This window comes from Vibrio sp. D404a (assembly GCF_030248535.1).
In the GTDB taxonomy this organism is placed as follows: Bacteria; Pseudomonadota; Gammaproteobacteria; order Enterobacterales; family Vibrionaceae; genus Vibrio.
Genome location: NZ_JAHGAJ010000025.1, coordinates 115,055 through 172,725 on the forward strand (window position 1 = coordinate 115,055; position 57,671 = coordinate 172,725).

49 protein-coding genes and 2 pseudogenes (2 of these 51 running past the window's edge) are annotated in these 57,671 nt (G+C 46.6%); 24 read left to right on the plus strand and 27 right to left on the minus strand.

What is annotated here, in order from left to right; translation table 11 throughout:
* Both KI655_RS16070 and KI655_RS16075 read right to left on the minus strand, forming a co-directional pair.
* Positions 1 to 130, minus strand: partial view of an HD domain-containing protein gene (locus tag KI655_RS16070; protein ID WP_285407231.1) — the 5' end (the start) only. It extends 497 nt beyond the left edge of the window; the window shows 130 of its 627 coding nt (coding positions 1–130); it begins with the start codon at positions 128 to 130; the stop codon falls past the left edge of the window.
* A 194-nt stretch (positions 131 to 324) separates the two neighbouring features.
* A complete protein-coding gene (locus KI655_RS16075; RefSeq protein WP_285407086.1) occupies positions 325 to 984 on the minus strand; it encodes an HAD family phosphatase in 660 nt (219 codons plus the stop codon).
* 423 nt (positions 985 to 1,407) lie between these two features.
* Here KI655_RS16075 and KI655_RS16080 point away from each other — a divergent pair, with 423 nt between their 5' ends.
* Together KI655_RS16080 and trpS are read left to right on the plus strand one after the other, a co-directional pair.
* Positions 1,408 to 2,736: an anaerobic C4-dicarboxylate transporter gene (locus KI655_RS16080; protein ID WP_150868458.1), complete on the plus strand. Its 1,329-nt coding sequence runs from the start codon at positions 1,408 to 1,410 to the stop codon at positions 2,734 to 2,736.
* A gap of 262 nt (positions 2,737 to 2,998) precedes the next feature.
* Positions 2,999 to 4,021, plus strand: coding sequence for a tryptophan--tRNA ligase (gene trpS, locus KI655_RS16085; RefSeq protein WP_285407089.1), 1,023 nt, complete (start codon positions 2,999 to 3,001; stop codon positions 4,019 to 4,021).
* A gap of 110 nt (positions 4,022 to 4,131) precedes the next feature.
* Here trpS and KI655_RS16090 read toward each other — a convergent pair whose 3' ends face one another.
* Positions 4,132 to 4,779 (minus strand): glutathione S-transferase, encoded by a 648-nt coding sequence (locus tag KI655_RS16090; protein WP_285407090.1) that lies wholly within the window; start codon positions 4,777 to 4,779, stop codon positions 4,132 to 4,134.
* Between the two features lie 126 nt (positions 4,780 to 4,905).
* Here KI655_RS16090 and KI655_RS16095 point away from each other — a divergent pair, with 126 nt between their 5' ends.
* Positions 4,906 to 5,742 carry a LysR family transcriptional regulator gene (locus tag KI655_RS16095; protein WP_285407092.1) on the plus strand — a complete coding sequence of 279 codons (837 nt, stop codon included), beginning with the start codon at positions 4,906 to 4,908 and terminating at the stop codon, positions 5,740 to 5,742.
* Between the two features lie 32 nt (positions 5,743 to 5,774).
* On the opposite strand, the gene KI655_RS16100 is transcribed toward KI655_RS16095, so the two are convergent.
* Positions 5,775 to 7,535 carry a sigma-54-dependent Fis family transcriptional regulator gene (locus KI655_RS16100; protein WP_285407094.1) on the minus strand — a complete coding sequence of 587 codons (1,761 nt, stop codon included), beginning with the start codon at positions 7,533 to 7,535 and terminating at the stop codon, positions 5,775 to 5,777.
* Positions 7,536 to 7,812: 277 nt separating this feature from the next.
* Between KI655_RS16100 and KI655_RS16105 the strand changes: the two genes are divergently transcribed.
* Positions 7,813 to 9,333, plus strand: a complete 1,521-nt coding sequence (locus tag KI655_RS16105) for an aldehyde dehydrogenase family protein (RefSeq protein ID WP_285407096.1) — start codon at positions 7,813 to 7,815, stop codon at positions 9,331 to 9,333.
* A 94-nt stretch (positions 9,334 to 9,427) separates the two neighbouring features.
* Here the strand turns inward: KI655_RS16105 and KI655_RS16110 are convergent, their stop codons facing one another.
* The 3 genes from KI655_RS16110 to KI655_RS16120 form a co-directional block, all read right to left on the minus strand.
* Positions 9,428 to 10,165, minus strand: a complete 738-nt coding sequence (locus KI655_RS16110) for an NUDIX domain-containing protein (protein ID WP_285407098.1) — start codon at positions 10,163 to 10,165, stop codon at positions 9,428 to 9,430.
* Between the two features lie 185 nt (positions 10,166 to 10,350).
* A complete protein-coding gene (locus tag KI655_RS16115; RefSeq protein WP_285407100.1) occupies positions 10,351 to 10,752 on the minus strand; it encodes a hypothetical protein in 402 nt (133 codons plus the stop codon).
* 92 nt (positions 10,753 to 10,844) lie between these two features.
* Positions 10,845 to 11,168, minus strand: a complete 324-nt coding sequence (locus KI655_RS16120) for a DUF4144 family protein (protein WP_150897063.1) — start codon at positions 11,166 to 11,168, stop codon at positions 10,845 to 10,847.
* A gap of 141 nt (positions 11,169 to 11,309) precedes the next feature.
* On the opposite strand from KI655_RS16120, the gene KI655_RS16125 reads away from it, so the two are divergent.
* Positions 11,310 to 11,696: a nuclear transport factor 2 family protein gene (locus KI655_RS16125; RefSeq protein ID WP_285407104.1), complete on the plus strand. Its 387-nt coding sequence runs from the start codon at positions 11,310 to 11,312 to the stop codon at positions 11,694 to 11,696.
* Between the two features lie 59 nt (positions 11,697 to 11,755).
* Here the strand turns inward: KI655_RS16125 and KI655_RS16130 are convergent, their stop codons facing one another.
* Both KI655_RS16130 and KI655_RS16135 read right to left on the minus strand, forming a co-directional pair.
* On the minus strand, positions 11,756 to 14,764 hold the full coding sequence (locus KI655_RS16130; RefSeq protein ID WP_285407106.1) for an efflux RND transporter permease subunit: 3,009 nt from the start codon (positions 14,762 to 14,764) through the stop codon (positions 11,756 to 11,758).
* A complete protein-coding gene (locus KI655_RS16135; RefSeq protein ID WP_285407108.1) occupies positions 14,761 to 15,570 on the minus strand; it encodes an efflux RND transporter periplasmic adaptor subunit in 810 nt (269 codons plus the stop codon). Before KI655_RS16135 ends, KI655_RS16130 begins: the two co-directional genes overlap by 4 nt.
* Positions 15,571 to 15,769: 199 nt before the next feature.
* Between KI655_RS16135 and KI655_RS16140 the strand changes: the two genes are divergently transcribed.
* Positions 15,770 to 16,483 (plus strand): response regulator transcription factor, encoded by a 714-nt coding sequence (locus tag KI655_RS16140; RefSeq protein ID WP_285407111.1) that lies wholly within the window; start codon positions 15,770 to 15,772, stop codon positions 16,481 to 16,483.
* 62 nt (positions 16,484 to 16,545) lie between these two features.
* Positions 16,546 to 17,793, plus strand: a complete 1,248-nt coding sequence (locus KI655_RS16145) for a sensor histidine kinase KdpD (protein ID WP_285407114.1) — start codon at positions 16,546 to 16,548, stop codon at positions 17,791 to 17,793.
* Between the two features lie 84 nt (positions 17,794 to 17,877).
* On the opposite strand, the gene KI655_RS16150 is transcribed toward KI655_RS16145, so the two are convergent.
* The 3 genes from KI655_RS16150 to KI655_RS16160 all read right to left on the minus strand — a co-directional run bounded on the left by KI655_RS16150 (position 17,878) and on the right by KI655_RS16160 (position 20,995).
* A complete protein-coding gene (locus KI655_RS16150; RefSeq protein ID WP_285407115.1) occupies positions 17,878 to 18,474 on the minus strand; it encodes an outer membrane beta-barrel protein in 597 nt (198 codons plus the stop codon).
* A 360-nt stretch (positions 18,475 to 18,834) separates the two neighbouring features.
* A complete protein-coding gene (fghA, locus tag KI655_RS16155) occupies positions 18,835 to 19,674 on the minus strand; it encodes an S-formylglutathione hydrolase (protein WP_285407116.1) in 840 nt (279 codons plus the stop codon).
* Between the two features lie 172 nt (positions 19,675 to 19,846).
* Positions 19,847 to 20,995 carry an S-(hydroxymethyl)glutathione dehydrogenase/class III alcohol dehydrogenase gene (locus KI655_RS16160; RefSeq protein ID WP_285407117.1) on the minus strand — a complete coding sequence of 383 codons (1,149 nt, stop codon included), beginning with the start codon at positions 20,993 to 20,995 and terminating at the stop codon, positions 19,847 to 19,849.
* A gap of 506 nt (positions 20,996 to 21,501) precedes the next feature.
* Between KI655_RS16160 and KI655_RS16165 the strand changes: the two genes are divergently transcribed.
* The 3 genes from KI655_RS16165 to brnQ all read left to right on the plus strand — a co-directional run bounded on the left by KI655_RS16165 (position 21,502) and on the right by brnQ (position 26,039).
* Positions 21,502 to 23,676: a metallophosphoesterase gene (locus KI655_RS16165; RefSeq protein ID WP_285407119.1), complete on the plus strand. Its 2,175-nt coding sequence runs from the start codon at positions 21,502 to 21,504 to the stop codon at positions 23,674 to 23,676.
* 246 nt (positions 23,677 to 23,922) lie between these two features.
* On the plus strand, positions 23,923 to 24,267 hold the full coding sequence (locus KI655_RS16170; protein WP_285407120.1) for a multidrug efflux SMR transporter: 345 nt from the start codon (positions 23,923 to 23,925) through the stop codon (positions 24,265 to 24,267).
* Positions 24,268 to 24,734: 467 nt separating this feature from the next.
* Positions 24,735 to 26,039 carry a branched-chain amino acid transport system II carrier protein gene (gene brnQ, locus KI655_RS16175; RefSeq protein WP_285407121.1) on the plus strand — a complete coding sequence of 435 codons (1,305 nt, stop codon included), beginning with the start codon at positions 24,735 to 24,737 and terminating at the stop codon, positions 26,037 to 26,039.
* A 153-nt stretch (positions 26,040 to 26,192) separates the two neighbouring features.
* Here brnQ and mpaA read toward each other — a convergent pair whose 3' ends face one another.
* The gene (gene mpaA / locus KI655_RS16180; RefSeq protein WP_285407123.1) at positions 26,193 to 26,900 is read right to left on the minus strand and encodes a murein tripeptide amidase MpaA; all 708 of its coding nucleotides are present in this window, start codon (positions 26,898 to 26,900) and stop codon (positions 26,193 to 26,195) included.
* Positions 26,901 to 27,031: 131 nt separating this feature from the next.
* On the opposite strand from mpaA, the gene KI655_RS16185 reads away from it, so the two are divergent.
* The 8 genes from KI655_RS16185 (at position 27,032) to KI655_RS16220 (ending at position 36,400) form a co-directional block, all read left to right on the plus strand.
* Positions 27,032 to 28,657, plus strand: coding sequence for an ABC transporter substrate-binding protein (locus KI655_RS16185; protein ID WP_285407125.1), 1,626 nt, complete (start codon positions 27,032 to 27,034; stop codon positions 28,655 to 28,657).
* 165 nt (positions 28,658 to 28,822) lie between these two features.
* A complete protein-coding gene (locus KI655_RS16190) occupies positions 28,823 to 29,707 on the plus strand; it encodes a LysR substrate-binding domain-containing protein (RefSeq protein WP_150868508.1) in 885 nt (294 codons plus the stop codon).
* Between the two features lie 102 nt (positions 29,708 to 29,809).
* Positions 29,810 to 30,694 (plus strand): carbohydrate ABC transporter permease, encoded by an 885-nt coding sequence (locus tag KI655_RS16195; protein WP_285407127.1) that lies wholly within the window; start codon positions 29,810 to 29,812, stop codon positions 30,692 to 30,694.
* A 24-nt stretch (positions 30,695 to 30,718) separates the two neighbouring features.
* On the plus strand, positions 30,719 to 31,690 hold the full coding sequence (locus tag KI655_RS16200) for a carbohydrate ABC transporter permease (protein WP_285407129.1): 972 nt from the start codon (positions 30,719 to 30,721) through the stop codon (positions 31,688 to 31,690).
* A gap of 6 nt (positions 31,691 to 31,696) precedes the next feature.
* Positions 31,697 to 32,977: an extracellular solute-binding protein gene (locus KI655_RS16205; protein ID WP_285407131.1), complete on the plus strand. Its 1,281-nt coding sequence runs from the start codon at positions 31,697 to 31,699 to the stop codon at positions 32,975 to 32,977.
* 107 nt (positions 32,978 to 33,084) lie between these two features.
* On the plus strand, positions 33,085 to 34,536 hold the full coding sequence (locus tag KI655_RS16210; RefSeq protein ID WP_285407133.1) for a CehA/McbA family metallohydrolase: 1,452 nt from the start codon (positions 33,085 to 33,087) through the stop codon (positions 34,534 to 34,536).
* Complete coding sequence (locus KI655_RS16215; RefSeq protein WP_285407233.1) at positions 34,526 to 35,260, plus strand: HAD family hydrolase; 735 nt, start codon at positions 34,526 to 34,528, stop codon at positions 35,258 to 35,260. Before KI655_RS16210 ends, KI655_RS16215 begins: the two co-directional genes overlap by 11 nt.
* A gap of 9 nt (positions 35,261 to 35,269) precedes the next feature.
* Complete coding sequence (locus KI655_RS16220) at positions 35,270 to 36,400, plus strand: ABC transporter ATP-binding protein (RefSeq protein WP_285407134.1); 1,131 nt, start codon at positions 35,270 to 35,272, stop codon at positions 36,398 to 36,400.
* Between the two features lie 144 nt (positions 36,401 to 36,544).
* Here the strand turns inward: KI655_RS16220 and KI655_RS16225 are convergent, their stop codons facing one another.
* A complete protein-coding gene (locus KI655_RS16225; RefSeq protein ID WP_285407135.1) occupies positions 36,545 to 37,285 on the minus strand; it encodes an amino acid ABC transporter permease in 741 nt (246 codons plus the stop codon).
* A 124-nt stretch (positions 37,286 to 37,409) separates the two neighbouring features.
* Here KI655_RS16225 and KI655_RS16230 point away from each other — a divergent pair, with 124 nt between their 5' ends.
* Positions 37,410 to 38,186 carry a transporter substrate-binding domain-containing protein gene (locus KI655_RS16230; RefSeq protein WP_285407136.1) on the plus strand — a complete coding sequence of 259 codons (777 nt, stop codon included), beginning with the start codon at positions 37,410 to 37,412 and terminating at the stop codon, positions 38,184 to 38,186.
* Positions 38,187 to 38,261: 75 nt separating this feature from the next.
* Here KI655_RS16230 and KI655_RS16235 read toward each other — a convergent pair whose 3' ends face one another.
* From KI655_RS16235 to KI655_RS16250, 4 genes are all read right to left on the minus strand, one after another.
* Positions 38,262 to 39,683, minus strand: a complete 1,422-nt coding sequence (locus tag KI655_RS16235) for a fructose-specific PTS transporter subunit EIIC (protein WP_285407137.1) — start codon at positions 39,681 to 39,683, stop codon at positions 38,262 to 38,264.
* A gap of 13 nt (positions 39,684 to 39,696) precedes the next feature.
* Positions 39,697 to 40,137 (minus strand): PTS sugar transporter subunit IIA, encoded by a 441-nt coding sequence (locus KI655_RS16240; protein WP_285407138.1) that lies wholly within the window; start codon positions 40,135 to 40,137, stop codon positions 39,697 to 39,699.
* 259 nt (positions 40,138 to 40,396) lie between these two features.
* On the minus strand, positions 40,397 to 41,614 hold the full coding sequence (gene manA / locus KI655_RS16245; RefSeq protein WP_285407140.1) for a mannose-6-phosphate isomerase, class I: 1,218 nt from the start codon (positions 41,612 to 41,614) through the stop codon (positions 40,397 to 40,399).
* An 89-nt stretch (positions 41,615 to 41,703) separates the two neighbouring features.
* Positions 41,704 to 43,608 carry a fructose-specific PTS transporter subunit EIIC gene (locus KI655_RS16250; protein ID WP_285407141.1) on the minus strand — a complete coding sequence of 635 codons (1,905 nt, stop codon included), beginning with the start codon at positions 43,606 to 43,608 and terminating at the stop codon, positions 41,704 to 41,706.
* A gap of 379 nt (positions 43,609 to 43,987) precedes the next feature.
* Here KI655_RS16250 and KI655_RS16255 point away from each other — a divergent pair, with 379 nt between their 5' ends.
* Entirely contained in the window at positions 43,988 to 44,827 is an 840-nt protein-coding gene (locus KI655_RS16255; RefSeq protein WP_285407142.1) for a helix-turn-helix transcriptional regulator, read from the plus strand.
* Positions 44,828 to 44,843: 16 nt separating this feature from the next.
* Here KI655_RS16255 and KI655_RS16260 read toward each other — a convergent pair whose 3' ends face one another.
* Both KI655_RS16260 and KI655_RS16265 read right to left on the minus strand, forming a co-directional pair.
* A complete protein-coding gene (locus KI655_RS16260) occupies positions 44,844 to 45,617 on the minus strand; it encodes a PTS sugar transporter subunit IIA (protein ID WP_285407235.1) in 774 nt (257 codons plus the stop codon).
* Complete coding sequence (locus KI655_RS16265; RefSeq protein WP_285407144.1) at positions 45,617 to 45,925, minus strand: PTS fructose transporter subunit IIB; 309 nt, start codon at positions 45,923 to 45,925, stop codon at positions 45,617 to 45,619. Before KI655_RS16265 ends, KI655_RS16260 begins: the two co-directional genes overlap by 1 nt.
* Before the next feature lie 185 nt (positions 45,926 to 46,110).
* Between KI655_RS16265 and KI655_RS24185 the strand changes: the two are divergent.
* Both KI655_RS24185 and KI655_RS16270 read left to right on the plus strand, forming a co-directional pair.
* Positions 46,111 to 46,540: pseudogene (locus KI655_RS24185) on the plus strand (PTS sugar transporter subunit IIA); the annotation flags it as partial.
* 80 nt (positions 46,541 to 46,620) lie between these two features.
* A pseudogene (locus tag KI655_RS16270) lies at positions 46,621 to 47,982 on the plus strand (fructose-specific PTS transporter subunit EIIC); the annotation flags it as partial.
* A 78-nt stretch (positions 47,983 to 48,060) separates the two neighbouring features.
* Here KI655_RS16270 and KI655_RS16275 read toward each other — a convergent pair.
* Both KI655_RS16275 and KI655_RS16280 read right to left on the minus strand, forming a co-directional pair.
* Complete coding sequence (locus tag KI655_RS16275) at positions 48,061 to 48,648, minus strand: TetR/AcrR family transcriptional regulator (protein ID WP_285407148.1); 588 nt, start codon at positions 48,646 to 48,648, stop codon at positions 48,061 to 48,063.
* Between the two features lie 91 nt (positions 48,649 to 48,739).
* Entirely contained in the window at positions 48,740 to 48,913 is a 174-nt protein-coding gene (locus KI655_RS16280; RefSeq protein WP_285407149.1) for a hypothetical protein, read from the minus strand.
* Between the two features lie 341 nt (positions 48,914 to 49,254).
* On the opposite strand from KI655_RS16280, the gene KI655_RS16285 reads away from it, so the two are divergent.
* Entirely contained in the window at positions 49,255 to 51,234 is a 1,980-nt protein-coding gene (locus KI655_RS16285; protein ID WP_285407150.1) for a methyl-accepting chemotaxis protein, read from the plus strand.
* An 86-nt stretch (positions 51,235 to 51,320) separates the two neighbouring features.
* Here KI655_RS16285 and KI655_RS16290 read toward each other — a convergent pair whose 3' ends face one another.
* From KI655_RS16290 to KI655_RS16310, 5 genes are all read right to left on the minus strand, one after another.
* Positions 51,321 to 52,064 carry a GntR family transcriptional regulator gene (locus KI655_RS16290; protein ID WP_285407152.1) on the minus strand — a complete coding sequence of 248 codons (744 nt, stop codon included), beginning with the start codon at positions 52,062 to 52,064 and terminating at the stop codon, positions 51,321 to 51,323.
* Between the two features lie 127 nt (positions 52,065 to 52,191).
* Positions 52,192 to 53,424, minus strand: coding sequence for an OFA family MFS transporter (locus KI655_RS16295; protein ID WP_285407153.1), 1,233 nt, complete (start codon positions 53,422 to 53,424; stop codon positions 52,192 to 52,194).
* Between the two features lie 64 nt (positions 53,425 to 53,488).
* Positions 53,489 to 54,442 (minus strand): PfkB family carbohydrate kinase, encoded by a 954-nt coding sequence (locus KI655_RS16300; RefSeq protein ID WP_285407155.1) that lies wholly within the window; start codon positions 54,440 to 54,442, stop codon positions 53,489 to 53,491.
* Complete coding sequence (locus tag KI655_RS16305) at positions 54,432 to 55,454, minus strand: ADP-ribosylglycohydrolase family protein (protein ID WP_285407157.1); 1,023 nt, start codon at positions 55,452 to 55,454, stop codon at positions 54,432 to 54,434. The genes KI655_RS16300 and KI655_RS16305 overlap by 11 nt, the downstream gene beginning before the upstream one ends.
* 86 nt (positions 55,455 to 55,540) lie before the next feature.
* Entirely contained in the window at positions 55,541 to 56,839 is a 1,299-nt protein-coding gene (locus KI655_RS16310; protein WP_285407158.1) for a nucleoside permease, read from the minus strand.
* Positions 56,840 to 57,196: 357 nt separating this feature from the next.
* Between KI655_RS16310 and KI655_RS16315 the strand changes: the two genes are divergently transcribed.
* Positions 57,197 to 57,671, plus strand: the 5' portion of a protein-coding gene (locus KI655_RS16315; protein ID WP_285407160.1) for a hypothetical protein. It continues 8 nt past the right edge of the window; the window shows 475 of its 483 coding nt (coding positions 1–475); its start codon is at positions 57,197 to 57,199; its stop codon lies off the right edge, out of view.

Here is a 57,671-nt window from a genome sequence, read left to right on the forward strand (position 1 = left end):
CTTGTTCTTGGGCACACAAGGATTTTGCTGTTTTTACGACACGCTTGATGTGGCTGATGTCATGAGCCGCATCTTGGGTCATCTCTTGCTTTGCAAAGTTAAGCATCTGATCTTCAAACTGTTCGAGCACGTTCGGTTCTTTTTCTGATTGGTATTGAGTTGTCATGCTAATCATTTCTGACTCTGTTTTACAGGCAATCTTATGGGCTTTGTACTGAAGCTCTAGTTTCTGAGGTTTGAGCTTATCGAGATCGTTTTCTGAAACACCAAATACAACAAAGCCGACTCAAAGGTCGGCTTCAAATTATGTTTAGCTTAAGGCTTCTAGGCTGCATCTTTTTGCAGTTGAGTCAGCACATCGTGTAGTGATGGGCTAATGGTGTGGCCGAGTGCTTTTACTTCTTCACACGGTTCGACCAAATCCGGGATCTGGAAGCTGATCATATTCGCTGCCATAGAAGCGCGGATGCCGTTGTTGGAATCTTCAAATGCCAGACATGATTCTGGTGCAACGCCAAGACGTTCTGCCGCTAATAGGTAGATCTCTGGGTGTGGCTTGCCATTCGTTACCTCACAGCCAGTGCTTAGAGAAGTGAAGTAAGAATCTAACCCTGCTAACTCAAGTTTCTTCTTGGCGATATCCAGTTGTGTTGAAGTCGCAACTGCAGCTGGAATGTTGTTTGACTTTAACCACTCTAGCAGTTCAATCACGCCCTCTTTTACTGGAATCGCTTGGTTTTTCACGATTGCACTGTAGCGAGTGCGCCACTCATTGTTGAGGGCTGGGTAGTCGAGGTCTTCGCCGTAACCGTTACGAAATATTTGCTCGATGGTTTTAGCATTGCAGCCGATAATGCCGAGGTAAACATCTTTTAGGAAAGGGACCCCTTGTGCTTGGCAGGCTTCTTCAAATATCTGCATACACAGGCGCTCGGTATCGAGAAGTAGGCCATCCATATCAAAAATTGCTGCTTGGAATTTCATAGTTGCGGTTCTTGTACCATCGTCTTTGCTGAGGGCGGCTATTTTGACATACCCCAATAACTTAGGCGAGTTAAAGCTCTGTGAATTAACGTTCCAAACTATGACAACTCGGTTTAAATGTTCCCTTAATTACCCAGAAAACTCATATGCATATCATTGCTTTAATAACGATTAGATCTGATGGGTGAATTTTATAGATTCCCCCGTTCTAAAAGAAACAATCAACATCAGTGTGCATAACAAATCGACGTCATGATGAAGAGAAATGATCACAATCTAGATACTTATTGCCCTGTTATCGTGACCATAATCTGATAAAAAACAATCCGTTAGAATGGTCAATAAGAGTGTGACCTAGTGATGAGTAAATCATTGAACATACAGAGAAAATATCCCTATTCCATGTTTTAGGTAGGGTAGCTTATGTTGTATTTTGAGTTTCTATTTTTGCTAGTCGTCCTCTATATCGGTTCTCGATATGGCGGTATTGGTTTGGGTGTTGTTTCTGGTATTGGCTTGGTGATTGAAGTATTCATTTTCAAGATGCCGCCAACCTCTCCACCAGTCACTGTAATGCTGATTATTCTTGCGGTTGTGACCTGTGCTTCCATCTTAGAAGCCGCAGGTGGTTTGAAATACATGCTGCAAGTGGCAGAGAGGGTGCTAAGAAAGAACCCGAAACGCGTGACCTTGATAGCGCCGTTTGTGACTTACTCGATGACATTTCTATTGGGTACAGGCCACGCGGTTTACTCAATTATGCCTATCATCGGTGATGTGGCGCTTAAAAATGGCATCCGTCCAGAGCGTCCAATGGCAGCAGCGTCTGTAGCCTCACAACTGGCGATTACAGCATCTCCAATCTCAGCAGCAGTGGTTTACTACTTAGCGCAGCTGTCTGATATTCAACACTCAATTACCTTATTGTCTATCTTGCTTGTAACCGTACCTGCAACCTTGTTTGGTACGTTGTTGCTGTCTCTGTATAGCTTGAAGCGCGGTAAAGAGCTAAATGACGATCCTGATTACCAAGCGCGACTAAAAGATCCTGAGTGGAAAAAGCGCATTGAGAGCACTACTGCTACTTCTTTAGATGAAGTGCTACCAACGTCGGCTCGCAACGCAGTATTGATCTTCCTACTTTCAATTGTAGTGATCGTTATTGTGGCCATGGTGCCAGAGATCAGAACCATTGTAGACGGTGAAAAGCCAATCAAGATGTCGGTGATCATCCAAATGATGATGCTCTGCTTCGGCGGTATCATCTTGCTGGCGACCAAAACGGATCCGCGTGACGTGCCAAATGGTGTGGTATTTAAATCAGGCATGGTGGCGGCGATCGCTATCTTTGGTATCGCTTGGATGTCAGATACTTACTTCCAATACGCCATGCCTCAGTTCAAATCGGGCATCGTGGAAATGGTAACTAACTACCCATGGACGTTTGCACTGGCGCTATTCATCGTATCGGTTGTGGTGAACTCGCAAGCAGCTACTGCCCGTATGATGCTCCCTGTTGGCCTTGGCCTAGGGTTAGACCCAGCACTACTTATCGGCTTGATGCCAGCGGTTTACGGCTACTTCTTCATCCCGAACTACCCATCAGACATCGCAACGGTGAACTTCGATGTTTCTGGTACCACTAAGATTGGTAAGTGGTACTTCAACCACTCATTCATGTCCGTCGGTTTGATTGGTGTAGTCGGTGCATGTTGCTTAGGCTACGTGTTAGCTAAGGTGTTCATCGGCTGATATAAATATCAATGATTTAATAAGAAAAACAGCGCTGATTAAGGCGCTGTTTTTTATGCGTTGTACGGGTTGAGTTTATAAAGCGTTGTTGTTAGATTGAATGAATGCAAACGAATCCTACACCTTCATCATTCATTATCTGGTGGCGCTCTAATTAGAGCGGCGCGGGATTCTTACATTCTTAAGCTGCTGGTAGGTAGCTAAGAATGTCATCTCTTTTTGTATCTCCAGTAGCGGTTTATTTTTACTAGGAGATACCATTATGAAAACCAATCAACACACTGATACAAAAGACATTATCCTTACTGGTGACAGAGCCACAGGCCCTCTGCACTTGGGTCATTACGTGGGTTCACTCAAGCAGCGTGTGGCTTTACAATCACAGCATGAGCAGACGATTCTGGTCGCAGACATGCAAGGCTTAACGGATAACGCGCATAACCCAAGTAAAGTCTCTTCCAACATTCTAAACGTGGTGGCTGATTATCTAGCTGTTGGCATTGACCCTTCGCAAACCACCATCTGTCTTCAATCACAAGTTCCTGCGCTTGCAGAGCTGACCATGTATTACAGCAATCTTGTTTCTATCAGTCGATTAGAACGCAATCCTACAGTGAAAAGTGAGATTCAAAACAAAGGGTTTGAACGTTCTATTCCGGCAGGTTTCTTAACTTACCCAATCTCTCAAGCGGCGGACATTACGGGCTTTAACGCAACATTAGTGCCTGTAGGAGATGACCAGTTGCCGATGTTAGAACAAACCAATGAGATCGTAAGAAAAGTAAACGGCTTAGCAGGGCGTACTGTTTTGAATGAGTGCCGACCATTGCTCAGTAATGCTCCGCGCTTACCCAGTACTGATGGAAAGAACAAGATGTCGAAGTCGATGGGTAATGCCATCAATTTAGGCGCGAGTGAGAAAGAGATCTCTACAGCCGTCAAATCAATGTACACAGATCCTAATCATCTAAGAGTAGAGGACCCGGGTACCGTCGAAGGAAATGTGGTGTTCACTTATCTTGATGCGTTCCATCCAGATAAGAATGATGTAGAGCAGCTTAAAGAGCACTATCGACGTGGAGGGTTAGGTGATGGAACGACCAAGAAAGTCTTGGAAGAGTGTCTACAAGAGATGCTTCGCCCTATCAGAGATCGCAGGGCTGAGTACCTTGATGACAAAGCTCAGCTGTTGGAAATCTTATCTATCGGTAGTCAGCGTTCCAGAGAAAAAACAGCCAAAGTTCTGTTCGATGTAAAGGATGTATTTGGGCTAAATATCTTCTGAAAGTCGCAAGTGCATCTTAATCATGCATTGAAAACCAGTAACTTCGACAGCTTACGACCAAAACCAATGAGGCTCATACCGAGCCTCATTGAATACCACCTTTTCAAGTTCTAAACTGGCTCACCAGCTTCATCCTCTTCAACAATATCTGTCTCTAAGCTTGCTTCTTCTAGCCATCTAACAATGGCAGGGCTATTAAGTACACGCTCTTGGTAGCGAGTCGCAGCTTCTGAAAGCTCAATTCCATAGGTTCTGAACCTTAGAGCAAGAGGCGCGTACATAGCATCAGCGATAGACCACTCGCCGAAAAGCCAACCATCAGGGAACTTTTCACCTTGCTCGGACCACAGGGTATCCACTCTCTCAATATCTTTCTTCGCTGCCTCGCTCAATACCACTTTTCTGCGCGCTCGGCAGTTCATCGGTAGCTCTTCTCTTAGAGCAAAAAAGCCAGAGTGCATCTCTGCGGATATCGCTCGGGCATGAGCACGTTCCGTTGCAGACTCCGGCCACGCTGCACCGTTGAGATATGCTTCGTTGATGTATTCTAAAATCGCATACGAGTCCCACACTGTGACCTCGTTATCGACCAGTGTTGGCACTTTAGCGGTTGGTGTCACTTCAGCCAGCGTGTCGTAGAATTCTGGTGTGAATAGTGTCAGTTTGGTGATTTCGGCTTCGAGGTTGTGCTGTGCCACAATTAGCCACGCACGCAGCGACCAGCTAGAGTAGTTTTGATTAGCGATGAAGAGTTTCATAAAGGCTTCCTTGCGTTAAGTTTGTCGTCTTATTGATTGAACACAAGCTTAAGAGATTGTATTGCGCGCCACTAACGGATAATTTTGATGTATTACATTAATAAAAACGATGGGTACTAAATCGATATGGATATTGATGCGCTAAGGGGCTTTCTCGCCTTTGTCGAAACCAGTAGTTTCACTCGAGCTGCCAAACAGATAAACCGCACCCAGTCTGCATTTAGCGCTCAGATGCGCAAGTTAGAGGAAGAGCTCAACGTCACCTTGTTCCAAAAAGAGGGGCGTAACTTGGTGCTGACCGAAGCAGGGCTGGCTCTGCGCTCTCATGCTGAACAACTCGTGGCGTTACATAATACGGCGCTGAAACAGGTCAAATGTTACGAGAACAAGCAGCCGCTGCGACTGGGTTGCCCTGAAGACTACAACGACACCTTGCTGCCCAAGTTTATTGAGGTGTTGATGGAGGCAGAGCCCACTTGTTCGATTCAGGTATTCAGCCAACCAAGTATTACGCTACGTGAGTGGCTCGATGATGGACGACTCGACGCAGCGATTGTTACGCGTGCACCTGATAGCGAAGAGGGTTACTGGCTCGCCAATGATGTTGGGGTGTGGATAGCGAGCCAAGACTTTGATTTCGATGCTCATGAATCGCTGCCGTTGGCGCTGTTTCAAACCGATTGTAAGTACCACGCAGCCGCAGTGAATGGATTGACAAAACAAGGCACCGCCTATCGATTGCTAGCTTGCAGCAATACAGCATCGGCTCAGAGCGCCATCGTGAGAGCTGGCTTAGCTGTTGGGGCGATGGGTAAATTGAGCGTGCCACCGGAGCTTAAGATCCTTGAAAATATGCCCTCACTGCCTGCTGTAGAAATAGCTCTGATATTGGGTACTCAACACCATCCTCTGTTAGACAAAGATCTTTTAAATCGACAGGGCGATCTCAACCTTTCTCATTAAGGCTATCAGAGCTCTCAATCCTATATAAGCGACTATTGCAAAATGCCCAGTCGCTTAAGCTTGCGATAAATGGTGTTACGACTAATACCAAGCACCCTCGACGTTTTACTGATGTTGCCTTGGTTCGCTTGATAGGTTTGAACTAAGGTCTTTTCCACTGTGCTTTGCAGATCGTTATTAGATGGCGCTTGAGTGCAAGTGATAGGGCTTTGATTCGCCAGTTGCTCGGCTAGCTGTAAAGGAACATGCTCTAGTTTTAGTTGCGGTTCACCGCTCGACATTAAAGCGGTTACCTTGAGTAGATTATCCAGTTCACGAATGTTGCCCGGCCACGGATAGGAGCAAAACAGAGACATCAGGTGCGAACAGATAGTTTGTTCTGACTCTGCATATTTGCGATAGATGGCTTCAATCAATTCCTGTTTATCTTGTCTTTGACTGAGGTTTGGCAGGGTGAATATCAAACCATTGAGACGGTAATAAAGATCCTGTCTGAATTGACCTGTTTCGACGAGCTGGGTCAAGTCTTTGTGGGTTGCTGCTATGATCTGGCAATCGACTTGATAGCTTTGGTTAGAACCGACAGGCACTACCGATTTATCCTGCAAGACATGAAGTAAACGACACTGAGCTTCTAACGGCATATCAGCTATCTCATCCAAGAATAAGATCCCTTTGTCAGCTTGACGGATCTTCCCTTGAAACCCTTGTTTGTTTGCGCCAGTAAAAGCCCCCGGCGCATAACCAAACAGCTCAGACTCAATCAAGTCTTTCGGTAGGGCACCACAATTTACTGCCACCAAAGGACTGTTGCTGCGTTGACTCTGCTTATGCAGTGCTTTGACAAACTCGCCTTTACCAACACCTGTTTCCCCCAGTATCAGAAGGCTGATGCCTTTATCTATGACTTTGCTGGCTTGCTGCCAAGCGTGTTCTATCTGTTGATCGCCGTAATGTAGCTCACATGAGGCAGTGATTGCGCGGCTGCGTTTTGGTGAGGGCGTGTTGAGGCTCTTTTTCTCAAACACAAAAGATGATTCAGATCGATTGAAGAGCTGATCAATGCTTTCACCAAGTATCGAGCCTTGCTCCAAAAGTTGTGAAGCGACTTGGTTGTGTGCCAATACTTCTCCGGCCTCATTGGCGATAACAATGCCTTGCCAGCCGCTGTGCAGCAGTGACTTTTCACATGCGAGGTCGATGCGAGTAGAGCCTTGGGGGATGTGATTAAGCAATTGGTTCTCGACCAACTGCACCATATTCTGCACTAAGAACTGCACTGAACTGTCGTGTTGCTGCTGCTCACTGGTGATATCTAATATTCCGACCATCTGCCCTTGATGATCAAAAATAGGGTTCGCTGAACAACTGATAAAGCGGTGCTGATGAATGAAGTGTTGTTCACCAATAATCGTCACGGGTTTGGCTTCAATCAATGCAGTGCCAATGGCATTGGTGCCCTTAAGTTGTTCCTTCCAGCAGGCACCAGAGCTCAATGCAATACTTGTGAGCTTCTCTTCAAAGCGTTTCTGCCCCCAGCTTGCCAGTATCACCCCATCGGTATCAGTCAATATGAGCCGACTGTCACTACGGGCAAAAGTCTGGTTAAACAGCGGTAGGGCCATGCGCTCAACGGTTTCGATGAGCTGTGATGAGTGAAAACGACGCTCTTTGAGCATCGCATTTGGCAGTCGAATGTCGTCGGGCAGCTTTCTAGGTTTTAATCCCGCCTCGCTGCTACGGTGCCAAGAAGAGCTAAGCCACTCTGCGTTGTTTGTGTGTTGAAGTTGCATGACTGTTCCATGTTGTAACAGTGAAGGTGTACCAATTTGGAACAGTTGAACACTGGAGCAATCTCCGTACGACGATTCAATTCCAACTCACCACTGGTTGTAAATGTTTGGTAATCATAGTTTTACAAATCATTAACAACAATATTTTCGATGTTGGCGTGTGACTTGCGTTGTTTGGTATGTGAACAAAACACGGAACAACAGTGTTTTAAACAGAAACCATGAACATGACATGGCGAATATTCAAATACTTATACAATCACAGAAGGATCTCACTATGATTTACGCACAGCCTGGCAGTGACAATGCAGTCGGCAATTTTAAGGCTCAGTACGACAACTTTATCGGAGGGGAGTGGGTAAAGCCTACGTCTGGCGAATACTTTGATAATAGTTCTCCGGTCAATGGACAAGTTTACTGCCAAGTAGCTCGCTCGACAGAAGCGGACATCTCGTTAGCACTAGACGCAGCACATGCAGCGCGTGCAAGTTGGGCGGCGACCAGTGTTGCTGAACGCTCGAACATCCTACTTAAAATTGCAGACCGAATTGAAGCGAACCTAGAAGAGTTGGCCGTTGCAGAGACTTGGGAAAACGGTAAGCCAGTGCGAGAAACGTTGGCTGCGGATCTTCCTTTAGTTGTCGATCACTTCCGTTACTTTGCGGGTTGTATTCGAGCGCAAGAAGGCAGCGCAGCCGAGCTCGATTCAAACACCGCAAGCTACCACTTCCCAGAGCCTATTGGTGTAGTCGGTCAGATCATTCCTTGGAACTTCCCAATCTTAATGGCGGCTTGGAAACTGGCTCCAGCACTCGCTGCAGGTTGTTGTGTGGTGATGAAACCTGCCGAGCAAACACCAACGTCTATTTTGGTCATGATGGAAAAGATTGCAGATCTTCTACCTGCGGGCGTGGTTAACATTGTTAATGGTTTCGGTAGTGAAGCGGGGCAAGCCCTAGCGACGAGCGATCGCATTGCTAAGTTAGCATTTACAGGCTCAACTGAGGTTGGTCATCATATTCTAAAATGTGCGGCTGAAAGCTTGATCCCATCAACGGTAGAGCTGGGCGGTAAATCTCCAAACATCTACTTCCCGGACATCTTTGATCATGAAGATGAATACCTAGATAAGTGTGTTGAAGGTATGCTGCTGGCGTTCTTTAACCAAGGTGAGGTATGTACCTGTCCTTCTCGTGTGCTGATTCATGAATCGGTATACGACAAGTTCATTACGAAAGTGGTCGAGCGTGCTCAAACCATCAAGCAAGGCAATCCGCTAGATACAGACACTCAGGTTGGCGCACAAGCCTCTCAAGAACAGTTCGATAAGATTCTTAGCTACCTAGAGATTGGTCGCCAAGAGGGCGCGAAAGTCCTGACTGGTGGCGAAATCGCGCAGCAGCCAGACGATCTTGGTAACGGCTATTACATTCAACCGACCATGCTGGAAGGCAACAACAAGATGCGTGTCTTCCAAGAAGAGATCTTTGGCCCTGTTATCGCGGTCACTACCTTTAAAGATGAAGCGGAAGCGCTGGCGATTGCTAATGATACTGATTATGGTTTGGGGGCCGGTGTATGGACGCGTGATGCGAACCTTGCTTACCGAATGGGTCGTAATATCGAAGCAGGTCGTATTTGGGTGAACTGCTACCACGCTTACCCAGCACACGCTGCGTTTGGTGGTTACAAGAAATCTGGCATCGGCCGTGAGACGCATAAGATGATGCTCGATCACTACCAAAACACCAAGAACCTGCTGATCAGCTACGATACTAATCCGCTAGGTTTCTTCTAAAGTTGTTCTAAAAAATTCCTTGATAGCTTAATTAAAATGCCCAAGTCATATGACTTGGGCATTTCTGTTTTGTAAGCTTTGAGACGACTATGCGTTAGTGCTTCGAAAAGAAAATTTCTGGCTTATGAGTTGGACCTGAATTGCCCTCAAGCTGAGTCAGCTCCAAACCTCGCTTGCCTACCAAAGATTCAACCATATGGCGGTTGAATGGGAAGTTGCTCATATCGCAGATAAACTCTTGGATATCGACCCATTTTGCTTCTGCGATTTCGTCAGTGTCTTGAATCTCAATCTCTTGAGTCTGAGCAACAAGGTGGCAAACGAAGTAGAGGTTTGATTTGCCAAACTGATATGGATGGCGCGTTGCCATGCCCACTACTGAAACGAACGTGGCTTCGATGCCTGTCTCTTCAAAGGTTTCTCGAACCACAGACTCTTCAATACCCTCGCCAAGTTCAATGTGGCCGCCAGGGAGTTTGTAGCCTTTCATACCATGCTCTTTGATCATCAGCACTTGGTTGTGTTCATTGGTGATCAATGCACCAGCGCCCAAAGTATGGGTTGTGATAAAAGGGACAAACTCGACGATTTCGGATTTGTGGATCAGCGTAATCTCATCTTCTAAACAGTTGTGGAACACAAAGCCTAGCTCCGTCGCTACTGGGATGAGATGCGACAGGGAAATAGGCAAGCTAATCCAGATAATGCCCTTGTTGTTCTGCTTTGAAAATTCAGTGATTTGATTCAGTTCGGCATTAAATGAATTCGTATCATGAGGGACGCTTGTTGGGTCGATGATGATGCCGTTAAATTTGTCGAGCGTAAATTCCACGGGTGATCCTCTATTGTTTTGATTTATTGAGAGTCTTTATGGAGGGAGCTTATACCAGATGTAGAGGTTATGACACCCACAAAGCTGTTATACGGAGATAGCTTGGGAAAGCGGTAGTTAAAAAACAAAAACTGCGCTTGGAAATCAGAGCGCAGTTTTAAAGTCTTGGTTATGCGAGCTCGTGTCTAACGAACGTAGTTGGCATCAACGCTGACATACCAGTGTTGGAATTTACCGTCAGACTTCTCTATCCATAAATCGTTGGTGTAGCTTTCGATTTTACCGTTCACGGTTAACTTAAACGTGTTCTCGTCAAACTCACCCAATTTAACGAACTGATCGGTTGTGACTAGGAACGGGTCCATGTCGCCAATGTCGCTGATGTCAGAAACAACGTAGTAATGGTAGGTAAACGGCTTAGATGCATCGTTTGGATTGCTACGATACGCGACGAGCTTGAATGGTTCAGTCAGCGGAACGTCGAGCGTTTGCTTATCAATGGTGGCTGGAATTGGAATAAATAGCCAAGCGGTAAACAGGCCACTGAGCAGCACCATCAAAAAGAAAAGGGTTTTAATTGCTTTCATAGCAACCTTCAAAAATAGGGTGGATATAAGTGGGCTATGGTAGCCCGCAGCGCTGAAGATGCAAGTCCTCAAGCAGTGTATCTACCCGTTGCTTAACCTAGCTCAAACGCGAGCGACTCAATCGCCTCTTCGATGGTGACAAAATGTATTTTGGTCAAGCATACTTGAACCTTGTGAAACTCATGAGCACGAATCAGTTGGGTTACATCTTCTAAAGAGTATATACCTTGTTGGCGTTCGAGAAGTTCAGTCGTGGTGTAGGTGAGGAGGGAATAAGCATGCCCTTTGGCATCGATAATACAATCTTGTTCACCGACGATGAGATCATGACTTTCTGATTGCAGTTGTTCGAGCGACGCGATGTAAAACAGTTCGTGATCGCCATCTAGTTTGATAAATGCAGGCCAAGTTATCATAAGTCACTCTTGTATAGTCACGGGATATTTGCATCGTAAGCCAAGTGGATGGATTCAGCAATCCATTCTAACGCAATGTTATTTTTACGGCTGTGGGCTTGGCTGCTGCATTCTGGATTGAGAGTTAAAGGGAGTAAAAACATGGATGCCAAAGAGGTCGTGGTTGCCTTCTGGACGGCGATGAAATCGAATGATTTTGCGAGCGCTAGTGAGTTTTTAAGTGAGGACTTTGAGGGGTATTGGCCGCAATCGCACGAGCTTATTCAAGGGCGTGATAACTTTACCGCCATCAACAGTTCCTACCCTGCGAATGGAGAGTGGCAATTTGAGCTTCACTCTATTGTTGGCGAACATAATGAGGTGGTGACCGATGTGTCGATTACTGACGGGGTAGAAAAAGCGCGTGCGATTACCTTTCATACTGTGGTTAACGGGCTTATTACTCATCAAAAAGAGTTCTGGCCAGATCCAATGGAAGCTCAAGCTTGGCGTTCACAATGGGTGAAGATTGCCGCTGAAACAGAATAATAGAATGGAAAACTCCCTCGCTTAGACGTAGAGCTAGAGCGAGGGAGATGGTTACCGAGTTATTTGCTTCGCTTGGTAAAGCAGAAGGCGTACATGGCTGGAATTACCAACAGGACAACCGGCAGTGAGAACAATAAACCATAGCCTAAAGTGAGCGACATTGGCCCCATGAACACGTCCGTTCCACCTAATCCATAAGCCAGTGGCAGCAAGCCAGCGACCGTGGTGAGTGACGTCATTACAATCGGGCGTAATCGGCTGGTGGCCGCTTGTACAACCGCTTCCATTGCTTCCAAACCTTGAGCTCTCAGCTCGTTGATACGGTTAATCAGTACCAAGGAGTTGTTGACCACTACCCCCGTCATCCCCAACACACCAATCAAGCCAAACAGCGACATCGGCTGCATGTGTACAACCAGCGCCATCAGTGATGCCATGATCGCGAATGGAATCACCACCATAATAAGCAGCGGTTGCAATAGTGAGTTGAACATCACCGCAAGCACGCAGTAAATTGCCAGCATGGCGGCAGGGAACACCACCATAAAGCCGCTCATGGTTTCGTTGGTGCTTTCAGCCTCACCACCTACATCAATCGTCACACTGGCTGGGTATTGTCCTGCCAACTCTGTCAGTAGTTCATCTGATAATGCGACTGGACTAATATTCTCATCTGAGAGCGCTGCCGACACTGTCACCTCGCGCTCTCCGTTATAGTGCTTGATCAAACGGGGGATCTGAATCTGTTCAACTCGTGCCAAACGGCTTAACGGCACTTGCTGACCATCAGCGGTGTAGATTTTGGTGGTTTTAAGCTTGTCGATGTCACGGAATCGCTCATCAAGCACCACGCGAATATCCACCTCTTGATCACCAAGCCAAGTTGACGTTACACGGTTACCATCAAAGCCAACGCGCAGCGCATTCGATAGGTCTGTCACCGTTAGGTTATATTTCGCTAACCAATGGTATTGCGGCACGATATTAAGCTGAGGATCTTTCAGTGATTCACTGTGGTTAATACTGGTAACACCTTGATAGTTCTTTAGCCAATCCATCACTAATTCAACGGTTTGATTACGTTCAGATTCTGTCCCACCTAGCACTCGCACCTCGACAGGGTCGCCCGGAGGTGGACCGCCCGCGTCGATTGAGAACTTAATAAACATCTTATTGGAGAGGGCGCTCAGCTGCTCGTTTAATGAGGTAATGATCTGCTCAGCAGAACGATTGCGTTGGTCAAAATTGGTCAGATTAATCACACCACTCGATACAGGAGAAGAGTAGGTAATTTCATAGCTGACCAATTCGCTTTCTGGTAGCGCCTCGATCGCTTGCTCGATTTTCTGGTGCGCTTGACGAACTTTATTGAGAGGCGTTCCAGCCTGAACTTCGGTATACACCTCAATGTATTTGCCAGCTTCAGTTGGGAAGATATCGACTTTCAATGTCGAGACTAAAACACCGGACAGCGCGCAGGTTGTGAATGCCGCGAGAATGACCGTTTTTTTGTATTTGAGAGCCATATTGAGCATGGCTTGATACTGCTTGGTCACCCACTCTAAGCGGTCTTTCTCTTGTACTTTTGTGTTGCTGGCTTTCGCGGTCGCAAGGTGTGCAGGCAGGGTTAAGGTACATTCAATGAAAGAGAACACCAACGCCGCGATCACTGTCATCGGAATTACCGCGACGGCCTTACCCATGGTGCCGGGAATGAACAGCATAGGAATAAACACCAGTGCGGTGGTGACTAAGCTCGCCATCAAGGGCTTGATGACCTTAATCGTGCCCGAAACAGCGGCTTCAATACCCTGTTTACCCGCTTCTTTTTCTTGGAAGATGCTTTCAGCAATGATCACCGAGTCATCAACAATAATACCGATAACCAGCAGCAGCGCCGCTAAGGTAATACTGTCTAAATTAAGCCCCATGATCGGCAGCACGATCATCACACCCAGTACGCAGAACGGAATTGAAACTGACACCCAGAACGCCACACGACGTTGCAGAATTAAGCTCAGAATCAAAAGCACTAAGACTAAGCCGATGGCACCATTGGTTGCGACAATCGAAAATTTCTCGTCCATGTCTTTGCCAAGGTCGAGACCCGTTTGGAAGATAAAATCACCGCCGATGCGTTCACGCTCTTTATCCAGTACAGCCTCAATGTTAGCGATGGTTGAGATGACATCGGCACTGCCACTGTTGGTCACCGAGAAAATGATCGCTGGTTTACCGTTCATTACAGGATCTTCGGTTGGGCGTGCAAAGGTATCGAACACGCTCGCAACGTCCGAGACTCGGATGACCTGACCAGAGTCCAACGCTTTGATGACGATATTAGAGATATCGTCGGTTGACGCCACTTTGGTCATGGTCACGATCTTCTGCTCTTGACTCCAAGACTCCACAAACCCGCCTGATTGTGAAAGGTTGTGCTGCTGGATGGCGTTGCTTACTTCGTCAAAGCTCAGTTGATAACGGCGAGCTTTCTCTGGATCAACTTCGACCCAGAACTCACGATCATTGAAGCCCGACATCGCAATAGAGCCAACACCGCCGATGTTGTTGATCTTCTTTTCCAGTTGATACGCATAATGCTGGAGTGATGCCTCATCAAGGTTGGAATCAGAGAGGCTTACACCGAAGTGATATACATCCAATGATGAGGTCTTTGGTTGTGTGACAACCGGTGGCGCATCAATGTCTTTCGGTAGATTACCCACGCGATCAACGGCTTGCTGGATATCTCGTAAAATGACCGCTGCATCTTCACCGGGCTGATACTCGACTTCAATGAATGATCGTCCTTCCGAGGATTCAGATGTGAAATAGGCAATGCCATCAACGGAGCGCAGCTCTTTCTCGATCGGGTTGGTGATATTGAGTTCGACGTCTTGCGCTGTAGCTCCTGGGTAGAAGGTCTCTATCTCAGCAGTATCCATCGCTACATCTGGATATTCTTGAAGATTGAGCTGAGTCAGAGACACCGCACCAGTAAACAACACCATGACCGTAATGATGCGAGCTAAGAACTGGCGGTTGGCGAAATACGCTAAGAAGTTCATGGTTGCATGCCTTTGCTTAGATTAGATGTGTTGAGTGCGGTGCTTTGCTCAATCAATGAAAGTTCGGTGGACGCATAGACCGACATTCCCGGTTTGAAGCTATGAGCTTGGTTGTCGATTTCGACGAAAACAGGGTAGGTAAGGTTTTGCATTTCGACACCGATACGCTGCACGCGAGCTTCCATCTTGTGTTGCGGGTGAGTTTCAGACCATACAAGGATCTCTTGCCCTACAGAGAAGTCTTTTAGATCGTATTCGCTGGCCATGAAAGAGAGGGTAACTGTGTCGATATTGACCACTTCATACAGCAACTCACCTTCATTGACCCAAGCGCCTGACTGTGTTGCTTTGTTGGAGATATAGCCTGAAAGCTGGGCGTTAATTTGGGTGCTTTCAAGATCGATTTTTGATTGTTGATAATCTATTTCAGCGACCGAAACCGACGCGCTGGCACTGAGAAACTCGGCGCGTGCCGTGTCCAGTTCACCGACAGATAGACTGTTCTTCTTAATAAGCTTTTGGTATCGCTGGTAGGTGGCTTCACGCAGAGCGAGATCAGCTTTGGCAAGGGCAAGGTTGGCTTTTGCTTTGTTGACAAAGTTTTGAAAGTCATCGGCTTTTATGTGTGCCAGTTGTTGATTTTGGCTGACGGTATCGCCGACCTCTAGGTCAGACATTTCAACCACACCGGGTACTTCTGCAACCACACTTTGCTTGTTTAATCCCTGAACATGGCCAATCAATTCTGTTGCTTGGGTTGTCGCTGCACTCATCAATACAAGTAGCGTCATTAATTCAGTTTTCATGCTTTTACTCCACATTTCGTTAACACCATTGTGAAACGAGAACTGTCAAATTTAAGTCGAAAAGATGGCCAGTTTGGTGGTAAAGAAAGCAATAAATTGTCGGAAATTATGTTGAGTTATTTTCTTGAGGAAGATGGACAAATAGACATAATTTCGACTTTTTTTGGATTAAGCTTTAGCTTTGAATAGGAGTAAACAGATGCTAAAGCGAAGCCGTATTCTCGTCGTAGAGGACAACATAGAACTGCAAGGTATTATTGCTGATTTTCTTGAAGTGAAAGATGCGGTGGCTGATTTTGCTTCTGATGGAGAGCAGGGCTTTGAGCTGGCTCTGAATCATGACTTCGATGCCATTATTCTGGATGTAATGCTGCCGAAGCTCGATGGTATGCAGGTCGCTACCAAGCTTCGCCAAAATGGTGTGAGTACACCCATCCTGATGCTAACAGCCCTAAATGGACAACAAGATCTACTGAGCAGCTTTGATTCTGGTGCGGATGATTTTGTGAGTAAGCCTTTTCAGTTTCCTGAGCTAGAAGCGAGGCTTTGTGCCTTGATTAAACGCAATAGAGGTTTAGTCGCGCAAAAAACCTTGAATTTTGCTGGTGTGACGATTGATGAGAAAGCTCATACAGCATCGCGACAAGGGCAACAGCTCTCCCTAACTCCAATTATGTTTCAGATTCTACGAGAGTTGGTTAAAGCCCAAGGTGATGTGGTAACGCGTGAGGCCCTAATCCATCTGCTTTGGGGAGATGATATCCCGGATAAAGATGTGCTTCGGAGCCATATTTATCTTCTTCGCAACGTGTTAGATAAACCGTTTGAAACACCGATACTCAAGACGATACCTAAGCACGGTTTTCAGCTGCTGTTGCCTAGTGCTCATTCTCATGCTGTAGATAATGAGTGAGTACTAGAATGAAGATTCGAACTAGGCTTGGAAATTCAATCGAAGATGTCAGGATCCGAGCAATGCGTACGTTCGCGCTGATCGCTTTTGTCTCATCATTTGCTGTTTTTTTGGTGTTTTCACTCCGATTGGTATGGCAGGAAGAGGCGCAAATTGAACGACACCTTAGATCGTTCAAGGGTGTGGCAGAGCAGTTTTATGCAGTTTCACCCACCACCACCTTAAAACTGTCGGAGTATGTGACGGTATATTATGGTGAAGAGGGGCTCACTGATCAGTTAAAGCAGCTCATTCCTATGCAGCTCGATACGGTCGATAGGCTTCATTTTGAGGTTCGTCCTTCCCAAAAGGAGGCGATAGTACCCGGCGTAATCGCCTATTATTTTGCTTTTCAGCATCAAGGTGACACGATTCCAACTTACATTGCGATCAGTTCATTCGAAATGGATCTTTGGGATGATAACTGGGGCGTTCTGATGGTGATTGCCACACTACTGATGTTGTTTCTAATTATCGTACTGCGGATTACTCTAAAGCGCGTGTTTGATCAGTTAGCCATGCCGATCACTAATCTCAGTGAACAACTGTTGAGTCATGACCAAGGGTTCTCTATATCAAAGAATTCGGTCGATGAATTGCAGCAACTCACCGCGCACCTTAATAGCTATTCTGAGATGAAAGACCGCTTAGCACAACAAGAGTTGATGTTTGCCAAGTATGCGAGCCATGAATTGAAAACGCCAATCGCCATTGTACAGGGCGCAGCGGAGCTTCAAGCGATGAAGCCGGATGACAGTGCCTTCCAAGCTAAACAGCGCGATCGCATCTTGGGCGCCGCCAATGGAATGAGTGCCACCGTAGAAGTTTTACTCAATATCGTAAAGCAAGAAAATGCGACGGCGGAATCAAGTTCTACGCCGATAACGCCTTCCACTATCGAGTTATCTAAATACCGAACCATGCTACCAGCAGACGTTTCACTGACGTTGGATGTTGAGCCTGACACTGTACTCAATATGCCAATCGCACTGGTTAATATGGTGCTTAAAAACTATATCGAGAACGCGATCAGATTTACTCAACAAGGTGAGATTCACGTATCAATAAGTTCACACGAGATTAGTGTTGTAGATACAGGGGTTGGGCTACAAAGCAATGCGAAAGCTGAACATGGTTTAGGACTTATCATTGTCAGTCGTATTGGTGAGAGTTACGGTTGGACATCGACCCTTGAAAACAACAGTGATGTACCAGCATCGCCTTTATCTGTTGGTTGCCGTGCTGTGTTTACGAGGCAAAGTAACGGGTAGTGGATACAAAAATGCCAGTCGAGAGTGACTGGCATTGATAAAGGGCCATAGAGCGCGAGTTTGCAAGTTTGCGTTTATAGACTCTTAGAATAGGAAGCTGATGTTTAAACCAAAGCCGCCACTGTCGACACTGTAGTTAATATCTTTCGCTTCGTAATCCATGTGAGTATAACGCGCGCCCAATGCTAGGCGGTTGTCTGTCCCTACATGAAACTGGTATTCATATTGAGCGATGAAGCCAAGGCTATCTTCAAATTCAACAGTGAAATCACATGAGTTGCTAATATCACACTCGTATTCCACGCCAGTGTGGTAAGCCAAACCTACCCCGAAATTGTGATTATTGAAGTTGTACAAGCCTAGAAGCTCGAATGGAACACGATCGAATGTTACTTCACCGTTTGAACCATCGACTGATGTCCCTTTGTATCCAACCGTTGCGCGCGCACGCCAAGAGTCAGCGACAGGCACGTCTACGCCACCGTAAATAAGTAAGCCTTCATTGGATTCAATTTTATCTGAGTCACCGTTTGTGAACTGGACTGTACTCATTGTCTCGCCGCCAAAGTCATAGCCTGCACCAATGACAAAGTCGAAAGGCGCTGCGTGAGCCTGAGATGCCAAAGCCATTAAAATTAAGCCAGAAGAAACACGACGTGTATGTTTGAAGGTATTCGTCATTCCGTTACCACTTGATTTATAAGTATATATTTATGATTTAAATCGTTATAAAACTATTCAAAATTCGAATAGGTGGCGGAAGATATCATTTTGAATTTAATTTATAAAACGCAAAAGTATAAATAGGTTTTATAATGCAACATGGCGCACAAAATAAACATCAAATGACAGGGTATTTGTATCAAAATCCATATTTATTGATAACTAATGTATTAATAAATATAGGTTTTCATGGTTTTAGCTGCGTCGGTCGATAGACATTGGCTAGATCCATTGATGAGATGTTGAGTAGGGCGGGAATGTTCAAGCATAAAAAAGCCCAAACCTCTATGAATAAGGTTTGGGCTGTATGATGTTTGACTACTGCTTCAGGTAAGCGGCATGAAACTCAATATGTTCATCAATGAAGCTTGAGATGAAGTAGTAGCTATGGTCATACCCAGGCTGCATGCGCAGCTCCAAATCTGACTCTGTTACTTTTGCCGCTTCAATTAATTGCTCTGGCTTGAGTTGTTCAACCAAGAAGTTATCAGCCTCACCCTGATCAACCAGCATTGGCAAAACTGTGCCTTTGGTTTTTAGAAGTTCAGAGGCGTCGTATTGTTTCCACTCTTCAATATCCAGACCCAAGTATTGGCTGAACGCTTTTTGACCCCACGGACATTGCATTGGGTTGCTGATTGGGCTGAACGCAGAGATTGAGCGGTAGCTCTCTTGGTTTTTAATGCCGATGGTTAATGCTCCATGTCCACCCATGCTGTGACCCGAGATCGACTTAATTGGAGTTACAGGGAAGAAAGACTCAATAAGCGCTGGAAGTTCAGTCACCACATAATCATACATGCGGTAGTGTTCGTCCCAAGGGGCGTTAGTCGCGTTTAGATAGAAACCAGCGCCTTGACCCATGTCGTATGCTTCGTCATCAGCAACACCTTCGCCGCGTGGGCTGGTGTCTGGGGCAACAATAGCGATACCTTGTTCTGCTGCAGCCTTGAATGCGCCGGCCTTCTGCATGAAGTTCTCATCAGTACAGGTTAAGCCTGATAGCCAGTACAACACGGGTACTGGATTCTCTTTGCTCGCATTAGGTGGTAAGAAAATGGCAAAGCGCATATTGCAGTTCAGTGAAGCTGAAAAGTGGGTGTACTGCTTGTGCCAACCGCCAGCAACCTTGGCTTGGCTGATATTTTCGATCGTCATTAAATTGTGCTCCATTCGGTTGTTGGGCGGAGAAAATTAGGTTTCGCTTTGCTTGCGTCTCTTTGTTAAAAGGCGTCGGGTTGTCGGCTCTTAATAAAGAGATTTCACCACTTCCCGGGCGAAAAGTGGTGAAGGCAATGTGTTGGCCCTCAAGTGAGAGCCAAGCTAGGTATTATCTATCCATGTGTAGAACAGTACGGATAGATTCACCTTTGTGCATTAGGTCGAATGCGTCGTTTACTTCATCAAGGCTCATTGTGTGAGTGATGAACTCTTGAAGACCAAACTCACCCGCCATGTAACGGTTTACGATTTCTGGAAGCTCAGAGCGACCTTTAACGCCACCGAAAGCAGAACCGCGCCATACACGACCTGTTACTAGTTGGAATGGACGAGTTGAGATCTCTTGACCTGCACCCGCAACACCGATGATTACCGATTCACCCCAACCTTTGTGACAACACTCAAGCGCTTGACGCATCACGTTTACGTTACCGATACACTCGAATGAATACTCAACACCACCGTCTGTCATCTCAACGATAACGTCTTGGATTGGCTTGTCGAAGTTCATTGGGTTGATGCAATCAGTCGCGCCAAGCTGTTTTGCTAGCTCGAATTTGCTCTCGTTGATATCAACACCGATGATGCGGTTAGCACCAGCCATGCGAGCACCAATGATTGCAGAAAGACCGATACCACCTAGGCCGAATACAGCAACGTTGTCGCCTTTTTCAACTTTCGCCGTGTTCAGTACCGCACCCATACCTGTGGTTACACCACAACCTAGAAGACAAACTTCTTCAAGAGGCGCTTCTTTGTTTACTTTCGCCAGTGAGATTTCTGGAAGTACCGTGTACTCAGAGAAAGTAGAACAACCCATGTAGTGGTAAATTGTCTCACCGTTGATAGAGAAACGGCTTGTGCCGTCTGGCATTAGGCCTTTACCTTGAGTCTCACGTACTGCCTGACATAGGTTAGTTTTACCAGACTTACAGAACTTACACTCACCACACTCTGCTGTGTAAAGTGGGATAACGTGGTCGCCTACTTCAACACTTGTTACACCTTCGCCAACCATTTCAACGATACCGCCACCTTCGTGACCAAGAATAGAAGGGAAGATACCTTCTGGATCGTCACCCGAAAGAGTGAATGCATCAGTGTGACAAACACCAGTAGCAACGATACGAACAAGTACTTCGCCAGCCTTTGGCAGTTCAACATCAACAGTTTCACGTTTTAGAGGCTCGCCCGCTTTCCAAGCGACCATAGCTTTAGATTGGATATGAGTTTGACCAGGTTTGATTTCAATAGACATTGGATGCTTCCTATTAGTGTCATTACAGCGGACTTTTAATTCTCAATATGCTCAACGTATTAAGCGTAGTTGAGCATGTTTGTTTCCGCTCTCTCGTTTTGTTGGGGCCAGTATAAGTGTGAGCTGTAACTTTGATAATCCCACTAAAATGAAAATGATTATTACAAATAAGTAATAATGTGGAATGCTGAAAACATCAATTGCCTAAAATTGAATGACTTACAGAATGAGGAAATAACACTTCCTAGATGCAAATGGGAGGCTGAATGATAGGTTTGGATGATGGCTATCGGCTTGCTCTAGGTTGTTCTATATATGAAATTGGAATGGCAGTGTTAGTAGTATTTATTGTGATTATTGGTTGTAAGCTTTTGAATTTTAAGGCTTGAACAAGTCTCACAGAAGTTTGAACTGTTCAATTTTCTGTAAGATATCAGAAACATTAGTGTCATTTTTTATCCTTACCCTCCTCGCCGATTTCAATTTAAACCTTTCGGACGAGAATAATGAGAAAAAGTACTTTAACCGTACTCGCAGGGGCTATTGCTGCCACCTTAGCTGGTTGTAATTCTAACTCCCCAAGCAGTGATGAAAGTGGCGATCTTAAGAAGCCAGTGCAAGTGGCGTTTATGCCTGACATTCACTTTCATGATGTGTATGGCAACTTCAAAGATGGTTCATTTGCTGGGCTTTATAATCCAGAAAGTCGTCAGAACGCGACCATAAGAACGATGAAGTCGCAGATGAATTCCACTCGCTTATTTAATGAAAACTACTTTGCAATGATAGCGGCACTGGACGATGTAGTTGAGCGCGGAGTGAAATACGTTGCGCTACCGGGTGATTTCAGTGATGACGGCCAGCCAGTACATATGCGCGGATTAGTGAGTATTTTCGACCACTACCGAGAAACTTACGGCCTTGAGTTTTTTGCAGCGCCGGGCAACCACGATCCTGTTCGCCCATTTACAATTCCTGCAGGTAAATCTGACTACCTAGGCGAGGGTGGTAAAGAACAACGAATCTTTAGCCGCGGCAAAGAAGAGTGTGTTGGATACGACGATGAGTGGACGACCATTCCCGGTGAAGGCGATAACTTACCTACCATATGTACTGAAGAAGTACGTGAGTGGGGTTACAAAGAGATCATGAGCATTCTTGGTACTCATGGCTTCTACCCACAAGAAGATTACTTGTACTTCGAAACGCCCTACAGCAGCGATGAAGCAAGAGTCAACTATTCATTCGATCTAGCGAAACAAGAAGCCGATTACGACAAGCGTATGTATGAGATCTGTTACGAGGGCACAGGAGGCGAATACAAAGAGAGTGGCTACTCAAGCTGTTCTATGGTTCCCGATACGAGTTACTTAGTGGAGCCTGTCGAAGGACTCTGGTTACTTGCAATCGATGCGAACGTTTATCGTCCAAAATCCGGTTCGTCGGATGACTCTTCAGATGGCAACACGTTTGATGGCTCAAGTAGCGCTGGTTACAACATGATGCTGACTCACAAAGAGCAAGTGATCGACTGGATCACCGATGTGGTTAAAGCCGCGAATGAGCAGAACAAAACCTTAGTCTCTTTCTCTCACTTCCCAATGACGGACTTCTACAATGGAGCGTCGGAAGAGATTGAAGACCTGTTTGGTGAGGGCAGCCATCAGTTAGCTCGTGAACCAGACGACGACACAAGCCGCGCATTGGCTGCAACAGGTCTCAGCATCCACGTTGGTGGTCACATGCATTTCAATGACACAGGCAAGAAGAGCTATGAGATTGATGGCGTTAAACACACGCTTTTCAACATCCAAGCGCCATCTCTCGCGGGCTATATCCCAGCGTATAAGCTGTTAGAGATTCGTCCAGACAATCAGATCGAAGTAGAAACCATCATTATCGATCAAGTTAAGCGTTACAACGAACTCTTCAGCCACTATGCCGAAGAACATGAGTACTTAACTCAGGCAGCGGGTAATGATCCTGAAGCCATTGCTAAAATTTGGAACAAGGACATCCTCAATGCAGAAAGCTATTACGAGCTGACTGATTGGCACATTCGTGAGCTGACTCGTCTGCGATTCCTGCCGGACGACTGGCCAATTGAAATGCGTACCATGATCATGGAGATGGATGGCGAGCAGATGATGATTATGTCTCAGCTAGATACGCAGTTCACGGTTTGTCAGCTAGCTGATGAAATGAACTACCCAGTTGAAGGTTGTGTATCGAATGGTGTTGATGATTACGAGCAGTTCCAGAAAGACTGGCAAGCGGCCAAGGTTGAAGCGGAGCTGCTAGCCGAAGCTGAAGGTTTAGAGCTCGCCGACTTTGCTAACTGGCAGGGTGAGACACTGGCTACCGACTTTTACCGCTTGCGTAATGCCGACGAACTGGCTTTTCGTGATATCGGTGAAACTCAATTGCGTCAGTACGAACTGTTGAGCCGCGAACTGGCAGAGTTTGCAGGCACTGTCGATTCAGAGCTAGGCGATCTTGGTCAATACACGGTGGGTGAAGTGTTCCGCTCTCGCTTTGGTAGCTTGTTCGTGATTCTTGAAAAATTCGCGACTGGTCAAGCGAGTGATCACTTCCTGATTGATACCGAGCAGCAAACTCTGATTGATCTGAAAGGTGAAGTGAAGCGCGAGATTCTAAAAGACTCTACGTCAGTGAACTAAGCCTGATTAGACTACCCGCAAGTGGGTAGTCTTATAGTTAAAATAGAAAACCCGAAAGAGCCCATTAGCCATGAGTTAGTGGGCTTTTTTTATATTGTGCGATTATGAATTTTGAAGACTTATTCAATAGGCTTTATCGTTAAGTTATTTTAGGGTACGTCATAATAAATGCTTACTGAAAATCGCATGAATTGGAAATAAAACTACAATATCCTGAGCGCCGTATTTTATGTTGTGGACTCCAATATGCTTTTATCTCTCCCTGCACCAGTGATGCTGTCACTTGCCATCGTGCTTGAAGTTGTCGCAACTTCTCTATTGCCTAAAACGCAGCAATTTACCTCTTTACCTGCCACTGCCGCGGTATTGGTTGGCTACGGCTGTGCTTTCTATTTATTGTCTCTCACAGTACAAACTATGTCACTTGGCGTCGCATACGCAATTTGGTGTGGTGCGGGCATCGTACTCGTCGCAGCTCTATCTTGGCTTGTCTACGGTCAAAAGCTCGATATCTACGCAGTCATCGGTATCGCCTTGATTCTGGCTGGCGTGGTGATTATCAACCTGTTTTCTAGCTCGGTGAGTCATTAGGGGAGCGAACTCGTGTTTGCTGTAGGCGACTCATTACTTACTAAATTGGAAACTTCGACAAAATAGTAATAACACCATCTGGTTTTAGGTTGTTATTCTTATTTTTATATTAAAATTGGATTAAATCACTGGTTGTGAGGTTAAGGTAGGCGATATCAACCAATGTTATGCCTCGGGGTTGTATTAATACCCTAATGTTCGTTAGAGTGTCGACACACCAAGGCCAATCTACTCCTTGGTGTTTTTTGTCTATAAGGATCTCTCATGTCAGCAACTGCGCAATCACAATTTGCTTTGAAACGCCTATCTGGTGTTGCTGCTGCGATCCTCCTGCTCTCTCTGAAACTGATTCAGAGCTGACAGGCTATATCTAAATTTTCTGTCGGCTTGAGAAGAAGCTGACGGGAACACCACATACTCCTTCCATTCCTTCAGTTTCTTCCAAGCGAAACATAAGAGGAATAACAATGTTAAGCGCACGCAATATCGCCGCTTTGGGCTTCATGACTTTCGCCATGTACTTAGGCGCGGGTAACCTGATCTTCCCTCCATTTTTGGGTTACCAAGCAGGTGAAAACTTTCTTAGCGGGATGTCAGGCTTCCTCTTAACGGGCGTTGGTTTGCCTGCAATGGCACTAGTGATGGTGGCTATCGTAAACGGTTCCGACAAATTAACTGCTGCCCTGCCTAAACCTTTGGCGACCAGTTTTTGGGTGATGGTGTTTATTGTGATAGGTCCTGCGTTCGTAATTCCACGTGCGATTACCGTCGCTTACCAATTCAGCTTTGCGCCAATGTTTGGTGATGCAGCTTTGGTGCCTTTCACTATTACTTTCTGTGCTATCACCATTCTATTCGCCCTTTATCCGGGTAAGTTGATCGACAACCTAGGCAAGATCTTAACCCCTGCATTAATGGCTATCTTAATAATCATGTCTGTTACTGCTTTGGTTTCTCCTGCTGGCGAGCTAACCACTGCAACGGGGCCATACGTCTCTGGCGCATTTGCTGAAGGCTTGACCCAAGGCTACATGACCATGGATGCGCTAGGTTCTATCGGTTTTGGTTGGATCATCTTCCGAGCAATTCGCAGTATGGGTGTGGATTGCCCGAAAGCGACCGCTAAATATACGCTAATAGCTGCTTTGATGTACGCCGTTGCCATGGCGTTTGTCTACATCTCATTGGCTTACATTGGCTCAACAAGCTCATACTTGGGTTCTGAATTCAGTAATGGTGGCGACATCTTAACGGCATTCACCTTCAGCCACTTTGGTGCATTTGGTTCTCTATTACTAGGTGCGGTGATGGTATTGGCGTGTTTGACTACAGCTATCGGCGTAACGACAGCAGGCAGTGAGTTCTATGACAGCACTTTCAGTAAGGTGAACTACAAAGGCTGTGTTATCTCAACCATGGTATTGGCAGGTTTGATTGCCAACGTAGGTTTGGAACAACTATTGGCTATCACATTGCCAGCTGTTGTGGCACTTCATCCAGTAGCGATTGCGCTGATGATCATGGCACCAGTACGCAACAAGATGTCCCAAACCATGGTGGTCGCGACGGCGTTCACTGCTCTAGCGTTTGGTTTTGTTGATGCGCTGTACATCCTAGGTTACATGCCAGAAGTAGCAAACCAATGGTTAGAAAGCAATATGCCGCTGTACCACTATTTTGCTAGTTGGATTGTTCCAACGATTGCCATGGTTATTTTAAGTATCTTTGTAAAGAAGCAGACTGATATCCGAGCAACATTTGGTACGAGCTAGCTCAAACTCTTTATCGTTGACGTCTCACAAACCTGTGAGTGTAGTGGCTGAATAAAATTGGCCACTAAATTATAGAGTCTGCAGCACCTCGGCTAATCGTCTAAACACTAATTTAGTAAAGCGGCAGACTCGCTTTTGTCCATATGACTTTGGCTAACCTCCGTCAAACCTCAATACCGCCACAAACGCATCCAAGTACTCTTCAATCGCGAAGTCTGCCGAAACGGGCGGCAGTTCCACGGTTATACACGGCAGGTTTCTTTCTTCGCACCATGTGCCGAATGACCCCGGAGTTTCATAATCGACATCTTCGACGACTGGTAGGTTGAACTGTTTGCCTAGCCAAGAGGCGAGTTCCGATTGGGCCGGGTCGTCAATGAGTGCGAGTGGTTCGTGGAAAGAGATCACGAACTTAGGCTTACGTTTTTCGATAAGGTTTATCAGCGATTGTACTTCTGGTTCGAGCTGGTCTGGCTGCCCGGTGCTGACTTTTACATCTCTAATTGGAGTGTTTGAGCTCCAGCGATATACAGTGCCATCTTCTTTCCAGTTTTTAGTTGGGAAGGCTCGGTTTAAGTCTACTTGATTGGCGTTAGCGCGAGTGCCCAATTGGTTGCCGTCTGGGTTCATCGACAAGATCACATCGTGCCTTAGGTTGGCAGCTGGCAAGCTTCTCAACGCGCACGATAAGCCTGCGATGGATGCAGTTTCATCGCCGTGGGTGCCGGCTAAAATTAGCCCGCGATCGTCGCTTTCGATTTGCGCAGGGAAATAGAGCAAAGGAGCCCCTAATACAGAACTTCCATACGTCAGCGGCTTTATTGAAAACGCAGCTCTTTCCGTTCTTGGAATTAAACTCACCTTAATCTCCCGATTGATCAAGTACTATCAAGTATTAACTATTAGATAAATACAACTGTCAAAACTCGTCAACTGTCGCATGGTTAATTTTATTACTCTGCTTCAAAGATAGGCTAGGAGAGCAAAAACATATGGATTTTAAAAAACAGTCAACGGCTTTACTCATCTCATCTTTATTGACCCCTTTTATCTCAGTAACAGCCGCCGCAGATACTCTGCCTGCAGGAACCACTCTGGCTAAGGAACAACATTTAGTACGCGCTAATGATGCCGAAGCAGCGACGCTCGACCCTGCTAAAGCCGAAGGCTTACCGGAAATGCACATCTTACGAGACTTGTTTGAAGGTTTAGTGATTCAAGACCGCGATGGCAATATTACTCCGGGCGTTGCTGAGTCTTGGGAAACCGAGGACAACAAAACCTTTGTGTTCCATCTGCGTAAAGACGCCAAGTGGTCGAATGGCGACCCGGTAACAGCCGATGACTTCGTGTATGCGTTAAGACGTGCTGTCGATCCTAAAACTGCATCACCGAATGTGTGGTATTTAAAACTCACCAAAATCAACAGTATTGCTGATGTAGCGGAAGGTAAAAAGCCGTTAGATGCATTGGGTGTGACCGCTATTGATAAGCACACGCTTCGCTTCGAACTCGATAGTAAAGTCCCTTACTTTGTGGCGATGACAGGTCACACTTCGATGATGCCCGTTCACAAGGCCAACCTAGAAAGCAGTGAAAAACCTTGGAGCGATCCAAAGCAGTTTGTCGGCAATGGTGCTTTCCTTCTGGATGAATGGGTGGTCAATGAGCGTGTGGAGCTAAAGAAGAATCCAAATTATTGGGATAGTGATGATACGCACTTAAATCAGGTCACATACATTCCATTTGAAAACCAGAATGCATCGATTAATCGCTATGCGGTAGGTGAGGTCGACATCACTTCCGATGTACCAACGCATATGGCACAAAAACTACAGAAAGAGTATCAGCAAGCTTATACCGCAGTTCCTTTGCTGTGTACTTATTACTATGCGTTTAACACCACGCGTGCCCCGTTTGATGACGTGCGAGTTCGCCAAGCTGTCTCCTATTCGATCATGCGTGATGTTGTCACAAATGGTGTCACACAAGTGGGCAACTTGCCTGCCTATACCTTTGCTCATGAGTACACCGCAGGCTTTGAGGCGACCCAACCTGAGTACAGCAGCTGGACTCAAGATCAGCGTGATGAGAAAGCGCAACAACTGCTGAAAGAGGCGGGATACGATGCGTCTAACCCATTGGATTTCAAACTGCTTTACAATACCAGTGAGTCCAACAAGTCGATTGCAGTGGCGATTGCATCAATGTTGAAAAACAACTTGGGTGCCAAGGTCGAGTTGGAAAACCAAGAGTGGAAATCTTACTTGGTGTCTCGCAGGCAGGGTGACTTCGATGTAATGCGCGCTTCTTGGTGTGGTGACTATAACGAAGCGTCTACGTTCCTAAGTCTGCTGCGCTCTGGTTCTTCAGGTAACTTTGCGCGCTACAGCAGTGACATCTACGATAAAGCGATGGAGAGTGCGCTATCGGCAACTACCGAACAAGAGCGTCAAACTTTTTATGACCAAGCAGAACAGGCGCTAGCGGTCGATATGCCAATTGCTCCAATCTACTACTACATGCAAGCGCGATTGGTTCGACCAACCGTGGGTGGCTTTGCCAAGAATAATGTAGAAGGACGCATTTACTCGAAAGATCTCTACATTAAGCAGTAAGTTCGTGTCCGTTTAAACATTGGCACGAATGTATGACATTTAGAAAAGGGACGTTGATCATAATTTTCTGATCAACGTCCCTTTGTCATTAATCTGTAACGCGAACTGCAAAAAACTGAAACCTGATTGAAGTAATTTTCACTTTTATTTCAATTAGGTGAAGCCATGTTACCCCCTCTACGCGCCCTTGTAGCATTCGAAGCAGTTGCCCGCCTTGGCTCAATTGGTGCGGCGGCGCGCGAGCTGTGTGTTACCCAAGCGGCGGTAAGCCAACAGCTCAAAAGCTTAGAGACTTTTTTTGATACCACACTGTTTGAACGCAGCTCAAAGGGCGTACGTTTAACCTCGGCTGCGCAGCAGTACCAACCGATTGTTTCGGGCTCACTTGCTCACCTCAAGCTACAAACGCAAATCCTATTTGGTGAGAAAGAGACCGACGTGTTGAGCTTGCGCGTCAATCACACCTTTTGTCATAACTGGCTATTGCCACGGCTCGCTTCTTTTTATCAAAAATATCCTTTTATTCGCTTGGACATTCAGCTGGTGGATTGGCCGTCGACTACGCCTTGTCAGAATGTCGATATCGAACTGACCAACGGCAAAGTAGAGAGTGAAGACACCCATTTTGAACGACTTTTCCAAGAGCATTGGCAACTGGTTTGTAGCCCAGAGTTTAAAGAGCGCTACCAAGAACAGCTCGATGCTCGTGACTTTGCTTCATTGCCAACAGTGCAAGTGAAAGGCTACCGCGAGAACTGGTTGCAATGGCTGAGCCATAACCAGTTTGAGATGTCACTGCCGCAAGTTCAGCTAGAAATTAGTAACTCACTGCATGCGTTAGAGGCGGTTAAGCAAGGTGTTGGTGTATTGCTAGTAAGGTCACTGGCGGTTACTGAACTGCTTAAGAAAGGGGAGGTAGTGCTCGCCAGTGACGCCTTTATGCCTGCTGAATCTGCCCACTACCTGATTACTAAACATAGTCGAAGTGCCAAGGTGAATTTCTTCTGTGATTGGCTCTATCACCAAATTGAAAGTGCAGAGCCTGAGTAAAGGTTTTCTTATGAGTGGCCATAAAAAAAATGAGGGGCGCTCTTACTAACCTGTCATATAAAACGCTTAGCTTAAGCACATACAAACAAGGATGAGGTCACCATGAGTGCTTTCTCACAACACATGACAAATCGACTGAAAGTGCTGCTGTTTACCGCGCCACTGTTAGTTCCACTGTTTACTTTTTGGTTAGTGCCGTTTGGCTACTCCATTTATATCAGCTTCACCGATTGGGATTATATTTCGCCAGACTACGACTTTGTCGGACTCGAAAATTACCAATACATGGTGGAAGACTTTGAGTTTCTGCAAGCGGCGATGAACACCTTCTGGTTCTCACTTGGTGTCGTCGTGCCAACCATTTTATTAGGCCTTCTGTTTGCAATGTTGCTGCACAAAAACTTCAAAGGCAGCCAGTTTTATCGCGCGGTGATCTTCTCCCCTTGGATCACGCCAACGGTCGCGGTGTCGATTGTTTGGTCTTGGGTATTTGAGACTAAATCAGGTCTAGCGAACCATCTATTACAGTCGATGGGCTTTAACGCGATCCCTTGGTTAGAGAGCGGAAATACTGCGCTAGTTGCGGTGATTATTGTAACAGTGTGGCAGGCGATTGGCTGGACGATGCTGTTCTACATTAGCGCGCTCAACAAGATCCCTGAGTCACTGTATGAGGCGTCTTTGATTGATGGTTGTAGCAGCCTAACGCGCTTTTTAAAAATCACCTTACCGCTTATCTCGCCAACCACGTTCTTTTTGGTAGTCGTCAACATTATCACGGCGATGCAGGCGTTCGATCAGTTTCAAATCCTAACCCAAGGCGGGCCGGGCGGCGAAACACGCACCTTGCTTTACCTCTTCTATCAGCAAGCCTTTGAGCGCTATGAGATGGGACCAGCTGCTGCGACTTCCTTGGTGATCTTCCTCATCACAGGCCTGCTCGCACTGCTTAATACCTATATGGGCAAACGCTGGGTGTATTACTAAACCGGATTTGAAAAGGACAACATCATGACCACGCAAACATTAGATGCGAATCCGGTGATTCGCACAACCAGACCACTAAAAGGCAGCAGTGCGAGAGCGCAGCGCTCTTCAGTGGCGGTGAAAACAGAAAAACAACAATCGAGCACAGCATCTGCCACTCGAGTTAATGCGCAGTCTCTGGCTGCATTGAGTAAGCATCTGTTTTTGATGGTGTGCGGCACCATCATGGTATTCCCATTCTTGTGGATGCTATCAGGCTCGCTGAAAAGCAATGATGAGATCTTCGCGAACCCATTAGATCTTATCCCTTCGCAGTTCCGTTGGGAGACATTCATTGAGACGTTCCAGAGTGCCCCTTTTGGTTTGTATATCTTCAATAGCTTCAGTGTGGCTCTGTTCACCACGCTATTGGTGATCGTCAACTCGGCTATGTTTGCTTATGCACTGACTCAGCTGAAGTTTCGCTCTAAAACCTTGCTCTATTTTGTGGTGATGGGGTGTTACATGTTACCGGGAGCTGTGACCTACATTCCTTCTTACATCACGTTGGCCAAGCTAGGGCTTTTGGATTCTCACATGGGTTTGATTGCGTCTAACGCAGCCTCGGTATTTGGTGTGTTCTACCTGCGCCAAGTGTTTATCAAGGTACATCCATCCTTGGTTGAAGCGGCGCGTATTGATGGCGCAGGCGAGCTAAAAATTCTTTGGGCGATAGTGCTACCGCAGTGCCGAGCGGCAGTAGCAACACTATTTCTTATCACCTTCATCACTAACTACAACAGTTACATGTGGCCGAGTCTGGTTATCACCACTCAGGAATTGAACCTGATTGCGACTGGGATTCGTCACTACTTTATCGCTGAAGGCAACTACGGTTTGAACTGGTCGCAGATCATGGCGGCGAGCACCATTGCTGTAATGCCTTTGTTGATTCTATTCGTCATCTGTCAAAAGACGATTCTTTCAGGTATCGCCGATAACGGCGTAAAAGAGTAAACGGAAATGAAACTAAAAACTCTCGCACTAGTGTGTGCTGGCGCAGCAAGCGCTTCTATGTTCTCTAGCAGTGTTCTTGCAGCAACAGAGGTTAACTTCTGGTATTCCGGTGGTACTAAGCCTCAACAAATGATGACTAAGCTTATTGAAGAGTTCAATGCGAGCCAAGATGAGTACGTTGTTAAGCCAGCTCTACAGGGTAACTACACGGAAACCTACCAAAAGCTGCAAGCAGGTTTGGCGTCTCGAACGGCTCCTGAATTGGTTCTTCTTGATTCAGGCCGTGCAGAAGCGATGCACGGACGTGGATTGAGCCGTGACCTAACGCCATTCATGGATGAAGAGTTTAACTTCTCTGATTTCATTGGTGCGTTTAAAGATCAAGTGACAGCAGACGATGGCACCGTGATTGGTTTGCCGGCTTACGGTACCACTCAGGTGTTCTACTACAACAAGCAAGTGCTGGCTGAGCATGGCTTTACCGAGCAAGACCTAGCGACTTGGCAAGGTGTAGCAAAGGTTGCTGAGAAAGTGACGCAGCGTGACGACAAAGGCAACACCACCTTCTATGGTTGGGAGCCGATGTGGGGTCAAGACAACATGATCGATGCGGCATTCTCTAATGGCGCCAAGATCATCAGTGATGACGGTAAGAAAGTGCTGATCGACGCTCCAGAGTGGGTTGAGGTATGGGACAGCTTCCGTCAATGGATTCATGACGACCAAATCATGCGTATTCACTACGGCGGTCAAGGCTGGGAGTACTGGTACAAGACTATCGATGACGTGATGAAAGACAATGCGCTTGGCTACACTGGCTCATCGGGTGACCAAGGTGACTTGGACTTCACTAAGCTTGCAGCGACCACTCAACCGGGTTGGGGCAACCACCCATCAGCGCCACAAGCGGGTGCGCTAGTTTACGTGATGCCAAAAGGCACAGACGACAAAGCAGCGAAGGGTGCATTTGAGTTTGTTGAGTTCTACACCAATGCGAAGAACACAGCAGCTTGGTCAATGTTCACAGGCTACATCCCAGTACGTAACAGCGTATCTGAGGTGCCAGAGTATCAAGCATTCACTCAAGACAACCCACAAGCTCTGATTCCTTTGAAGCAGGCGAACACGGCAACTAAAGACTTCCTTGACCCAACCAACGGCAAAATCATGGATGCTCTGAAAGTAGCGGCGGATCAAATCCAAATTCAGAACGTGCCAGCAGAAAAAGCGCTAAAACAGGCGGCGAAAAAGGCGCAACGTGCTTTGGATAGAGCGAATCGCTCATAACTTCGGGATCAAGACATCCCGTATCTAAAACAGTAGCCCATCAATGTGGTGGGCTATCATCTCATCGCTCTTTGTGATGTTTAATGTAGAGCAACTTGGTGAAAGCAATGAACCAATTTCAAGGTGAACTCTCTTTTGGCAGAGTGCGAATTCCCTTTCATGTCCCTGCGGACGTTGATGCCGTCAAGATTACCGGAACGACGGTAACCAAAGGCTTCTTGTACGCTGCCGCTTACGATGCCAATCAAAACTTTCGTGGCAAGGTACTGTTTGAAAAAGCGCATAAGTCGCTAGTGATTCAGCCACAAGCATCGGGCTTAGGCGCGATCGATGGGCCATTGGCTGCGGGTGAGTGGTTTGTTGAGCTGTACAACCTCGAAGGTGAGTTTCGTCGTGAACGCGCGATGCAATATCAGGTCGATATCGCCTTTCCTGAATCATCGAACGGTGAAGAACTGGATCTTCAATCGGTGGTGACTGCATCGCACCAGATCGAATTTGATTACAGCCAGATGCTGAGTGCAGAGTCGCGTTGGTATCGTGGTGATCTTCATGCCCACACTCAGCTTTCCGATGGACACAACACGCTAAGTGCCGCAAAAGAGATTGTTGAGTCGCAAGGCTTAGATTTTTTCTTCATAACCGAACACAACATATGTCAGCCGAAACTGCCGCTTTCAAAGCAGTGCCTGTTTCTCCCTGCATTAGAAGTCACAACCGATCTTGGGCATTTCAATGTTCATGGTCCAAGTCATTCTTTGGATCTAACAGAGGTTGAACATACGAGTCGAGCCACTATGGAAGCGGGGCTACAACTTGCTAAAAGTGGACACAGTTCCCTTGGCATTAATCACCCGATGATGAAGCCGTGGCATTGGCACTACGATGAAGTACTGCTGAACCAAGTCTCGACCTTTGAAGTGTGTTGTGACCCAACTTGGTCAACGTCTCCAAAAGCGACTGAAGATGCCTTAATGGTACTTAATGAGATGTGGAACTGCGGCCAGCGCATTACCGCGATTGGTGGCAGCGATTCACACCTAGAGCCTCATGAGCGCAACCCAAAAGCGACCGAGCCTTCCATTTACGGTGATCCTTCAACTTTCGTGTATAGCCATGGCTTGAGTGGAGAAGGGATCTTGGCCGGTTTGCGTAATGGACAAGTGTACCTAGAGCGCCGTTGCGGTCTGAAATTCGATATCAACCTTGGCGATCTGCTGCCAGGTGAAGACAGCAAAGGCCAAGCACTGACCTATCGATTATCCGTTCGCGACACGGAATATGACTATTACGCAGAGTGCGTGGTCGATGGCAAAGTGATCGAAAGAATCTATCTTACGGATGAAAAGCAAAGTCTTTCCGTTGAAGCAGGTTATCACTGGTGTCGTATCGATATTCGACGCGGTTCATCTTCTCAATACGGCTCAGCATCGCCAAATAAAGGCGAGTTTGAGGGCTGCATTAACGCTGTCTTTGATGGCACACAACTACAATTTAACCAACCTCTTGTCGACACTTGGGGTGAACTTATGGAGCGAGTAAATAGTGATGAAGTTTAAAGCACTATTGTTTGATAAAGACGGCACCCTATTGGAATTCCACAAGATGTGGCTCAACGTTTCTCGTGGTGCAAGTGAGCAAGTAAAAGCCTTCAGTGATAACCACCAAGGTAATCAAACTGTCACGGTTACTGAGTTACTCTTGGCTATCGGAGTTGAGGGCGATGTGGTTGATAACTATGGACTATTGGCTTCTAACCCAGTTGAAGATACCGCGATTGCATGGTTCAAAATGCTAGAGCCTTCGATATCTCTGACTGAGTTCACTCAAGTCACCAAGGCGGCTTTCAACAATCAAGTGGAAGAGAATCCAGAGTGGGTTGAAGCACTGCCGGGGGTAACGGAAAAGCTGACGTCGCTTAAGCAGCAAGGCATGTATTTGGGCGTAGCGACGGCTGACACCAAAGACTCGACGGTTTACACATTGGAGCAATCGGGCTTGAGCGAACTGTTTGATTACGTCGGCTATTCTGACGGCGATATTGAACCTAAGCCAGCACCTGCATTGTTGAATGCGTTCTGCGAGCAGTGTGGTATCGAGCCACATGAAGTGATCATGTTTGGTGACACGGTATCGGACATGGAATTTGGTCGAAATGCTGGGGCTAAGAACGTGGGTGTACTCACTGGCACGGCAAATCACGCCGAACTAGAGCCAATGGCTGACTTGGTGATTCATTCGGTTGCCAACTTCGACCCTCAAGAATTTAACGAATTGATTTAAGGACTGGTTATGGCTGAAGTAACCTTGAGAGGCGTTGAGAAGACTTACCCAAACGGCTTTAAAGCGGTACATGGTGTCGACCTCAATATTCAAGAAGGCGAGTTTATGGTGTTTGTTGGGCCGTCTGGCTGTGCCAAATCCACCACACTTCGCATGATCGCTGGGCTAGAAGATATCTCAGAGGGCGATGTATACATCGGAGATAAACGTGTTAACGATCTACCACCTAAAGATCGCGGCATCTCAATGGTGTTTCAAAACTACGCGCTGTATCCGCATATGTCGGTCTACGACAACATGGCCTTTGGATTAAAACAGCAAAAACTGCCAAAGCATGAGATCGACGAGCGTATTTCAGAGGCAGCGAAAACGTTAGATATCGAACACCTATTGAATAACAAACCGGGTGAGATGTCGGGTGGTCAGCGTCAACGTGTAGCGCTAGGTCGTGCTATGGTGCGCAAACCAGACGTGTTCTTGTTCGACGAGCCTCTCTCTAACTTGGATGCCAAGCTGCGTGTTTCGACGCGAGTGAGTATTGCTCAGCTGCACGATAACCTAAAGCAGGAAGGTCAAAACGCTACCATGATCTACGTGACGCACGATCAGGTTGAAGCGATGACCTTGGGCGACCGCATCTGCGTTCTTAATCAAGGTGAGATCATGCAGGTCGATACGCCAATGAATCTTTATCATCATCCTGCAAACAAGTTTGTGGCGGGTTTCATTGGCTCGCCAGCGATGAACATCATCAAAGCTCGTATTGATGAAATTGATGGCGTGATGAATGTATTGTCAGAGAGCGGGGTTCGTTGGGAACTGCCTCAAGATAAGCAAGCCATTGCTCGTGCAAAACAGGGCGAGTGGGTTTGGTTCGGCGTTCGTCCTGAACACATCAGCCTTGCGAATCATGATGCACCACTGTCTGAGGTCAATACTCAAAATCATCGTCTAGGTGTGGTGGAGTCTATGGGTAACGAGCTGTATCTCTACTTCCAACTCGGTCACGATAAAATGGTGGCACGCGTGCCTTTTGATGCTGACCGCACAGCAGAAAGTGGACAAGAGACAATGCTTCATTTCAATACCTCACAGTGTCACCTGTTTGACCTAGAGACAGAAGAAGCACTGATTGAATAACTTGAAGTGTCGAGTATTCGAAATAAAGAAATCCCCGCTCATATGAGTGGGGATTTTTTTAGGGGGAGTATCAACAGGAGTTTGGGTTTGTGCTCGAGGCTTTTTTGTTGGAGATAGCTAAACACTCTTGAGGGTTAGAACCATTTAATGGCTCGGAATCGCAATCCTTTTTTCTAGCCAACGAACCGCTTGCGATACCCCCAAAATAAGAACAAGGTATTCCAAAACCAGAAACGTATAGATCTCTAAAGGTAAATATTCGTTCACCACCAGCTCATTTGCTCGCCTTGTTAAATCACTCAAACCAATCACACTCACTAGCGAGCTCATCTTGAGGATATAAACAAACTGATTGCCCAAGGGCGGCAGTATCTGACGGAATGCCTGCGGTAAGATAACCAATCGCATTTTTTGCCAATAGTTTAATCCCAAGGATTCGGCCGCTTCGTGTTGGCCACGATTAATCGCTTGAATCCCCCCACGGAACACTTCTGCCATAAAGGCGCTCTCGGCAATGGTCAATGCGATTACCCCTGCCCAGAAGTGGTTCAAAGAAACATCGAGTAATGTCGGCATTCCGTAATACACCCACAATAACAATACCAATACAGGGATAGAACGCATCACCTCTACGTAAAGTCGATTAACCCCCCTGAGTATTGGAGAGCTGGAAAGCGCTGGAAAGGCGACCAATAGACCCAAAGCCATCGCAAAAAACATACTCAACAACGAAACTTGAATAGTCTCGCTAAAACCAGCTACCAAAAACTGAATGTTAGTTCGCCCATGCTCCGTTGACGGGTCGAGTACATACCATCCCCATTGGTAGTCTGAACATCCTGTCAGAAACAGCAGAGAAACTAGCGATAAGTGACGATAGTTCACATTTACTCCCAAAAACTCCATTTGTTATTGCTATGTTAACAACCAAATCTGTTTAATGGTTAATAATTAAGAAGAATATCTACATTCATCACTTAGAAATCAGCATTCTTTGAAGGAATAAAAAATGAAGAAAAGCTTAATTGCATTAGGAATGTGCTTACTTGCTTTTACACAAATTGCACATGCACAAAGTCGTTTGCAGGAGATACTCGATGCCGGAGTTCTTCGCGTTGGTACAACTGGGGATTGGAACCCAATGACAATGAAGGATCCAGCGACCAATAGCTACCGCGGCTTTGATATCGATGTCACGACTGAGTTGGCTAAGGACCTAGGCGTTAAAGTGGAATACGTCGCAACAGACTGGAAAACCTTGGTGAATGGCATCACAGCCAACAAATACGACGTGACTGGCAGCGCATCGCTCAACATGTCTCGAGCAAAAGTCGCTGGGTACAGCCAACCCTATTTCTATCTGGCTTTTGTCCCTGTTGTGCAAAAGAAAGACCTAGAGAAGTTCTCTGATTGGAGTGACTTTAACAAAGCAGAAATCAAAGTTGCCGCTACGCTCGGCACAGTACAAGAAAAAATGGTGAAGGACTTCTTCCCATCGGCACAACACATCGTGATTGAAGCGCCGGCACGTGACTTCCAAGAGCTTTTGGCTCGCCGCGCTGATGTCTCCGTGACTTCAAACGTAGAGGCTGCAACCTTAGTAGAGAAGTTTAAACAACTCGCGATTGTTCCGGTAAAAGAGCCACGCAAACCAACACCAATTGCGATGCTACTACCACAAGATGATCAGGTTTGGATTAATTACATTAACCACTGGGTTGAATTGAAAAAGACGCAAGGTTTCTTCAAGCAAACCGCTGAGAAGTGGGGACTGAAGAGCATGTAACGAGCTCATAGAGAAGAGAAAAATAGAGCCCTTAGGGGGAAGGGCTCTTGAGTTAGGAGCTTGCTTTAATTTGGGTTACGCGACCACTAACGTCGCTGCTTTTTTCATCGCTTCTTTGGTTGAACATTCAATCACGTTAGCATTGGCAAAGCGGTGAGCGTCTTTTACTTGAATATCGTGAGCCAAGATAACCAGTTTCGCGTTTGCGACATCTAGGTCGGTGATGCGGTTTTGAATGCCGTTTTGACCTTGTGTTTCTACCTTGATCTTAAGGCCAGCTGCCGCACCTGCTTTTTCTAGTGCTTTGGCTGCCATGAAGGTGTGTGCAACACCAGAAGGGCAACATGTTACTGCTACGATGTCGTACTCGCCTTCACCAGCTACAGGTGCTGTTTGAGCTTGTACTGGTGTAGCTTCAACCGTTTCTTCTTCGGTTTCAACTGCGACTGGTTTCCAGAAGCCAACGATGACCGCTGTGGTTAGTGAGCCAAGTGAAATACCAACTACGTACATTGGGATGTTGCTTGAAACTGGTGCTGTGATTAGGCCGCCCCATGGTGCGTGAAGTAGGATGTCTGTCATGAAGCCGAACACACAGCCAACAATACCACCGGCAACGATTGAAGGAAGAACGCGCATTGGGTCGTTTGCAGCAAATGGGATAGCACCTTCAGAGATACCGATAGAACCCATGATTGCCGCCGCTTTACCTGCTTCTTGTTCTTGTTTAGAGAACTTGTTTTTGAATAGGAAGGTTGCCAGTGCCATACCTAGAGGTGGTGTACAAATCGCGATGCCTACGCCGCCCATTAGCCATGGTTGTGTATCTACTTGAGTTTGAGCAAATAGGGTTGCCACTTTGTTGATAGGGCCGCCCATATCGAACGCTGTCATACCGCCAAGGATTGTGCCCAGAACCATCTTAGATGCACCCGCCATTGACGCTAGGAACTCGTTCATTGAAGCCATGAACAGTTTGATTGGCTCACCGATGCCCCACATTACGATACCTGCAGAGATTAACGTACCGACAAGTGGATAGATGAAGTATGCACCTAATGCTGTCATATTGGTAGAAAGTGGGATCTTCTTAAGTTGAAGCACCACGCCACCGGCAATAAAGCCAGCCACGATACAACCAAGGAAGCCGCCGCCCATGTCTGCCATGATGCCAGAAGAGATCATCGCTGGTGCCAGTGCTGGTTTGTCTGCAATTGAGTAACCAATAAAGCCGCCAAGAATGATTGGGAAAAGAACAAGGCCTTTGATACCGATGTTAGAGATGTCTGCCAGCAAGCCGTCTGCTGGAACCGCACCTTTACCTGATGCCATGACGGCTAAAGCTAACAAAACACCACCGGCTACAATGAAAGGTAGCATGTGAGATGTACCAAAAAGCAGGTGGCCTTTCATGGTACTAAGGAGTTTTTTATAGTCGCTATTTTTATTATTAGAATTACTACTGGTATTCGTAGTTTGGTTCGCTAGGGTACTCATAATTGTCTACGCCTTATGAATTAATTAAAATATTAAGGATTTGATGTTCATCTTTTGCGTTATGGATATCTTGAATAAATTCATCGCTGAATTTTCCAAATAGTTCTTGTAATACATAAATATGATGGTCAGCACCGTTGTCTGGTGAAGCAATCATAAAAAACACTGTTGGGTTAATGCCGTCTTCATCGCCATACTCAATACCTTCGCGCTTTACACCGACAGCAATCGCAGGCTCTGTTACTGCCTTGCTTTTCGCGTGTGGGTAAGCGATGCCATCCATTGAGGTGATGCTTTGAGATTCACGAATTTCAATGTCTGCCAAAAAGGTTTCTTTACTGCTGATTCGGTTATTCTCAAATAACATGCCTGCCAATTCTTCAAACAGTTCTTTTTTATTATTCGCTTGAAGATTGTTATTAATTAAGTTGACGTTAGTTAGCTGTGTGATCATTTATTAACTCATTCATTATTGAAGTTCTTGAATTAAAATTAATGGATTAACCCGATTCGCGAAATAGCAAATAAAAGCCCTTCACTGCACATTTGTACCAAGCAAAATTAAGTGTGATTTGCATCATTCATCCAGTGTGAGATGGGTCATGTTTGATGGCGTTTTGGATTAGGTTTTCGACATGCTAATAGCCTTCGTCAAAAACAAAAATGCCCCGCAAAAGCAGGGCATGAAGACAGTGTTGTGAGTTGTTGGAAAGCTAGCTGTAAGCGCGCGCTACTCGGCCAATACAGTCCAGTTTGTAGCTCTCTGCGTAAGCAGGAATGAACACCGACTGGCCTTTCTCTATAACGCAGGTTTCGCCGCATTGGTGAGTGAGCACCATGGACTCGTCGAGTGGTAATAGGATCTCGGCACCTTCGGTCGTGATCTGTCGTTGCTGTGAGTTTTGCACGATAGAGAACTTAAAATCTTCGACTGGAATTTCGTATTCCATCACATCACCTTGCTCAATCGGGTTGAGCAGCAATCTATCTGCTGGCTTTTCATTGAATCGAGTACAAGAAACCAGTTCATTCACGTCCATGTACTTAGGCGTTAATCCGGCACGCAGCACATTATCTGAGTTCGCCATGATCTCTAGACCTGTGCCTTTGATGTAAGCGTGAGGCGTTTCGGCATCAAGATACATGGCTTGCCCCGGCTTTAGGGTAATCACATTCAATAACAGCGGAGCGAACAAGCCGACATCACCAGGGTATTGAGCTTCAAGCTCTGAAATCAATTGGAATACACGTTTATCAGAAAGCTTAGCCTTCATCAGTAGCATGGTTAACGCCATGCCTTTTTGCTCACCTTCCAGAGACAACAGGCTTGCGAAGAAGCAGGCTAATCCATTGGGAGTTTGGTCGCCCGCGAGATCGTTAACCATCGAATGCAGCTCTGGAATATCGAGGTAATGGAAGTGCTCAAGGATCTCGCTTATCGACCTAAAACCATTCATCGCCGTGTAGTCGGTTAGGGCGTACACGAGTTCTGGCTTGTGGTTAGGATCCTTGTAGTTACGGTTGCCCGCTGTCATAGGAATGCCTTGTTGCTCTTCTAGTGCATATCCAGACTCGGCTTGTTGTTTGTTTGGGTGTACTTGAACAGAGAGTGCTTTCTCTGCTGCTAACACCTTGAATAGATAAGGCAGTTCACCAAATCGACTCGCCACTTTCTCGCTTAAAAATAGGTTTAGGTTCTTAGAGATCAAGCTCGACAGTGTGGTCTGCTGCCCGTTGTCGTTCACCATTGAACAACCATTCGGGTGAGCCCCCATCCAAATCTCTGCTTGTGGCTCACCAGTTTGGTTATCAATACCAAACAATTTGTTGAACGAAGAAGGGCTACCCCATGCGTAGTTTTGAATCACGTTGGTCATAGGGTAGAAAAAGCGTTGTGCGAACGAATCGTTCGTTAAAGAAAAATCAGACATCGAAATCACCATGAAGGGAAACATGGCTTGAGCTCTATTCATTCCTAGAAGATGAATAGAGGGGCCCAAGCCATTGGAGTTGGAATGGCTTAAGCCGCTGCTGTTGTTAGCTTGGCTTTGCGTAGATTTTTAAGCGCGATACAAGTAACCGCAGTTACGCCCGCACCAGACGCCATACACACCAGTGCTAGCAGTGGGTAGTTCATTGCGCCAAGTAGAGCAACCACAGGACCACCGTGAGCAACGCTGTTGGTGATACCAAAGGAGAATGCCATAACTGCTGCAGTCATCGAGCCAAGCACGTTGGCAGGGATAACCGACATTGGGTCTTGAGCCGCGAAAGGAATTGCACCTTCAGAGATACCCACTAAGCCCATCGCGCCTGCTGCTTTACCCGCTTCAATCTCAGAAGATTCGAACAGGTCAAACTTACGGCCAAGTCTGGTTGCGATAGCCATACCCAGCGGAGCAACAGGGATTGCACACGCCATTGCACCCATGAACTGAGTCTGACCGCTAGCAATCATGCCAACCGAGAATAGGAACGCCACCTTGTTGAATGGGCCGCCCATATCAAAGCCAGCCATGCCACCCAGTACGATACCAAGTAGAACCACGTTACCTGTGCTCATGCTAGTAAGTAGGGCTGTAAGCGCATCCATCAGCCCCGCGATAGGTGCACCGATAACAAAGATGAATAGACCAGCGATAAATAGAGAACCAGTGATCGGAGCGATCATGATAGGCACAAGTGGCTGAACGAATTTGTGGTAGTTAAGCGAGGTAATCCATTTAACGAAGTAACCCACTAATAGACCTGCGATGATTGCGCCAATGAAGCCTGTGCCTGCGTCAGCGCCATAGAAAGAACCGTTGTTCGCAATCCAGCCACCAATCAAGCCAGGGGTTAGAGCAGGGCGGTCTGCAATCGCGTAAGCAATGTAGCCGGCCAAGATCGGGATCATCAGGGTGAAGGCAACCACGCCCACTTCTAGGATTTGGTTCCACATGCTACCAGCAGGAATTGCCATGCCAGATTCGCTTGGCTCACCACCAATCGCTAGGGCTAGGGCAATCAATAGACCGCCCGTCACTACGAATGGAATCATGTGTGATACGCCATTCATCAAGTAACGGTAAAGGTCTGAACGCGCTTGTGAGGCTTTTTCGGCAACGGATTGATTGGTCGGCGCTTGTTCTGCTTGGTAGCTTGGCGCGTTGAGTGCTTGTTTAATCAAGCCTTGCGCGTCTTTGATTGGTGCTTTTACGTTGGTGCAGATAACGCGTTTGCCGGCAAAACGAGCCATGTCGACCTGCTTGTCACAAGCCACGACAATCGCGTCTGCACGTTCAATCTCTTCTTGAGTTGGGCTGTTTTTAACGCCGATAGAGCCGTTAGTTTCGACCTTAACATCGTAGCCAAGTGCCGCTGCGCCTTTCTCCAATGCTTCTGCTGCCAAATAGGTGTGTGCCACGCCAGCAGGGCAGCCTGTGACACCAATGATGAAGCCTTGGGTTTCTGTTGCTTCTTTGGTTTGAATTGGCTCTGGTTTCGTCAGAAGTAGTTCCAATGCCGTCTGTTCGGAATCGGCATTCATGAAGTTTTCAATGAAGCCTTCCTCAATCAGTTTTGAAGAGAGCTCGGCCAAAACTTCGATGTGGTGATTATCGCCACCATCGGGAGAAGCAATCATAAAGAACAGTTTCGAAGGCTGACCATCATCGGCACCGTATTCGATGCCCTGTTTGTGCACGCCGATAACAACCGCAGGTTTGATTACCGCGCTACTTTTCGCGTGTGGTAGGGCAATGCCTTCTTCAAAACCAGTGTTGCCTTGTTCTTCTCGCGCTTTAATGTCGGCAAGAAATTGTGCTTTGTCTGAAATTCGACCTTGTGCGTACAGCACGTCTATCAGCTCTTTAAATACGTCTTCCTTGGAATTAGCGCTTAGCGAAAGCTTAATCAAATCTTGATTGATCAATTTTGTGATCATAATGGACCCCTACTCTTTTTTTATTTTGTTAGGGGTATTCTGAAATTGATTCGGTGCCTGCTGTAGTGAAGAAAAAACGCATTTACTGGATGATTGTTGCCTTCTGAGTGGAGTGTGATTTTGATCGTTCAGTAGGGTAGTTTAGGCGGTGTGTTGACAGCTTTTAAGAGACGTTAAGGCTTTTATTGATAAGGGTTTAGAATGATTGGCTCATTGTGATTTTGGTGTTCCAAATCTGGGCTTAGACTGGATATTTATTTCCATAACTGGATTTTTGTAACCTAGATCTCAAATTGTGATTTTGCTCAATAGCGCTATGTTTCACTAAGGAGTATATCTATTCCTGTAGCGTTATTGCTGCTTTTAAGAGTTCGAATAAATGATATTTCATGACCTAATCTCGTCGGTATTAAATGAGCGAGAACCACTTCATAACATCTGGTTTGCGGGCGATTTTCACACGCCTTCAGCATTCAGTTATCAGGTGAACTTTCCGCGCTTAGAGCTGGTGCTCGACGGTGAGTATATTAATGAAATGGAGAGTCATGATCGTAAGATCACTAACGTTGTTGCTAAAGCGGGGGATGCGATTTTCATCCCACCTAACTGTTGGAACAAACCGAACTGGGATACGGACTGTTCGGTGCTAAGCATGCTGTTTGGGCGTCGACAGCTGGGTTTAAGCTTGGTGAGTAAACGCAAGGGTGAGGAGAGCTTCTATGATATCCAAAAGCACAGTATTCAGACTCGCTCTGGCTTTGCGATTGATAATATTTTGGAGGCACTTAGTTCATTAGCGCGCGAGAGTAACAAGCAGCCGATGGATGAGTTATTGCTGCAAGCGCTGCTTCAATACAGCAAGACCATGTTAGATGCGCCCGTCGAGAAGTCTCACAGCCGCGTGCAAGATGTGTATCAGGGTATTTGTATCTATATTCAAGAGAATTTCCACCGCCAGATCACGCGAGACAGCATAGCTTCGCGCTTTAGTATTTCCTCCAACCATTTGTCGCGAATGTTCCGCCAACAAGGCCATATGACGCTGGCCGAGTACATCACACGCGTGCGAGTCGACCGCGCCAAGTTCATGCTCAAGAAGTATAATTTTAAGCTCAATGAAGTCTCTGTACGTTGTGGTTTTAAAGATGTGAACTATTTCTGCCGAGTTTTTAAAAATCGTACAGGAAGAACGCCGAGTGAATATCGTAGCTCTATTTAATCTGGGGATTGAGTACTTACAGTAAACGAGAAGTGAGGTACATCAGCAAGGCTTGCAGGTCGATGCTACTTTTGGTTTTTTGCAAACGTTCGGTGATCTGATCATTGAGTAGGTTGCGTGTCAGATTGGTCGCTGCAATGATCTGCTCTCTCTGTGGTTTGGTCGGCATGACCAGTGCTATCGCGACATACACTTGTCCAATCTTGGACGCCCAATCAATCTGATCTTCGCTAACAATCACAGCTATCGACATTCTCTCGCAATGCTCAAACATTACGTGAGGCAGTGCAATTCCCGGTGCTACACAGGTCGAAGAACGTTCTTCCCGTCGAATGAATGACAGAATCAGTTCATCCGGATTCTCCGGGTAGATAAGGTGCGCTAAGCCTTTCAAACACTCGAATTTGGTGAGCTGAGTTTGCGCTTTAGCGTGGTGCCAATCAACCTCACACGGTGGGCTTATCTGAGGGAAACGCTGCATCAAGTCCGTAGAGAACTCATGATTAACCTGAGATCCAACCAAGACATAATGCTCGGCAATCACATCTTTGAGAACAAAGCACGCCAACTCCGCATCAAGTCCTACTGCGGTAATCTGAACCAGATCGCCTTTAAGCAGCCCCACTTGTAGTAGAGCCACAAGCTTAGAGAGATCCGCTGCTCGACCTTGAGTGATGTTGATGATACGAATAGAGCTTTTGAACTTGCGAGCAAGACGGCACAGAGGTTGGGCCGCGTGCGCACTAGCGGAGGCGTTGTCGACAAAAAACGTCAGTTGATATTCTGGGATCATGAACAGCTGCGACAGTATTTGATGAAGACCTTCTCTACGCTGAGCAACACGTCTTCCATCGCAATGCGCACGGTCTTATTAGCATCGAAGCGATTCGGTTGTTCTATTTCGATATCAGAGACGATCAGTACACGGTCGGCTTGGGCAATATCATGCGCGCTGAGTTGGTTTTCAACGCCCATTGCTCCTTGTGTCTCGACCTTGATCGAAACATTAAATTTAGGCGCTGTTTTAGTTAGTGCATCTGCAGCCATGTAAGTATGGGCAATGCCTGTAGGGCACGCAGTTACCGCTACAATTCTCATGATGGTTCTCTGTTTAGATGAAGAAAGCCCTTAAATATTAGAGGGAGTTGTTTGGAATTCAAAAGTCTCACTTCACACTCTGATTTCTTGGTTACAAAAATCCAGTTAATGCATGTTTAGTGCTATATGATTGGGTGGTTTTGACCGCTAACCTAATCATATATATTCAGTAATCTCGAGCCGCTATGGACATCACACATTTCATTGAATCTGATACGATCTGCTTGGATCTCAAGGCAACGACCAAACAGCAAGTGTTTGAAGAGCTAGTGGAGATGCTCGATGGCGCTGGTAAGCTTTCGAATAAACAACTCTTCCTTGAAGAACTGTGGGCGCGAGAATCAATAGGAAATACAGGGTTTGATGATGGTATAGCCATTCCTCATGCTAAGAGCCGTTCTGTGTCTAAACCAGCGATTGCGATTGGTATCAGTCGCGAGGGGATAGATTACGGTGCGGAAACAGGAGAGTGTTCAGATGTCTTCTTTATGCTTGCGTCTCCAGACAACAACGACGAACACCATATCGAGGTTCTGGCACAAGTCTCGACCAAGTTCATCGAGGATGGCTTTGTTACAAAATTGAAGGCGGCTGAATCCGTAGAAGACGTGATTATGCTGTTTTCAGACATCGATGCCTCTTCTTCATCTTCCAACGACGCTTATCAACCTATCGATGAGCAACTGTTAATGAGCAGCCCGTACACTCAAGCTTTGCATCGGGTTAAAGAACACCTGCTTTACGGTACCTCTCATATGATCCCATTTGTGGTCGCAGGTGGGGTGCTGCTGTCACTTTCCGTTATGTTCACTGGTCAAGCTGCGCTACCGCAATCGGGTTTTCTAGCCGATGTGGCGCAAATGGGCGTTGCTGGATTAACCCTATTTACCGTGGTGCTCGGTGGTTATATCGCCTACTCGATGGCAGATAAACCCGGTTTAGCGCCGGGAATGATCGGGGCTTGGGTGGCCGTAGAGCAATATCAAACTGGCTTTTTGGGCGCAATTGTCGTGGGCTTTGTCGCGGGTTATACCGTTCAGTTGCTTAAACGGATAAAACTGCCGGAAAGCATGACCGCGCTGAGTGCGATCTTCATCTATCCCTTGGTTGGCACCTTTGTCACTTGTGGAGTGGTGATGTGGGGTATCGGCGCGCACATTGCTCAGTTCATGACAGCGATGAACGAGATGCTGACTGGAATGGCAGGCTCGGGTAAGGTTTTATTGGGCGCTGTACTCGGTGGGATGACAGCCTTTGATATGGGTGGACCAATCAACAAGGTCGCTACCTTATTTGCTCAAACTCAGGTCAATACTCAGCCTTGGCTAATGGGTGGTGTTGGTATCGCAATCTGTACGCCGCCACTGGGTATGGCATTGGCAACCTTCCTCTCTCCTAAAAAATTCAAACGTGATGAGCGCGAAGCAGGTAAAGCCGCCGGTATCATGGGCATGATAGGGATCAGCGAAGGGGCGATTCCCTTTGCAGCGGCTGATCCAGCTCGCGTGTTGCCTGCGGTCGTCGCGGGAGGGATTGTCGGTAATATTATTGGCTTTATGTTCCATGTGATCAACCATGCGCCTTGGGGCGGCTGGATCGTTTTACCTGTGGTCGATGGAAAAATTGCCTACGTGGTCGGCACGCTTGCAGGCGCGTTAACCACGGCTTTAGTCGTGATCTTGTTAAAGAAAACCGTTGATGAGGATGACCAGGGCTATAGCCATCAAGAACTCGGTGGCTCTGTCACGGAAGAGGGTGTCGCAGATGTGCTGGCTGTTACGTCTTGCCCATCAGGGGTCGCTCATACCTTCCTTGCGGCGAAGTCATTAGAGAAAGCGGCTCAACAGCTGGGTGTGCGAATTAAAGTCGAGACGCAGGGTGCAAACGGGATTGGCAATCGAATCACACAAAAAGACATCGACCATGCGCGCTTAGTGATATTCGCTCACGATGTGGCGATCAAAGAGGTTGAAAGGTTTAGAGGTAAGAAGATTGTTGATGTAGGCACCAAGGACGCAATGCTTAATGGTCAGGCACTGCTTTTGAGAAAAGTGTAGTTCTTGAGAAAGGTGTAACGGGGCTTCAGATTGGCTCTTCGTTGATAGAGCCAATCTCACTCACTTTATCAAATCACTCTATTTGAAAGGGTGATACTTAAAGATATCTTCAACCATGGTATTGAGCAGATCTAAGTCGTCGCAAGTTTTCGCGTAAGTGCGCAAGCCTGCAATTTGTACCTGAACATGGCGAGCCAGATGTTTAACGTCACGGTCTTGGTCAATTTCGCCAGCCTGCTGCGCTTCTACAACTAGCTTGGCAAACTCACCTTCCATAACGACTAGGCACTTCTTCGCTTCATCAAGCAGTTCTTGGTGCTCGTTGGTGAGCTCTGCGACTGTCTTAGCGAGCATACACATTCCGTTAGGCGCACTCTGCTTAGACTCAACGACTGCGCGGCGAACAAAGCTCTCGAGTGCTTTAAGCGGGGAGCTGTTTTCTTCACGAGCACGCTTTAAGTTTGTTTTACCAAGTTCGGTATAGCGAGCCAGTGTCTCTTTAAACAGACCCTCTTTACTACCGAAGGTGGCGTAGATGCTGCCCGGTCGCATGTCGATCACGTCTTGCAGGTTACGCATTGACGTGGCGTGAAAGCCTTTTTCCCAATAGAGATTGGTGGCTTTGTCGATCACATCTTGTCTATCGAATTTCGCTGTATTTGCCATTGGGTAACCTTAAAGACTTTGAACACGTGTTCAACATTTTAAGCATGCTAGGCGTGAGAGTAAAGGATCTCACGATTTGAAGCCGTTGCTATTAGCTATCCACCACTTCGACGGTTTTGTGTTCTGCACCGTAGTAGGTGCCTTCATCAATGGCGTACATCAAGGTTGCATCGCACTCTGGGCACTCGAACTCTTCGTTAGGCTCAATCGCTTCGTCTTCAATCCAGTCCCAACCAACATGCTCTTCACAAGAAGGACACTTCATACGCTTGCCTCGTTTATAGTTCACCAGTTTTGTCAGCGGCGCATTATACCCATTCGGATCTCAACTGCAATACGCACCAATAAAATGCAAGTTGTTGCTTATTTGGGCATATACTTATTGTGTTGTATGTCACTTATAGACTTATTAGGTAGTGCCGAGCCTCTAGAAACCAGATAAAGCCCTATATTTTATAAGCTTAGCTGTTATTTTGACCGGGTGATGTCTCAGGATGGCACATTTATTGATTAATTTGATAATTAAATGATCTCGGTAAAGGTGTACCAAGAAAGAAGTGTGCCACAGTCGGGATATAGAGATTTGTCAGCTGCTAGGAAAGGTTTATGAAACTAACGGACATGTCGTTCAAGCAAAAAATATTTGCTCTGCTTATTCTACCCATACTCGGGTTTCTGTGGCTCAGTGCAACGGCCATATCGCAAAGCGTGAATACATCGCAAGAGATGCAGACCCTCAATCAACTGACTCGCCTTTCGGTGGTGTACAGTGAACTGGTGCACGAGCTTCAGAAAGAGCGAGGCATGACAGCTGGTTTCTTGGGGGCTAAAGGCACTAAGTTTGGTAAAGAGCTTAGCGACCAACGTAACCTGACTAACCAAAAGCGTTCTGCTCGCAACGACTTTTGGCAATCACAAACTGTCGAGTTGCCAGAGATCACGCAACTCAATCAAACGATTTCTCAAGGGCTTAACCAAATTACAGACATTCGTCGTCAGGTTGACGCTCAAACTATCCCTTTAGGTCAGGCGCTTGCTTATTACACCCAGCTTAATGCGAAGCTATTGAGTGTCTCTTCTTTGATTGCAGAACTTAGCAGTGATTCGGTCATCACTCGTGAGACCATCGCGTACTACAACTTCCTTCAAGGCAAAGAGAGAGCGGGTATCGAACGCGCTGTATTGAGCAATACCTTCTCTAAAGATGAGTTTGGTGAGGGCATGTTGGTGAAGTTCATCTCACTGGTGACCCAACAAGATACCTATTTCTCTAACTTTAGAGAGCTGAGCACACCGGCTAACATTGCTTTCTTCGAACAGCAACTCAATGATGAAGCGGTTGATGAAGTAAAACGTTTGAGAGAGGTCGCTAAATCGACCATGAGCGGTTTCGATACTGATCCAGTGTATTGGTTTGCTCAATCAACAGGACGCATCGTCAAGCTGAAACAAACAGAGAACCACCTAGCGGATTCATTGATTGACCTTACCGAGAGCAAAGCTCAACAAGCGCAAACTCAGATGCTATTTAGTATTGCGTTGTTCGCGGTAGTGTCTTTGGTAGCGCTATTTGTCGGCATTAAAGTGGTTAGAGACTTAACAACGCGAGTCAGCAATTTAACGTCAGTGATGGCGAGTGTTCGCGATAGCAATGATCTAACGGTGCGTGCTAAATATGAAGGAAGCAGTGAACTTGGCCAAATCGCCGCGTCTTTGAATTCGACTTTAGAGAAGTTTAAAGATGTGATGGATCAGTTGTCGCATTCAAGTATGTCGCTGGCTTCTGCCGCAGAAGAGACGTCGCAAACCTGTGATTACAACTCTCATGCCTTGGTCGAACAACAAGATCAGATTGGCTTAATCGCAACGGCAACCGAAGAGCTTTCTGCGACAGTTAATGAGGTAGCGGATAAGACTCAGCAAACAGCGGCTTCAGCACAAACGGCTGACCAGCAAACTAAAGTTGGGTTGCAGACAGTTCAACACTCTTACCACTCAATTGAACATCTAGCTAATGAGATTAATGGTTTAGCGGACAAAATCGCACACCTTAATGAGAGCAGCAGTAACATCAACAGCGTTATTGATGTGATTAAATCGGTGGCTGAGCAAACTAACTTGTTAGCACTGAATGCAGCGATTGAGGCGGCGCGTGCTGGCGAACAAGGCCGTGGTTTTGCGGTCGTGGCGGATGAAGTAAGAACATTGGCGCAGCGTACTCAAGAGTCGACGGCAGAGATCGAAGGCTTTGTGACAGCCTTACAAACCGATGTTCAAAGTGCATTTGACGTCATTGATAACAGCCAAAAGATGTCGCAAAAAGCGGTAGAAGATTCGCGTGGTGTTGAGCAAAGCCTACAAAGTATTTCTGATTCAGTTGGTGAGATATTTAGCATGGCTGAGCAGATTGCAACGGCTACAGAAGAGCAAGCCGTTGTGACTCAAGACATTGCGCAGAATGTGGTTTCGGTGGAACAGAAGTCGACTGAATCAACCACAGGTGCAACGCAAATTGCTGTGACAGCTCGTGATCAAGCAGAGCTTGCTTCATCACTGAAAACGCTGTCTAACGTGTTTAAGCGATAGCTATTGCTAGAAATATAGAGCAGTAAGATAAACAAAAGGCCCGGGATTCGTTATGTCTCACGGGCCTTTTTCTATTCTGAATTGGATTAATCTACGCTCACAAATACGTACATGTCACCGCGACAATGGTTGATGCTGTATTCGATCGGCACGCCCTGTTTGTCGTAAGCGGTTTGCTCGATAAGCAGCACTGGCACGTTGTTGTCGATAGCCAGCTTTTCCAGAGATTCTTGAGTCGGCATTTGTGCAGACACGCGACTCTGAGTCTTAGTCGGCGAGATGTCTTGGCTGCGGAAGTAGTCGTAAAGCGAAAGCTGGATTTCATCCGGGTTCTTGATGAGGTGAGCTGGGACGTAAGACTCCTCAATCGAGACGGCTTGCTCGTCAATGTAACGCACGCGCTTAAGCAAAAAGACTTGCTCACTCTCTTTAATGGAAAGTTTGGTCGCAATCTCTGCAGAACACTCAACAATATCTTTTTTGATCCACAGAGTGTCTGGCTTTTTACCTTTGAGAACAGCCTGTTGAGAGAACCCCGTGGCTTCTTTACCTGAGTATTCAACGGTCTCACTGATCATTGTCCCCAGGCCACGTGAGCGAACAATGACGCCCTCTTTATCCAACACGTCAAGCGCCTTTCTCACCGTAATACGAGAGACTCCCAACTTGTCGCTGAACTCTCGTTCGGTTGGAATGAAGTCGCCGCCTTTTAGAAGCTTCTGCTCTGTCGCCAGTTTGACTGAGTCGGCGATCTTCAGATAAAGCGGTGATTTATCTTTTTGCTCGATTCGGTTTTGAATGAGAGTTAGCAAAGGTTGGTAAGTGCTCATAAAGGTCTGTTTTCGCTTTTATATTTAATCGAAGTATACCTGAATTGCGAACGGCGCAGAAAAAGAAATGTGCATTCTAGGGTGAAACAAAGATTCCACCCTATTGGGTTCGTCGCACTGATAGTGATTAAGCGAGCGTCTTGCTCGGCATGCTCTTCTCTGCCGTTGTAAGGCTGTCTGCCGTGATGGGTTTAACCTGAAAGGTCAGCAATACGGCCATTGAAACCAACACTGTACAAATTCCATAAGCTAAGGTATAGCTGCCATACCAATCAACGGAGATAGCCGCGAGCATTGGGCCGATAAAGCCGCCAATTCCCCAAGCGGTGTAAAGTACACCATAGTTTGCACCAAAGTTCTTTAAACCATAGAGATCGGCCATGATAGAGGGAAAGACAGCCAATAAAGTGCCATAGCCGATACCTGCCAATGCAGCACCAAACATAAGAGTTGGGCTAGACACAAACTGGCTGAAGACGATCATGTTGATGCTCTGCAATGCCAAAGCGATCACGAGTGTTTTGAGGCCACCAATTTTGTCACTCAGTAGTCCAGACACCAATCGGCCTGCTGAGTTAAAAATAGATAGGGTAACCACCAAATACGCACCCTGCATGATGTTGGCTTGCTGCGCAGCGATAGAAGTGATGTGAGCGATGATCATTAAACCGGCTGTTGCTCCAAACGCATAGGTCAGCCACAGTAAGTAGAACTGCTTGGTAGCGAGCATTTCACGCCAAGCGTAATCGTTTTGACTAGTCGCTTGGTTCTTTTGAACCGTTTTTCCTTGCGCTTGATAGTCGGCTGGTGGGTTGGTAATCGAGCAAGCCAACGGGAAGGCAATTGTAATCAAACCCATACCGAGATATCTAAGGCTGAGTTCCAAGCCATAAATGTCTATTAAATAACTGGTGAGTGGTGCCAAATAGATGGCTGCCAATCCGAAAGCGGTGGCGAGCAGGCCATTGACCATCCCTTTCTGAGACGAGTGGAACCATTTCATCGCCGTTGGGTTTAGGCAGGCGTATGCGAAACCGATGCCACCGCCAGTGATTACACCAAAGCTTAAGTTAAGATTAATGGGTGTTAATGAAAGACTGGCCAATACCATGCCAAGGCCAGCCAATAAGGTACCCGTCATCAATACACGCTTAGGGCCGATTTTATCCTGAATACGGCCAGCGATAAGAAGGGCAATCGAGAGAGTGATGATGGTGATAGTGTAGGGCATGGAGGCCTGAGTGTTGTTCCAGCCTTGTTCAACCAACGCGTTTTTAAACACGCTCCATGTGTAGAGCACGCCTATACAGAGGTTGATCCCGCAGCTGGCGAGTAAGATTTTTTTTGCTTTGTTGTTCATGATAATGGCCAAGAGGGTATAAAAAAGGCCCAGCGAAACTGAGCCTTATAAATGGAGACAGGGCTTAATATTGCTCTAGATATTGGGTGATTTGATTGACGTTAGGCGCGCAATCGCCACCGACATGGCTCACCACATAGGAAGCGACGGCATTACCAAGGAGAATGGCATCGGCCAGCTCCCAACCGGATGCTAGACCTGCAAGTACTCCGCCTGCGTGAGTATCTCCAGCACCAATCGTGTCAACGACGGTGGCTCTAAATGGCGCGACATTGCCATGGCCTTCAGCTGTCGCGAATAGTGCACCATCACTATCAATACGCAAAATCAGTGGGCAGGCGTAATCGCAGTGCCATTGCTCAACAAAGGCATTAATCTCCTGCATTCCCAAAATCTCTGCCTCTTGACGGTTCAAAGACACAATAGGTTTCAGCGCGAGCAATCTCTTAAACAGCGCTGGTGGCACATCGCCAAGGCGTGGCCCAAAGTCAATAAACAGGTCGATGGTGCTTGGTAGCGTTTCAAGCCATGAGATGAGCTGTTCGCCGCACGCAGAAGAGAGCTGGTATCCAGATAGATAAATAATGGCATCGTCTTCAAGCGACAGTTGATTGAGTGTTTCAGCACTCCAATTATTCTCGACACCACTTACCGACAAGAAGGTTCTTTCACCATCCGGTTCAACAAGGGCTAGGCACCAACCATTGTCTCCGGTGTAGTCTTTTAGGCTGCTGTGAATGCCTTTTTCGGCCATCGAGGTTGAAATGATATCCGCCCACTGACCTTGACCAATAGGTAAGGCATTGGTCGACTCGACACCTAGCTGTTTGAGCGCTATCGCAATGTTCAGTGCGCATCCGCCAACGTGAATGCCTTTTTCGGTGAGCTCCACATCGGTGCCACGCTCAGGAAGTGCAGGTGTTTCAGTGACGATATCGACTACTGCGGCACCAATTAAGCAAAGCTGGCGTTTGTTGTTTAGAGTCGGAATAAGCGAGATAAGCGCGTTATGAGGCATACCCTTTCTCCTTAATTTCTCTTAGTCGCAAGAAGGTTGCAGCGTAGCCCGTAAAGTCGAGCTGGTTTTCATCATCAAGCTGCTTTTTAAGGTCAACATCGATAGATTGAATGCCGTTCAGTGCACCACAGATTGCTGTTGCCATTGCGCCAATGGTATCGGTATCGCCACCAAGGTTGGCGCATAAAATAGCACAGCGGTTAGGATCGGTTTGCGCAAGCTCTACCATAGCCATTGCTGCAGGCACTGACTCAATGGTGCTCACGCCAGCGCCAACTAAGTTGTAGACCTTTTCCATGCGCTCTTCAATACCACTATTTTCAGAAGCGACCATAAGTGCAAGTTCGATACGAGCGCCCATTGAGGCACTGAACGTGGTGACATTTTTAGTTTGAGCAGCATTGGCAATGGCAGGCAGTTGGTCTTTGATTGATGCCCAGTTGCTACCTTCAATCGCTTTTGATACCGCCCAAGCAATGGCAACTGCGCCAGCAATCGCGACATCCGATTTGTGAGTAGGGCTTGAAGCCAGCGCTACTTGGTCAATGAAAGTATCTAAGCTGGTGGTTGGTACTAAGCAGCCCATTGGAGAGACACGCATCGCGGCGCCATTGGTTACGCCATTGTTTTCTAACTCGTCAATCGACGTGCCTTCTTTAATCGCTCGCATTGCGGCCTTTGAACTTGGACCAAAGATGTTTTTGTTGAATGCGTCAAATCCTTCTGCCCAGCTCAGAACATTACGGGCAATAATGTCTGGGTTTATCTCACCGTCACATTCAATGATCGCATCGGCAAGAGCTAACGCCATTGAGGTGTCATCGGTGAACTGGCACGCATCGAAATAGCAAGCGGCGTTGTTTTCAGCAGGGCCTGGTAAGAAGCGGTCAATCCAACCAAAGTGCGCTTTTACGCGGCTGCGTGGCCAAAGTTCTGATGGCATCCCCATAGAGTCGCCCAGTGCCTGACCGTAAAATGTGCCTAAAATTCTGTCTTGTTTTGAAATGTTCATCTTACTTCACCAAAAATAGGTTATCTAAAAACTGCTCAACCGTTAGCGATACAAAAGGCTAGGGAAGAGGCTGAGCAGATATAAAATTATGCTTGAGCTTTTTCTGCTTGCGTTTGCTCTGATGCGGTATTGCCCGGTTGGTTATCGATCTCGATCTCTTTGATCTCGCCGTTAGGTTCACGGAAGAAGTACATAAAGATGACCAAGATGACGGCGATCATGATGGCGCCGAAGCCCCACATACCTGCCCAATCAAACGTGAGTCCATTTTGTGGCTCGTCGTAAGCAAACATCTTCTCCATCAACACGCCACCTAAGCGGTAACCCAACAAGCTACCAATGCCTTGGCAACCTAAAGTGATAAGGCCTTGTGCCGCAGTACGCATGTGTGCCGGTGCTTTTTTGTCAACGTAGATGTAAGCCGTTACGAAGTAGAAGTCGTAGCTCACACCATGCAGTAGGATGCCCGCGAATAGCAGTGAGTATAGGTACCAAGTTTCTGCGCTACCGTATACGAAGAAGCCGTAACGAACTGCCGCAGTAAATAGACCAAGAAGTAGTACCTTCTTAATACCAAAGCGTTTAGTAAAGAATGGCAGTGCCAGCATGAAGAAGATTTCAGAGAACTGGCCTAAGGTCATCCAACCCGTTGCGTTGCTCATGCCGACTTCTGTGAGATAGCCGTTTGCGAAGATGTAGTAGAACGCTAGAGGCATGCTGAACATGAAAGAACAAACAAAGAAGGCTAAGAAGTTTTTGTCTTTCAAAAGCACGATAGCGTCTAAGCCAAGCATGACTTTAAGGCTGAGTTTGCCAGTGCTCTTTGGTGGTGTGTCAGGCAGTGTAAGTGCGAAGATACCCAGAGCAGCAGACGCTAGCGCCGTTAGAATCAGTGGAATGTTGCTTGATGAGATATCACCGTAACCTAGCCATCCCGGTAGGAAACCGATCGCAATACCAGATGCGATCCAACCAATGGTGCCCATCACTCGGATACGTGGGAAGTCACGCTCTACGTCTTCTACATTCGAGAAAGCGATACTGTTGGTTAGCGCTATCGTTGGCATGTAGGTCAGTGAGTACAGCAACAGAAGTGGGAAGAAGGTAGCGAATTCCGTTTGTTGTGCGGCCAAGTACATCAGCGCAGCACCCGCAATCAACATAACCGAAAGTACTTTTTGCGCAGCGAAAAAGCGGTCAGTGATTGATCCAACAAGGATCGGTGACAGGATCGCAGCGATAGCGGTACAAGCGTATGACCAAGCGATCTCAGTTGGGGTAAATCCGTTGGTATTGAGTATTTGCCATAAGGGAACGAACCATGCTCCCCAGATAAACCATTCAATGAACATCATTGAAGATAGTTTGAAGTTATTCGATTTCATTATTATGTCCTTTAGTACTGTAGGGTACGAGAAAGATGGTATTTCAAATGATAATACCAATACAATACCATTGAGGTTGTTTTGTGATCTGATTATCAAAGAGTCAGACGATCTTTTACCTCTTTTGATCTTAGGTTAAGCGCTCTTGAATGCTCAATTAATGACTAACTGGTTGGTTTTATGGGGAAACTTTGCGTAGCGCTGACAATTCATTTCTTTGTCCCCTTAGAGTCACCGCGTTTTGCGTCCATGATATTGATTGGTTCTGTTGGTCTCTTTTTACTTCCCACTTTGCTAGCCATCAGATACCCATATTGCGATTAACCATTGGACGCTGTTTTATGTTTAGGAGGTTGAATGAAACATTTCGTGGTCCCGACTGTTATGCTCTCTGTATTCGCGATGGGCACAGCGTTCGCGGTGAGTGATGAGGTGGAGCATTTTGTGAGTTTGGGTATGCTTGATGGATACACGGCTCTAAATGAATCGGAATTTACGCCAGCGGTTGGCTACCATGCTCTAATCGACAATAGACATCGCTGGGGTGTAGGTGCAACGCACAGTATGAATTCCAACTATACGACCACCACCGGGTCTTATGATTATGTCTATAATTTTGATTCGAAATGGGCAATATTTGGCGGCGTATCGACAGGGTATAGCTTCGCTAAGAGTGATGATGGCGTATTGGCTGGTGGTCAATTCGGTTCGACTTTCGAGCCTGTAGAAAATATGAAAATGGAACTGGGCTATCGTATTCACGATACCTTAGACAACTGGAAAGACAGGGACATGTCCAGAATCGAAGGTATCTACTTCGGTTTTAGTATGA

Coding starts and splice junctions, on each gene's coding strand:
- KI655_RS16140 (WP_285407111.1), top strand. CDS start 15,770: ATGCTAAAGCGAAGCCGTATTCTCGTCGTAGAGGACAACATAGAACTG.
- KI655_RS16185 (WP_285407125.1), top strand. CDS start 27,032: ATGGATTTTAAAAAACAGTCAACGGCTTTACTCATCTCATCTTTATTG.
- brnQ (WP_285407121.1), top strand. CDS start 24,735: ATGTTAAGCGCACGCAATATCGCCGCTTTGGGCTTCATGACTTTCGCC.
- KI655_RS16295 (WP_285407153.1), bottom strand. CDS start 53,424: ATGAACAACAAAGCAAAAAAAATCTTACTCGCCAGCTGCGGGATCAAC.
- KI655_RS16165 (WP_285407119.1), top strand. CDS start 21,502: ATGAGAAAAAGTACTTTAACCGTACTCGCAGGGGCTATTGCTGCCACC.
- KI655_RS16210 (WP_285407133.1), top strand. CDS start 33,085: ATGAACCAATTTCAAGGTGAACTCTCTTTTGGCAGAGTGCGAATTCCC.
- KI655_RS16095 (WP_285407092.1), top strand. CDS start 4,906: ATGGATATTGATGCGCTAAGGGGCTTTCTCGCCTTTGTCGAAACCAGT.
- KI655_RS16280 (WP_285407149.1), bottom strand. CDS start 48,913: ATGAAGTGTCCTTCTTGTGAAGAGCATGTTGGTTGGGACTGGATTGAA.
- KI655_RS16235 (WP_285407137.1), bottom strand. CDS start 39,683: ATGAGTACCCTAGCGAACCAAACTACGAATACCAGTAGTAATTCTAAT.
- KI655_RS16100 (WP_285407094.1), bottom strand. CDS start 7,535: ATGCAACTTCAACACACAAACAACGCAGAGTGGCTTAGCTCTTCTTGG.
- KI655_RS16105 (WP_285407096.1), top strand. CDS start 7,813: ATGATTTACGCACAGCCTGGCAGTGACAATGCAGTCGGCAATTTTAAG.
- KI655_RS16160 (WP_285407117.1), bottom strand. CDS start 20,995: ATGTCTATTGAAATCAAACCTGGTCAAACTCATATCCAATCTAAAGCT.
- KI655_RS16305 (WP_285407157.1), bottom strand. CDS start 55,454: ATGAACATTTCAAAACAAGACAGAATTTTAGGCACATTTTACGGTCAG.
- KI655_RS16310 (WP_285407158.1), bottom strand. CDS start 56,839: ATGAAATCGAATAACTTCAAACTATCTTCAATGATGTTCATTGAATGG.
- KI655_RS16275 (WP_285407148.1), bottom strand. CDS start 48,648: ATGGCAAATACAGCGAAATTCGATAGACAAGATGTGATCGACAAAGCC.
- KI655_RS16090 (WP_285407090.1), bottom strand. CDS start 4,779: ATGAAACTCTTCATCGCTAATCAAAACTACTCTAGCTGGTCGCTGCGT.
- KI655_RS16115 (WP_285407100.1), bottom strand. CDS start 10,752: ATGAAAGCAATTAAAACCCTTTTCTTTTTGATGGTGCTGCTCAGTGGC.
- KI655_RS16150 (WP_285407115.1), bottom strand. CDS start 18,474: ATGACGAATACCTTCAAACATACACGTCGTGTTTCTTCTGGCTTAATT.
- KI655_RS16300 (WP_285407155.1), bottom strand. CDS start 54,442: ATGCCTCATAACGCGCTTATCTCGCTTATTCCGACTCTAAACAACAAA.
- KI655_RS16130 (WP_285407106.1), bottom strand. CDS start 14,764: ATGAACTTCTTAGCGTATTTCGCCAACCGCCAGTTCTTAGCTCGCATC.
- KI655_RS16250 (WP_285407141.1), bottom strand. CDS start 43,608: ATGATCACAAAATTGATCAATCAAGATTTGATTAAGCTTTCGCTAAGC.
- KI655_RS16145 (WP_285407114.1), top strand. CDS start 16,546: ATGCGTACGTTCGCGCTGATCGCTTTTGTCTCATCATTTGCTGTTTTT.
- KI655_RS16120 (WP_150897063.1), bottom strand. CDS start 11,168: ATGATAACTTGGCCTGCATTTATCAAACTAGATGGCGATCACGAACTG.
- trpS (WP_285407089.1), top strand. CDS start 2,999: ATGAAAACCAATCAACACACTGATACAAAAGACATTATCCTTACTGGT.
- KI655_RS16205 (WP_285407131.1), top strand. CDS start 31,697: ATGAAACTAAAAACTCTCGCACTAGTGTGTGCTGGCGCAGCAAGCGCT.
- KI655_RS16220 (WP_285407134.1), top strand. CDS start 35,270: ATGGCTGAAGTAACCTTGAGAGGCGTTGAGAAGACTTACCCAAACGGC.
- KI655_RS16125 (WP_285407104.1), top strand. CDS start 11,310: ATGGATGCCAAAGAGGTCGTGGTTGCCTTCTGGACGGCGATGAAATCG.
- manA (WP_285407140.1), bottom strand. CDS start 41,614: ATGTCTGATTTTTCTTTAACGAACGATTCGTTCGCACAACGCTTTTTC.
- KI655_RS16075 (WP_285407086.1), bottom strand. CDS start 984: ATGAAATTCCAAGCAGCAATTTTTGATATGGATGGCCTACTTCTCGAT.
- KI655_RS16080 (WP_150868458.1), top strand. CDS start 1,408: ATGTTGTATTTTGAGTTTCTATTTTTGCTAGTCGTCCTCTATATCGGT.
- KI655_RS16265 (WP_285407144.1), bottom strand. CDS start 45,925: ATGAGAATTGTAGCGGTAACTGCGTGCCCTACAGGCATTGCCCATACT.
- KI655_RS16285 (WP_285407150.1), top strand. CDS start 49,255: ATGAAACTAACGGACATGTCGTTCAAGCAAAAAATATTTGCTCTGCTT.
- KI655_RS16230 (WP_285407136.1), top strand. CDS start 37,410: ATGAAGAAAAGCTTAATTGCATTAGGAATGTGCTTACTTGCTTTTACA.
- KI655_RS16290 (WP_285407152.1), bottom strand. CDS start 52,064: ATGAGCACTTACCAACCTTTGCTAACTCTCATTCAAAACCGAATCGAG.
- KI655_RS16200 (WP_285407129.1), top strand. CDS start 30,719: ATGACCACGCAAACATTAGATGCGAATCCGGTGATTCGCACAACCAGA.
- KI655_RS16135 (WP_285407108.1), bottom strand. CDS start 15,570: ATGAAAACTGAATTAATGACGCTACTTGTATTGATGAGTGCAGCGACA.
- KI655_RS16240 (WP_285407138.1), bottom strand. CDS start 40,137: ATGATCACACAGCTAACTAACGTCAACTTAATTAATAACAATCTTCAA.
- KI655_RS16255 (WP_285407142.1), top strand. CDS start 43,988: ATGATATTTCATGACCTAATCTCGTCGGTATTAAATGAGCGAGAACCA.
- KI655_RS16170 (WP_285407120.1), top strand. CDS start 23,923: ATGCTTTTATCTCTCCCTGCACCAGTGATGCTGTCACTTGCCATCGTG.
- KI655_RS16190 (WP_150868508.1), top strand. CDS start 28,823: ATGTTACCCCCTCTACGCGCCCTTGTAGCATTCGAAGCAGTTGCCCGC.
- fghA (WP_285407116.1), bottom strand. CDS start 19,674: ATGACGATCGAAAATATCAGCCAAGCCAAGGTTGCTGGCGGTTGGCAC.
- KI655_RS16195 (WP_285407127.1), top strand. CDS start 29,810: ATGAGTGCTTTCTCACAACACATGACAAATCGACTGAAAGTGCTGCTG.
- KI655_RS16215 (WP_285407233.1), top strand. CDS start 34,526: ATGAAGTTTAAAGCACTATTGTTTGATAAAGACGGCACCCTATTGGAA.